The following is a 56344-nucleotide window of genomic DNA, read 5'->3' as shown; positions in this document are numbered from 1 at the left end:
GCCCCCGGACCGGCGCCGGCCGAACGACCGGCCGCCCGCCGCCTCGGGGACGAATCCCCCTCAGTGACCCGGACACGCCGCGCTGGCGGTGCGCCGCAGGTCGAGGTAGCTGCGACGGGTCAGCAGCGGGAGACGGCACGGCATGTCCGCGACTTTACGAAGCCGTGATCGAGGCCGTCAAGCAGCGTCCGGGGCCCGGAACGCCCGGGGCGGCGGGAGCCCGGCGAGCAGCGGGACGGGAAGCGGAACCCTGCCCTCCGGGGCACGGTTCCGGACCCGGTCAGCCCTGCTGGAACATGTCCGCGGGCAGCGGCTTGAGCAACTGGTAGAGGTCGTCCGAAATCGGTCGGTCCCAGGAGGCGATGGTGACCTGCACTCCGTCACTCCGGCCGAACTGGGCACAGAAGACCCGGCCTTCGCTGACCTTGACCTTCTTCACGATCAGCAGGTCGTCCCCGAGCATCACCGGGAAGTCCTCCGCCGAGACGAACTCGACCGGTTCCTCGTCCTCCAGGGCCGCGAGCAGCTGGCGCACCTCGAAGGGCACGCTGTCGCCGGTCTCCCGGGCCGGCGAACCCTCGGGGAGGTTGCCGATGAACATCGCCGGGCCTCTGCCGCCGAACAGGTCGTAGCGCAGGAAAATCCCCTGGCAGGAACCGTCCGGGCCGGTCATCATGGCTGCGCCGAAGTCGCCCGGCCAGTCACCCGGGTCCATGGCGAGCACGTCGAAGTCCGGGCCGGTGGGCTGACCGGAGCGACGGCGGAGAAAAGACATGGGAACATCGTACGTGCCCGGCAGAGCGCCTTCGCGGGGTGGGTGGGGCACCGGACGGAGATCCACGCTCAGAGACCAATGTTGACTCTGAGCAACCGTCCGGGCTACGTTCGGTTCAGCACGACAGCCGTTCTGGGTTTCACCCTTCGGGGGGACGGCATGTCGCAACGCGGCCCTACACGCGTTTCCCTCACTGTGCACACCGTCGTGCCGATCCGCCGAGCACCCAGCTTCGACGTCGCACACCGCACAGCACACAAGCCAACAGTTCCATGCATCACAAGCAAGGTCCGCGGGGCCCCGGCCCGTCGCTCCCGCGGATCTGCTCGGGACGCCGCCGCGTGGGGGCGTGCGGGTCCCGAGCACGGCACCGTCCTCCGAGTCGCTCTCGGAGTCGGCGCCATCCTCCCGGCGACTGCCGGCCCTTCGTGGGCCGGGACCGGCCGACGCACCCCGGTGCGCAGGGGATGACTGGGAGGAGACTCGGCAGCGCTGCCGGGTTGCACAGCAGGCGCCGTGTCTGGCCGCGTGGGGGCGGTGGGCACGGCGTCTGCCTGTGCTCATACTCTGAGCTGCGTTTGTCCACCAGTCAACAGAAATTATGACAGGGCACGCTCAAATGTGATCGGAACGATGACCGCCGGAGACCTTCGGGCTCCGAGCGGCGTACCGGACGGCGTCCCGGCCCGCCGGGGGCGTCCCCTCCGCGGCACGGAGGGGACGCGGAGGGGTCCGGTCAGGTGAGGTCGAACTCGCCGTCCCGCGCGCCGAGCACGAAGGCCCGCCACTCCCCCGGTGTGAACACCAGGACCGGGCCGTCCTCCTGACGGCCGTCCCGCATGCCGATGTAGCCGTCCACGAAGGCGATCTGGACGTCGCCCACGCCCTGGCTGCTGCACAGCCAGGTCGCCCCGGTGAAGTCCACCTTCGGCTTCCCGTTCGCGCCGACCTCCGACGCTCCCGCCGGCCCGGCCTCGACCGACTCCACCCCGGTCCCGCTGTTGGCTGCCACTGCTGGTCTCTCCTCCCGACGGCCTGAACGGCCTCAGCCTAGTCACCCGCACGGCCCCGGTCAGCGGGATCGACCGGACTCCCCCGGCCGGACCGGCGGGCCGTCAGCGGCGCCGGCCCGGCCCCGCGGGGGCGTGTCCCGCGCGGGCGGGCGGCGGGCGAACTGCCAGAGTGTGGGGAGCCCGCCCGCACACCCCACCGGGGCCCTTCGAAGTCGGCCGGAGTCGGCCGGATCCGACCGAGCCCGATCGAATCCGCCCGACGCTCGACCGATCCCCACCGATCCCCGCCGGACCCCTCCGATCCCCACAGATCCCCACAGATCCCCACCGAGCGCCCCGAGGAGCAGCCGATGAGCCGCCGGGACGGCACCCGCGCCGATGTCATCCCCATCTCCGACGCCCCCTCGGCCCATCCCCCGGCGCCCCGCACCCCGCCCGCCCCACGCCCCCGGCCCACCCCGGGCCGCCCGCCCGCGCACGGCCGGGTCGGCGTCGTCCTCGTCTCGCACAGCCAGGAACTCGCCACCGCCGTGCGCGCCCTCGCCCTCGCGCTCGCCGGCGACGACTCGCCCGCCCCGGTGGCCGCCACCGGCGGGGGCCTGGTGGACGGCCCCGGCATCAGCGCCGTGCTGGTCGCCGCCGCCACCCGGCGGGTCGACCAGGGCCACGGCGTGGTGGTGCTGGCCGACCTCGGCGGCGCGGTGACCACCGTCCGGACGCTGCTCGCCGACGCCGACGAGCACGGCCTGCCGTTCCCGGTCCGGTTCGCCAACGCCCCGTTCGTCGAGGGCGCGGTGGCCGCCGTCGCCACCGCCACCGCCGGCGGCGACCTCGCGGCGGTGCTGGACGCCGCCGAGGAGGCGTACCGCCAGCCCAAGGGCTGATCCCGGCCCGGGGCCCACCGGGGCCTCCGTGGCCGCTTCCGGCCGTTCTCGGAGTTCCGGCCCACCGCGGGTGACCGCGCGGCTACCATCGGCGCAGGGCCGGCCGAGGGGCCGGGTGGTCGTGAGGGGGGAACCTCAGCCATGCGCGTGGTCGTCACCGGCGGAGCCGGATTCATCGGGGCCAACCTGGTCCGGGCCCTGTCGGCCCGGCCAGAGGTGGACCAGGTCCGGGTCGTGGACGACCTCTCCACCGGGCGGAAGGCCAACCTGGCCGGCACCGACGCCGTGTTCCACGAGGGCAGCATCCTCGACCGGGCGCTGCTGGACGAGGTCTTCGCCGGGGCCGACGCCGTGGTCCACCTCGCCGCGCTGCCCTCGGTGCCCCGCTCGGTGGCCGACCCGCTGGCCAGCCACCACGCCAACGCCACCGGCACCCTGGAGGTGCTGGAGGCGGCCCGCCGCGCCGGCGGCCTGTACGTGGCCGCCGCGTCCTCCTCCTCGGTCTACGGCGCCAACCGCGAACTGCCCAAGCGCGAGACCATGCGCACCGCGCCGATGAGCCCGTACGCGGTCAGCAAGCTCGCCACCGAGTCCTACCTGGCGGCCTACCACCACTGCTACGGGCTGGGCGTGCTCCCGCTGCGGTTCTTCAACGTCTTCGGCCCGCTGCAGCCCGCCGGGCACGCCTACGCGGCCGTCGTCCCGGCCTTCCTGGACGCCGCGCTCGCCGGGCGGCCGCTGACCGTGCACGGGGACGGCGGGCAGAGCCGGGACTTCACCTTCGTCGGCACCGTGACCCAGGTGATCACCGAGGCGGTGCTGCGCCGGGTGGTCCACCCGGACCCGGTGAACCTGGCCTTCGGCACCCGCACCTCGCTGATGGAGCTGATCGGCGAGCTGGAGTCGGTGCTCGGCCACCCGGTCGAGGTGGCGCACGTCGACCCGCGGCCCGGCGACGTCCGGGACTCGCAGGCCGACAACACGCGGCTGCGCGAGCTGTTCCCGGACGTCCGGCCGGTGCCGCTGCGCGAGGGCCTGGAGCGCACCGCGGACTGGTTCCGCGGCCTCTAGGGCGTGGTCCGAGGGAGCAGCGCGCCGTTCCACTCGAAGGCGGCCTCGGCCGGGCCGGACAGCGCGCGGTGGATCCAGGCGAGCTCCTTCTCTGCCATCGGCGGCAGCTGGTCCAGGGCGTACCAGCCGACCGCCAGCGTCTCGTCCTCGTCCACGCGGACCTCGCCGCCCACCGGGCGGCAGCGGAAGACGACCTCCAGGTACTGCGTCATGTCGCCGTTGGGGTAGGTGATCTCCGGCGAGACGGTGACCGTGACCAGACGGTCGGGGGCGGCGACGACGCCGGTCTCCTCCAGGCACTCGCGGACCGCGCCGTCGGCGGGCTGCTCGCCCGGGTCGAGGATGCCGCCGGGCGGCGTCCAGCAGCCGTCGTCGGCGCGCTGAACGAGCAGCACCCGGCCGTCGTCGTCCAGGACGACCGCGACGACGGCGCTGAGCCAGAGCATGCGGGGGCCGACCACGGCGCGCAGATCGGCGAGGAACTCGGGAATGGCCATGCCCCGCACCCTATCCGGGCCCGGGCCGGCGCCGCCCGCCCTCAGGACGCAGCGGGCGGGCCGGGGAGCCGACCACGACCTCGCCGGGCGGCACGTCCCTGGTCACCACGGCGGCCGCGCCCACGAAGGCGGCCTCGCCGACCTTGCGGCCCTGGAGGACCACGGCGTTGGAGCCGACGGTGGCGCCGTCCGCGAGCAGTACGGCGCCCGAGACGTTGCCGCCCGGATAGACCGTCACCCGCTCACCGAGCACGGCGTCGTGCCCGACCGTGGCGTTGTAGTGGACCTGGCTGTGCGCGCCGAGCCGCACGCTGCTGGACACGTAGGCGCCGCCCATCACCAGGCAGCCCGGGCCGAGCACGGTGTCCGGGGCGATCAGCGCCCGGGGGTGGACCAGGGTGGCCGGCCGCGCGCCCAGGCCGTCCAGCAGGGCGGCGAGCCGCTGCCGGACGGCCGGGTCCGCGATCCCGACCAGGTAGCGGTCGCCGGGTCCGAGGTCGGCGGGCCTGCGGACGGGCAGGCCGCGGACGGTGGCGCCGTGGCGGTGGTCGTCGAGGAAGCCCGCGACCGGGACGCCGGCCGCGAGCGCGGTGTCCAGCGCCTCGCGGCCGACGCCCCCGGCGCCGGCGATCCAGAGCCCGCTCGGGGCGGTTGCGGAGGGCACGGGGGCCATCCTGCCGGGTCCGGTGGTCAGGACGCCTCCTCGACGGCGGCGCGGACCGCCGGCGTACGGGCCGCCGGCGTACGGACCGGCGGGGCCGGCCGCGGTCCGGTGCTCTGCCGGGGCAGGCCGATCACGGCGGGCTGCTGCTCGTTCGCGGCCGCGGCCGAGGGCAGCGCCACCGGCACCGGAGCACTGGTCTCGGCCGGCTCGGTGGGTGCCGGGAAGCCCGGGTTGACGCCGCCGGCCGCGGTGATCCCGGCCGGGCGCAGCAGCACCTTGACGGTCAGCAGCAGGATCCGAAGGTCGAGCGCGAGCGAGCGGTTGCGGACGTACCAGAGGTCGAGTTCGATCCGCTCGGGCCAGGTGATGGAGTTGCGCCCGCGCACCTGGGCCCAGCCGGTGAGGCCGGGCCGGACGTCGAGCCGGCCGCGCTGCCGGCGGGAGTAGTGGGCGACCTGCTCGGGCAGGGTGGGCCGGGGCCCGATCACGCCCATCTCGCCGCGTGCGACGTTCCACAGCTGCGGCAGCTCGTCCAGGCTGGTCCGGCGGAGCAGTTCTCCGAGCCGGGTGATCCGGGGAGCGTCCGGCTCCTCGGGGAAACGCCTGTCCCGCATGGTGCGGAACTTGAGGATCTCGAACTCCTTGCCGTGCAACCCCGTCCGGGTCTGCCGGAAGAGCACCGGTCCGCCCATCGTGCAGCGGATCAGCAGGGCGATCACCAGGCCGAGCGGAATCGCGGCGATCCCGGCCAGGACGGTGATCACGAGGTCCCCCCCTCGCTTCATGACGGTCCTTCCCCCTGATGCGGTGGTGTGGGTCGTGGATGGGCTCAGCCGGCCGTCCAGGGCAGTCCCTTGGCGCGGGCGACGGCCGCGTAGGTGGCCAGCGAGACGGCGGCGACCGCCCGCTGGTCGAACTGCTCGGTGGCGCGGCGGCGGGCCGCGGCGCCGAGGCGCTCGCGCAGGCCGGGCTCGGTGAGGAGCCGGTCCAGCGCGCCGGTGAGGGCCCGGGCGTCGCCGGGCGGGGCGAGGAGCAGGTGCTCGTCGTGGGTGCCGATCTCGCGGCAGCCGCGGATGTCGCTGAGCACCATCGGCAGGCCGCCGGCGGCGGCCTCCATGGCGGAGCGGGAGAACCCCTCCCGGTAGGAGGGGAGGACGAAGACGTCGAGGGCGGCGTAGACGGCGGGCATGTCGCCGCGCGGGCCGAGGAAGGCGACACCGGACTCGGCGCCGTGGGCGTCCGGCTTGTCCGGGTCGTCCGGGCCGATCCAGACGAACCGGGCCTTGCCGGCCAGCGCGCGGGCCGCCTCGGCGTACTCCGCGATGCCCTTCTCGGCGACCCGTCGGCCGACCCCGCCGACGAGCAGTTCGTCCGGCCCGACACCGAGTTCGGCGCGCAGGGCGGCGCGGGTGCGCTCGCGCTCGCCCGGGTCGGTGGCGAAGCGGGTGAGGTCCACGCCGTTGCCGACCACCCGGGAGCGGCGGGCCGGGACGGCGCGGGCCAGGGTGCGGCGGTCCTCGCCGTTCTGGTACAGCTCGGCGTGCGAGAAGCGGGCCGCGAAGGCCTCGGCGCCCAGTACGAAGGCCCGCTTGGCGAGCGGGTCGTGGGCCTGCGCCCAGAGGCCGTGGCAGGTGTTGACCACGACCGGGACCCGGGCGAGGCGGCCGAGGACGCGGCCGAGCACGCCGGTCTTCGGGTTGTGGGTGTGCAGCACGTCCGGGCGGATCCGGTCGAGGACGGCGAGCAGTTCGCGGGCGGCGACGGCGTCGGCGCGCGGCTCCCAGGCCCGGGTGAGCGCGTGCAGCGGCTCGTGGCGCACCCCGATCGCCTCCAGCTCGGGGACGTACGGGCCGGGCGCGCTGATCCCGTACGTCTCGAAGCCGGCCTCCAGGTCGACCTTCAGCTCGGTGGCGAGCAGCAGTTGCAGGCTCATGTCGACGGTGGTGAGGTGGGCGACGCGCAGCGGGCGGCCGCCGGGGCCGCGCAGGCGCCGCGGGATCCGGTCCTCAGGCACGGGCGCCCACCGCCTTGGCGGTGGCGACGATCCGGGCGTAGGCGAGCTCGGGGATCAGCCGGCCGTGCAGCTTGGCGCGGAAGAAGTCGATCGGGTCGGTGCGGCGGACCGGTACCCGGCGCAGCCGGACCGGGTCGACGCCGGGGGTGTTGCGGCCGACCTCGCCGGTGGCGGCGGTCCGGAAGCGGGCCCGCAGGGCCGGCTCCATGTGTGGGACCGGCACGCCCCAGGTGTAGGCGTAGTGGCTGGGGCGGACGCCCAGGTGCTCCTCGACGTCGTCGTTGCAGGCGTCCAGCTCGGCGACGGAGAGCAGTTGGGGGCGGGCGTGGGTGCGGGTGTGGTTGGCGACCGTGCACAGGCCGGAGGCGGTCATCTCGCGCAGCTGCTCCCAGCTGAGCGCGGGGGCGCCGGCCACCTTGGCGGTCGAGCCCTCCCAGCGCATCTCGCCGCCGACGTGACCGCTGGTCAGGTAGACGGTGAACGGCAGCCCGCGTTCGCGCAGCAGCGGCCAGGCGTTGTCGTAGACGTCCGCGAAGCCGTCGTCGAAGGTGAGGACGACGCTCGGGGTGCGGCGGCCGGCCTCGATCCGGTCGGTGGCCTCGTCCAGCGAGACCACCCGCCCGGGGGGCAGGGCGGCGAGCAGGTCGGCCTGGGCGGCGAAGTCGGCGGTGGCGACGTCCAGCTCGTCCGGGCTCCCGCCGCCCACCCGGTGGTAGATCAGCACGGTGGCGCCCTCGCCGGGGGTGCTGCCGACCCGGCGTGCCAGCTGGCGCTTCACCCGGGTCCGGATTCCCCCGCTGACCGGGGCCGTTCCGGGCGCGGCGGTGCCGCTCATGGTTCCCCCCTCTGCGGCGCCCTCCCCGGCGCCGGCAAGTGGCCTCGCATCCGGTGCGGTCGGCACCCCGGACGGTCATCACAGTAGGGGGAACTGTGGGGCTGGTGCCCCGGAATTGTGAAAGAAGCGAGAAGGGGTTGGCAGATGGGCTGAAAACCTGTCGATCTGACCGGTTGGACTCGATCGGGTGATCGGTGTCGGTCCCGTGCTCAGGCCGCCGACGCCCGGGCCGCTACGTGCTCAGGCCGCCGCGCGGCGGCGGCGGAACAGCGCGAAGGCGATCCGGGCGAGCAGCAGCACGCCGGCCGCGAGGCAACCCGCCACCGCCATAGCCCAGGCCGGGCCGTCACTGTCCGGAACCACGACCGCCACCACGATCCCCAGCGCGAGGCAGGCCAGGCCCACCAGCGCGAGCGGCACCTGGTGGGTGACCAGCGGGCCACCGTGACAGTACCGGGCCATCCGGGTCGCGCCGTGCGGGTGGAAGTGATCACGTTCCGCATCTGCCATGAGCCCAAGGTACCCCGGCAGCGACCTGCGGGCAGCACGCGCGGCGCGATCGGGCGGACACCCTCCGTGACGGCCGCGGCCGGGAGTGGCGAGTGGGCGGGGAGGTGTTCCGGAGCCGTCCCCCGGTTCGTTCCCGCCGTGTCGCGGGCTCGTTCCGGGCTCGTCCCGGAATGGTTCCCGGTCTGCGAAAAAACCTTGCCGGTCCGGTACAACCATCAACGGGGCGTAGCTGTCTCCATTACATTGAGCGATCCAGGAGCCGTCCGCGGTGTGGGTTGGGAGTCCCCGCCGTGGACCGGACATACCCAGGGGGCGGAGCCGCCGCGCCCTGGAGTCGGAGGCCGGGCTCCGTCCTCCGGCGGTACCGCCACGCCGCATCGGCGACCGAGGGGGAACCGTGCCGCAGTCCCATTCCACGACGTCGACCTCCAGCCCCACGGCCCGGAACGGGGCCTGGGTGAGTGCCCTGTCGGACCTGCGGCCGCCGCCGACCACCGGCGGGCCACCCGGGGCCGCCGCCGTGACGACCGACGGGCAGCCGATCGTCACCCCGCCGGCGGTCCTGCCACCGTCCGTCCTGTCGCCGGCGGTGCTCCCGTCCGCCGTCCTCCCGCAGACCGTGCTCCCGCCGGGCGGCCGGGCGCTGCGGTCCACCGCCACCCGCGCCTGCTCCCGGCCGGCCCGCCCGCCGGCCGAACCCGCCCGTGCCGACCGCCCGGCCGATCACCCCGCCGGCCACCCGGCCGACGCGCGCGGTGAGTGGCTGCGGTTCGCCCCCGTCCAGCCGCTCTTCCGCGCCCGGGCGGCGCAGCGGCTCGCCGTGCTCGCCTACCACGGGGTCACCGACCCGCGCTCGTTCGGCGCCCAGCTGGACCGGCTGCGAAGACTCGCGACCCCCGTCTCGCTGGCCGCCGTGCAGCAGGCCGTCGCCGAACGGCGCCCGCTGCCCGCCCGCAGCGTCCTGGTGACCTTCGACGACGCCGACCGCAGCGTCCTCACCCATGCGCTGCCCGCGCTGATCGAACGCGGCATCCCGGCCGCCGCCTTCGTCATCTCCGAGCTGATCGGTACCGAGAAGCCGTTCTGGTGGCACGAGGCCGACTTCCTCGCCCGGCACGGCGGCCGGGCCCGCTCGCTCGACTGCGGCCACCCCTCCCAGTTGCTCCGCCGGCTCAAGGCGATGCCCGACCCGGACCGCCGGCGCAGCCTCCACGAACTGCGCGTCAGCGCCGACCGGCGCCCGCCCGGCCAGGAACAGCTCACGCCCGCCGACCTGGTGGCACTGCGCGCGGGCGGCGTCGCCATCGGCAACCACACCCAGGGGCACCCGTGCCTCGGGCGCTGCGACGACGCCACCGTCCGCGCGGAGATCACCGGCGCCCACGAGGCCCTCACCCACTGGCTCGGCGAACCCCCGGTCGCCTTCGCCTACCCGGACGGCGGCCACGACGTCCGGGCCGAGACGGTCCTGCAGGAACTCGGCTACCGGCTCGGCTTCCTCTCCGACCACCGTCTCGGCCCCCGGCTCCCCTCCCACCCTCTCCAGATCAGCCGGCTCCAGGTGGACTCCACGACCAGCACCCGGCGCTTCGACACCATCCTCTCCGGCCTCGAACCTGCCTACCGCCGCTGGCGCGGCCACGCCGCCTGACCCTCCCCCTCGCGCGCAGGAAGTCGCCCCACCGACTTCCTGCGCACCCCAGGCCACCCCGGACTCCCCCTTCCCCGGCACGAAAAGCCGCCCACGCCGACTTCCTGCTCCACCACCACCGCCGGCCCGCAGGCGGCTCAGCCGGCTCCCGACTCCACCCACCACCCGCCATGCCGCCCAAGCCAGAAATGGGGCTGCTTCGGTCTGGACCCGGCGCCCGCGAAGATCGAGGGGTTGCGGTCGAAGGCGAAGCAGCTGACAGCGTGCGGGTGGCTCGCCGAGCCGGCGCCGGGCCGTTTCACGCTCGCGAAGGCCGTGGCCGGGCCAGGCGGCGGGTCATGAGCATCGTCGCCTGGCCGGTGGACCGTCGCCTCCGCGCTGCCGGTGAAGCGTTCGAAGTCCCGCGCGAGGCGCCGGCAGACTGCTCCCAGCAGGCCAGGGGTGTCGACCACGGCGTGTCGCTTGCGGCCGTTGATCAGCTTGCCGCCGTCGAAGCCGCGGCTGTCGGCGCCGACGACGGCGTCCGCCTTGACGGACCGGGAGTCGATCACGCCCGCGCAGCCGGCCCGGCCTCGGTAGCAGCGGCCTTTCATACGCGGCGGCCTCCGCACTCACCCGATCGAGACTCCCGTTCGACCGGCACCCCTCACGGTCGGACGGCCAAGCCGCTGAGTACCGCCAAACGCTGTCTGCCCCGCTCGTGTGAGGACGGTCGGCATGTCTGCTCGTGGACTGAGCTTCGGCGCAATCGCGGAAGCCTACGAACGGTTCCGGCCGGGATATCCCAAGGAACTCTTCGACTTGGTGATGGCGTACGCGGGCCGGCCGATCCGGACGGCCCTGGAGATCGGTGCGGGGACCGGTAAAGCAACCCGCCTGTTCGCTGACCTTGGGGTCACGGTCACGGCGACGGAACCCGACGCCGCCATGCTCGCCGAGCTGAACAAGACCGCGCCCCCGAACGTGACGACCGTGCGGGCCGCGTTCGAGGACCTGCGGCCAGGTGAGACCTGTGGATTGGTCTATGCGGCGGCGGCCCTGCACTGGACACGCCCGGAGGATCGGTGGTCAAGAGTGGCCGCGCTACTGGAACCGGAGGGTGTGTTCGCCTCGTTCGGCGGCCAGGTTCAGCTGGCTGACCCGGCTGTCGAGGAGTCCGTGCGTGCGGCACGGGCACCGTTCCTGGAGAACGACGAGGTTCCGTCTCCCGACGGGACCGCTCCGGGCGAGGAGATGCAGTGGCCGGGTACGGAGCTGCAGCAGTCTCCGTTGTTCCTCGACGTTCAGCAGGCCGTCGTCAAACGGCGCTTGACGATGAGCGCTCCCGACTACGCCGGCTACCTGTCGACCGTCTCGGCGTATCTCCAACTGCCGCGATCGGAGCGACAGCAGGCGTACGGGGCCGACTTTTCGCGCATCGGGCGGGGCCGGCGGCCGGTCCGGGGCCCTGCTGGAGTGGGCGGCGCCCACAAACCCCGGGCGGGGGCGGAGACATCGCGCAGCCGAGGAGCGAGCGCCGGGCGGTGGTGACGTCCTCGGAGGCGGTCGGGGTCAGGGGGCGGAGGCGGTGAAGGGGAGGGCCTGGGTGTAGGTGAGGGCGGCGGGCGGGAGGGTGGCGGGGGCACCGGCGTGGAGGACGGTGAGGGTGGCGCCGCCCTCGCGGGCGGGGTCGAGGACGCGGCGCAGGGCCTGGGCGACGACCGGCTCGGCGGAGCCGTGCAGGGTCAGCGACGGCAGGGCGGTCGGGGCGACGGCGGCGCGGATGCGCTCGGCGACCAGTTCGTAGTGGGTGCAGCCGAGGACGACGGCCGCCGTGCCGGCCGGGGTGCGGGCGGCCGCGGCGGCGATGGCCGCCTCGATGGCCGCGTCGTCGCCGTGCTCAATGGCGTCGGCGAGCCCGGGGCAGGCGACCTCCGTGACGTCGGCCGTCCCGCCGAAGTCGCGGATCAGCCCGCGCTGGTACGGGCTGCCGGTGGTGGCCGGGGTGGCCCAGATGGCGACCGGGCCGCCGATGGCGGCGGCCGGCTTGATCGCCGGGACGGTGCCGATGACCGGCAGTCCGGGCTCCAGCTCGGCGCGCAGCGCGGCGAGCGCGTGGACGGAGGCGGTGTTGCAGGCGACGATCAGCGCGTCCGGCCGGTACTCGGCGGCGGCCCGGGCGCAGCCGAGGGCGAGTTCGGTGATCTCCTCGGGCGTCTGCGGGCCCCAGGGCATCGAGGCGGGGTTGGAGGAGAGCACCAGGTCGACGTCCGGACGCAGCCTCCGGAGTACGGCGGCGGCGGCCAGCAGGCCGATTCCCGAGTCCATCAGTGCGATCTTCACAGGTCAAGACTTTAGCCGATGGCCCCCTGGAGGCCTCCCGTGCGGCAGACTGCCCGGGTGACCGTCCTGCTGTGGATCGCCGCGTTCTCCCTGCTGGTCTGGCTCTGGCTGGCGGGCTGCCACGGGCTGTTCTGGCGCACCGACGTGCGGCTGCCGGAGCGCCGGCCGCCGGAGCGCTGGCCGCAGGTGGCGGTGGTGGTGCCGGCCCGGGACGAGGCCGGGGTGCTGCCCGTGTCGCTGCCCGGCCTGCTGGCGCAGAAGTACCCGGGGCGGGCCCGGGTGGTGCTGGTGGACGACCACAGTTCGGACGGGACGGGCGCGCTGGCGCGCTCGCTCGCCACCCCGGAGGGCCTGGAGCTGACGGTGACCACCCCTCCCCCGCTGCCGCCGGGGTGGACCGGCAAGCTGTGGGCGCTGCGGCACGGGGTGGAGCTGGCCGGGCCGGACGCGGAGTACCTGCTGCTGACCGACGCGGACATCGCGCACGGCCCGGACTCGCTGGCCGAGCTGGTGGCCGCGGCGCAGAGCGCGCGGCTGGACCTGGTGTCCCAGATGGCCCGGCTGCGGGTGGAGACGGGCTGGGAGCGGCTGATCGTGCCGGCCTTCGTGTACTTCTTCGCCCAGCTGTACCCGTTCCGGTGGAGCAACCGGCCCGGGGCGCGGACGGCCGCGGCGGCCGGCGGCTGCTCGCTGGTGCGCCGGGAGGCGCTGGAGCGGGCGGGCGGGGTGGCGGCGATCCGGGGCGCGGTGATCGACGACGTGTCGCTGGCCCGGGCGGTGAAGGCGGCCGGCGGCCGGACCTGGCTGGGGCTGGCCGAGCAGGTGGACAGCGTGCGGCCGTACCCGCGCCTCGCGCAGCTGTGGCGGATGGTGTCGCGCAGTGCCTACGCCCAGCTGCGGCACTCGCCGGTGCTGCTGCTGGGGACGGTGCTGGGGCTGGCGCTCGTCTACCTGGTGCCGCCGGTGGCGACGGTGGCGGGGATCGCGGCGGGTGCCTGGCCGGTGGCGGCGGCGGGCGGGGCGGCCTGGGCGCTGATGGCGGGGACCTTCGTGCCGATGCTGCGCTACTACCGGCAGCCGCCGCCGGCCGCCCTGCTGCTGCCGTTCACGGCCTCGCTCTACCTGCTGATGACAGTCGACTCGGCGGTGCAGCACTGGCGCGGCCGGGGGGCCGCCTGGAAAGGCCGGACGTACTGAGCCCGGCTGGTCCACACTGGTCGGATGGACCGTCAGACGATCTCCCGGCTCGCGCACGCCCGCCACCCGATCGCCGCGCCGCTCTCCGACGGGTCGGTGGCGGCGCTGCTGGACCGGGCGCTCGCCGCGGACGAGGGGCGGGCGCTGGACCTGGGGTGCGGGCGGGCCGCCTGGCTGCTGCGGGCGCTGAGCGCGCGGCCGCGCTGGCGGGCGACCGGGGTGGACCTGGACGCCGCGGCGCTGACCCTGGCCCGGGAGTCGGCCGAGGCGCTGGGGGTGCAGCGGCGGATCGACCTGCACCACCTGGACGCCCGGGAGTTCACCGACCGCCGGCCCTTCGAGCTGGTCCTGAACATCGGCGCGACGCACGTCTTCGGCGGTCTGCTGCCGGCGCTGGCGGCCGCCCGGGAGCACCTGGCGCCGGGCGGCCGGGTGCTGGTGGGCGAGGGGTTCTGGGAGCGCGAGCCCTCGGCGGCGGCGCTGGCCGCGCTCGGCGCCGCGCCCGGGGAGTACGCGGACCTCGCGACCACGGTGGACCGGGTGGCGGCGGACGGCTGGACGCCGGTGACCGGCCATGTGAGCAGCCCGCGGGAGTGGGACGACTACGAGTTCTCCTGGACGGGCACGCTGGCCGAGTGGGCGCTGGACCACCCGGAGCACCCGGACGCCGGGGCCGCCAGGGCGGCGGCCGACCTGCACCGCGCCGAGTGGCTGCACGGCTACCGGGGGACGCTCGGCTTCGTCACGCTGCTGCTGCGCTGCGACTGATCCGGACGAGGAAGCCGTCGATCAGCGGGGCGATCTCGGGCAGCTTCTCCTCCAGGGCGAAGTGCCCGGTGTCGAGGACGTGGAGTTCGGCGTCGGGCACGTCGCGCAGGTAGGCGCGGGCGCCGGGCTCGGTGAAGAACGGGTCGTTGCGGCCCCAGACGACGAGCGTGGGCGGACGCCGGGTGCGCAGCCACTCCTGCCAGACGGGGTAGAGCTCGACGTTGTTGTGGTAGTCGAGGGCGAGTTCGACCTGGATGTCCTTGCGGCCGGGCAGGTCGAGGTGGTGCTGGTCGAGGGTCCAGCCGTCGGGGGCGACCAGCGTGGGATCACCGGTGCCGCCCTCGTACTGGGAGCGGGTGATCTCCAGGGTGAGGATCTCGCGGACGCGGTCGGCGGCGCCCTCGACGCCGGGGCGGTTGGCGATGAACGCGCGGGCCCGGTCGGAGAGTCCCTCCTCGTAGGCGTTGCCGTTCTGGACGACCAGGCCGGTGATCCACTCGGGGTGGCGGGTGGCGAGCCGCAGGCCGACGGGGGCGCCGAAGTCGAAGACGTAGAGGGCGAAGCGGTCGAGGCCGAGGGCCCGGCAGAAACCCTCGACGACGTCGGCCAGGGTGTCGAAGCGGTAGGGGAAGGCGCCGGGGGCGGGGCTGTCGCTGTGGCCGAAGCCCGGGTAGTCGGGGGCGATCAGCCGGTGGCGGGTGCCGAGTGCGTCGAAGAGCCGGCGGAACTGGTGGGAGGCGGACGGGAAACCGTGCAGCAGCAGGAGCACGGGGGCGTCGGCCGGCCCGGTCTCCCGGTAGAAGACACGCAGGCCGTCGACGTCGACGCGGCGGTGGTGGACGTGCGGGATCGTCAGCTCGCTCATGCTAACCATTAAACACGTGAGCAAGGGTTAGAGATAGAGCTGTGGCGGCGTCACCGTCCCAGCAGCCGCAGCGCGGCCGGCTTGGTGAACTCGTAACGGGTCATCTGCTCCAGGTCCTTCAGCCAGCCCACCGCCCGGGCGGGCCGGTCCAGCACCCGGGCGTAGAGCTCCTCGAAGGCGCCGGTGACGCTCTCCAGCGAGAACCGGCCGACCACCCACTCCCGCCCCCAGGCGCCCAGTTCGGCCCGGCGCGCCGGGTCGTCGAGCAGCCCGCGCAGCCGGCCGGCCAGCGCCTCGGGGGCGCGCGAGCCGTCGCCGAAGCCGTACATGCAGCGCGAGGCGTGCGGCTCGACCAGCGGACCCGGCTCGTGCACGGCCGTGTAGCCGGCCGCGCCGTGCACCACCACCGGCTTGCCGAAGGCGAGCCCGCGCAGCGCCGAGCCGCCCATGCCGAGGACGATGTCGGCGGCCTGGTACGCCGGGCGCGGGTCGGCCAGCTGCCCCGGGACCAGCACCGCCGGGCGGCCGAGCTCCGCGTTGGCGGCGGCCGCCCGGGCGCGCAGCGGCTCCAGGCTGGGGCCGGCTCCGACGATCACCAGCCGCACCCGCGGGTCGTCCATCCGGCGGACGGCGTCCACGGTGAGCTCCGCGCCGGCGTCCTTCTCCAGCGCCGGCACCAGCCGGGTGACGATGACCAGCAGCAACTCGTCGTCCGCGATGCCGTGTTCGCGCCGGAACGCCGCCCCGTCGACCAGCCCGGGGGCGTCCGTGGCGGTGTTCACCGGCGGCTCGATGAGGCTGACGTCCCGGTGCCCGAAGGCCCGGCCGTCGCCCATCAGCGCGCCCAGGCCCAGCACCAGCGGCTGGTGCCGGGGCAGGCCGCGCAGCATCCGGATGCCGTAGAAGGTGGTGACCACCGGCAGCCGGCCGAACCGCCCGGGCCCGAAGTAGGCGTTGCGGGCCGCCCGGACCTCCCAGGCGTGCAGCAGCTGGCTGCCGTGCTCGGCGGCCAGCCGGCCCAGCCGGCGCCGGACCTCGGCGCGCGGGGTGTCGGGCCCGCCCGCCACCACCACGTCCAGACCGTGCCCGGCGGCGACGTCGACCAGCGGCGCCGGGCCGGCCACGCCCTGGGCGAACAGGACCGGGTCGTGGCCCCGGTCGCGCAGGGTGCGGGCGATGTCGACGGCGTTCAGCTGGGCGCCGCCCAGGGCCAGGTTGTTGAGATGGACGAGCACCCGGACCGGTCGCACGCCTCACTCCTCCCAGTGGTGCGGGACGAACACCGGCGCGGCCAGCACGACGGCGCGCGGCGGGGAGTCCAGCATCGGCCCGAACACGTCGAACTGGCCCACCGAGTGCCAGCTCATCAGGGTGCCGCCGTCGGTCTTCCCGATGCTGTAGACGCCGGCCCAGAGCGTGAAGCGGCCGCGCGGCAGCGGCAGCCGGGGGATCACGCAGGCCACCCGGCGGTCCCCGCCGGTGAGCCGGATCTCGTGGCTGATCTGGAAGATCGGGCTGGAGGTGCCCTCGCTGACGCCCAGGTGCAGGGTCGCGTCGCCCCGGTAGTCGCCGCCCAGGGTGAGCTCGACGGTCATCGGCTCGTCGGTGGTGAGGCTCTCCCGGTCCTCGCCGCGCACCTCGTGCTTGAGCAGCTGGATCGGCTCGCCGGTGCGGCCGCCGGCCTCGGACTGCGCCTCGATGGAGTCGCGGTAGCCGGCCATCGCCTCCTTGATCCCGGCGTCCACCCGGACCGAGCCCTGCTCCAGCCAGATGCCGCGCCGGCAGATGGACTCCACGGCGGGCAGGTCGTGCGAGACGAAGACGATGGTGGTGCCCTGCTCGGCGACCTCGCGCATGCGGTCCAGGCAGCGCTGCTGGAACACCGCGTCGCCGACCGCCAGCACCTCGTCCACCAGCAGCACGTGCGGCTCCAGGTAGGCGGCGACGGCGAAGCCCAGGCGCATCTGCATGCCGGAGGAGTAGAACTTCACCTGCCGGTCGATGGCCCCGCCGAGCCGGGCGAACTCGACGATGTCGTCGAAGCGGGTGGCCACCTCGCGCCGCCGCAGGCCGAGCAGCGCGCCGAACAGGTAGATGTTCTCCCGGCCGGTCAGGTCGGGGTGGATGCCGGCCCGGATCTCGATCAGCGCGCCGATCCGGCCGCGCACGTCGATCACCCCGCCGTACGGGTACATCACCCGGGTCAGCATCTTGAGCAGGGTGGACTTGCCCGAGCCGTTGGAGCCGATCAGGCCGACCGACTCGCCCGGCTCGACGTGCATCGAGATGTCGCGCAGCGCCCAGCGCCAGTCCTCGCCCTTCTCGCCGCGCAGCCGGCGGGCCAGGGAGTCGACCTTGTCGCGCAGCAGCATCCGCTGCTGGTCGGCCTTGAAGCGCTTCCACACCTGCTCGGTGCGGATGGTCCCGAGCGGGAGGGTCCGGCTAGGCGACATCGGCGATCCCCGTCTCCAGCTTCTTGAACAGCAGGTAGCCGCCGACCAGGAACACCACCGAGGCGACCGCGGCGATCGTGGTGAGCGCGGCGTCGGGCGCCCGGCCGTACAGCAGCGCGTTGCGGTAGCCCTCGATCACGGCGCCGAGCGGGTTGACGCCGACGTACACCTCCTGGAGGCGCTCCGGGATCTGGGCCAGCGGGTAGGCGACGGGGGTGGCGAAGACGCCCATCTGGGTGATGATCGGCAGCAGGTGGCGCACGTCGCGCAGGTACACCACGGCCACCGACAGGACCAGGGCGATGCCGTAGGTGAAGGCGAACTGGATGCCCAGCAGCGGCACCACCCACAGGAAGGTCGCCGCGGGGGCGGTCCAGAAGACCAGGAAGAGCAGGCCCAGCACGGCGGTGCCGATCAGCATGTCGACGGTGGCGACCAGCATGGTGGCGAGCGGGAAGACCTCGCGCGGGCAGTACACCTTGTTGAGCAGGCTGAGGTTGTTGGCCAGGCTCAGCGCGCCCTGGTTCATGGTGTTGCTGAAGAACTGCCAGACGATCAGGCCGACGTAGGCGAACAGCGGGTACGCGGCGCCCTCGGTCTCGACGTGCACGGCGCGGCGGAACACCAGGGTGAAGATGGCGCACAGCGCGAGCGGGGTGAGCACCGCCCAGGCGAAGCCGAGCACGGCCTGCTTGTAGCGGGCGCGCAGATCGCGCTCGGCGAGCGCGCGGACGAGCTCACGGGCGCCCCACAGCTCGCGGGCCACCTGGGCCGGGCGGAGCCGGCGTTTGAAGATCAGCTCGGGCGGCGGCCCGTCGGCGGCCGACGGGCGCCGCTCCGGGGCCTGCGTTGTCTGGCTGTCGCGCTCGTCGACGAGCGGCGCGCGTTGTCCCCCCACGGACACCTGCCCTCTCCGGTACCGGCGGTATCGAGAAGTGGGCCCGTCACAGCGGCTGTTGACGCCGTCGGCGGCGCGGCCCGGGCCCACTCTGGCACAGAGTGTGGCTGCCGGGGGTCGGTTCGGTGAAGGTCACCGGATCACGGCCCGGGAGGAGACCGAAAAGGGGCGGGTCGACCGATAGCGGCCGACCCGCCGGGGCGGACGGGGGGGGTGGTGACGGAGGGTCAGTGCAGGGTGTGGGCCGGGTGGCGCTGCTGGTCCTGGGCGACGAGGTGGTCCATCACCTCGGGCATCGCCTCGACGCCGCCGGCGTTGGTCGGCGAGGTGCGGAACTCGTCCTGGACGATCACGGTGGGCAGTTCGTTGATGCCGTGGCGCACGAAGAGCGCGGCGGCCTCGTCGACCGCGCGGGCGACCTCCTCCGAGCGGTACGCCTCGCGGAAGCGCTGCTCGTCGACGCCCTGGCCGCGGGCGAAGGCGGCGGCCGTCTCCTCGGTGGTGACGTCCTGCTCGTTGGTGTGCACCGCCCGGAAGGCCTCGGTCTGCAGGCGCTCGACCAGGCCGAGGCGCTCCAGCGTGTAGTACAGCCGGGCGTGGCCGCGCTGCGCGGTCTCCTCGCGGCTGCCCTGCCAGATCGCCGGGACGCGGCGCAGGTCGACGTCGTCCCGGTGCCGCTCGGTCCAGGCCTGGAGCGGCTGCTCGAGCGCCTGGGAGTGCCCGCAGTCGTACCAGAAGAACTCGAGCGCCTCGGTGCGGGCGTTCTCGCGCACCGGCTGGATGGTGTCGAGGCGGGAGAACGGGAAGCCCTCGCGGGGCGGCTGGTGGCTGGCGGCGGCGGCCTGGAGGGGGGACGCGGCGATCCCGGCGGCGACGGCCAGCAGCAGGGTGGTTCGAAGGATCGACTTCACACCGGGGAGTGTGACGCGTGACGGCGGGTCGGCAGCCAGTCGTCCCGGTGCGTCGGGCCGGGATTCGCTCGAAAAGCGCACCCGGCCCGGCGCACCGGGACGCGTCAGCCGCGTCCGGCCGGTCCGCCGCGGGCACAGACCTCGCTGAACAGCTTCTGCCAGGCGTCGGCCACCACGTCGAGCTCGCAGTGGGCCAGCGCGTGGGCGCGGGCGGCGGCGCCGAGTCCGGCACGGTCCCCGGCCAGCACCGTGGCCAGCGCCTCGGCGAGGGCGGACGGGTCGCCGGGGGCGACCAGCACGCCGGTGGTGCCGTCCCGGACCACCGAGCTGACCCAGCCGACGTCGGTGGCGACGGCCGGCAGGCCGGCCAGCGCGGCCTCGATCAGCACCCCGGGCACACCCTCGCTGTCACTGGTGAGCAGGACGGCGTCGGCGGCCCGGTAGAGCGGGACCGGGTCGGCGAGGGTGCCCAGGAAGTGGGCCCGGGCGGCGGCCGGATGTCGCTCCAGGGCGGTGCGCTGCGGGCCGTCGCCGGCGACGGCGAGCCGCACGTCGGGGAGCCGGTCGAGGGCGTCGAGGGCGAGGTCGAGGCGCTTCTCGGGGGCGATCGCGCCGAGCCAGGCGACCAGCAGGCCGTCCGGCGGCAGGCCCAGGCCCTGCCGGGCGGCGCGCCGCTCGGCCTCGTCGCGGGCCGGCGGGTAGCGGTCGGCGGAGCGGGCGTTGGGGATGGTGCGGACGCTGGCGGCGGGCAGCCGGAAGCGTTCGACGAGCAGGTCGCGGGCCCCGTCGGCGAGGGCGGTGACGGCGGCGGCGCGGTGCAGCAGGGCGCCGGTGCGCAGCCGGCGGACCGCTCCCGCCGTCCAGTGCCGGGGGTCGCCGATGGAGACGTAGACGAACGGGGTGCGGGTGCCGGCGAGGGCGAGGGCGCAGGCGGGCAGGGTGGACGACCCGTGGGCGACGACGAGGTCGGCGGTGCGGGCGGCGGTGCGCAGGGCGCCGAGGGTACGGGGGTGGAGGCGGCCGGGGCCGAGCACGGTGGTGCCGCGGGTGTCGGGGGCGTCCGGGTGGGCGTCCGGGTGCGGGGCGAGGGCGCGCAGCGCGGAGGCCTGGCCCCGGCGGCGCAGTTCGCGGTGGAGGTCGCGGGCGAGACTCTGCGCGCCGCGACGGCGTGGATCGGTGATCAGGTGGAGGATGCGGGGGCGGGTTCCGGTCGTCCTGACCGGTGTCGCTTCAGGCATGGGAACGACCTTGGCACAGCCTCCGGCCTGGGACGACCCCTTCGCGCAACCCGGCGGTGGTCCGCGCGACGGCGCTGGTACTCCGGAAAGGCGCCGGACGGGAGCCGTCGTGCGCCCCTCGAAGGGTCCGCGCGCCCCGTTCAGCGCTGTCGTCCGCCCCCGCACGGTTCGGCACCGTCCCGTCGGGGGCCTCCCCGTGTGGCCGAATCGCTGGCGGGTGCCGGTCGCGACCTGCGATGCTGAGCGGCAGTCAGGGTGCCGTCCCGGCACGGGAGACCGGGCGCGCCCAGGAGGGCGGGGGTTGGCCTGTGCATGTGCTCTATGTGATCGACAGCGTGAGCCGGGTCGGTGGGGCCGAGCAGGGCCTGGTGGCGATGGCCCCCCAGCTGGTGCGGGCCGGGGTGAAGCTCGACGTCGCCTACCTCAAGGACTCCCCCGGCGGTTTCCAGCCGGAGCTCACCGCCGCCGGGGCCGACGTGTTCGGGGTCGGCCGGAGCACCCGGGGACGCACGGTCACCGCCCTGCACCGGCTGGTCCGCGAGCGCCGTCCCGACCTGGTGCACACGACGCTGTACGAGTCGGACGTGCTCGGCCGGGCGGCCGCGCTGGCCGCCCGCACCCCGGTGGTGACCAGCCTGGTCAACGCGTCGTACGGCCCGGAGCACCGCAACGCGCGCGGGCTGAGCCCGTGGAAGGTGCGGGCCGCGCAGACCGTGGACGCGGCGACCGCCCAGGGCACCCGGCGCTTCCACGCGCTGACCCGCTACGTGGCCGGGGCGATGGCGCGCCGGCTGCGGGTGCCGGCCCAGCGGATCGACGTGGTGCCGCGCGGGCGGGACCCGGAGCGCCTGGGCACGGTGACGCCGGACCGGCGGGCCGCGGTGCGCACCGCGCTGGAGCTGCCGCCGGACGTGCCGGTGGTGCTGGCGGCGGCCCGTCAGCAGTACCAGAAGGGCCTGGACGTGCTGCTGGAGGCCTGGCCCGAGGTGGTGCGCGCGGAGCCGGAGTCGGTGCTGCTGCTGGCCGGCAGCGAGGGCACGGAGAGCGAGCGGCTGCGGGCGCTGGCCTCGGCGACGACCGGGGTGCGCTTCCTCGGGCCGCGCGACGACGTGTTCGACCTGATGGCGGCCTCCGACGCGTTCGCCGTGCCCTCGCGCTGGGAGGGACTGGGCAGCGCGGCGATGGAGGCGATGGGGGTCGGGGTGCCGCTGGTCGCCGCCGACGTGCCGGCGCTGCGCGAGACGGTGGGCTCGGAGGACTACGCGCGGCTGGTGCCGCCGGAGCGGCCGGCCGCGCTGGCGGCGGCGCTGACCGACACCCTGCAGGACCGGGCCTCGGCGCGGGTGCGGTCGAAGGCCGCGCGGGCGCGGTTCCTGACCTCGTTCACGCTGCACCAGGTGTCGGCGCAGATGGTGGAGTTCTACGAGCGCTCGCTGCGGCTGCGGACGGTCTGACCACCCGCTCCCGCCCGCCGGCCGGGCCGCTGCGGGGCCGTTCTGTCCGGATCCCGGCGGTCCGGGCCCGGTCCTCGGGGATCTCCCGGACGAGTATCGGCAAAGCGGTTGCGCCGCACGTCGGGGCTCGGGAAGCATCGCAAGGGGGACCGGCGGGGGCGGCGGTCGGCCTGCGCCGTTCCTGGTGCACCGCCGGAGCCGGGCCACGCCGTGGGGAGCGCGTCGTCGAGACGTTGGCCGCGAGTCGTCAGGGGGGCGGGTTGCGACACCAGCCGAGGGATTCCACCGTGCCCGCGAGGGCCGTCCGGTCACGCCCAGGGGCGTGACACCCCAGCGGTACCCGGACCCGCCGTGCTCCCGCCGGGGGCGTGGCGGGCGCTGACAGCACCACCGCACCACGAACGCGAGGGGATCCAACCGGTGGAACCGGCAAACCACTTCACCGTCCTGCGGCGCTACTGGCGGCTGCTCGTCGGCTGCACGCTGGCCGCGCTGGTCGTCGGCTGGCTGCTGACCCCGGCCGGCGACACGGTGGACAACGCCAAATGGAAGTGCAAGGTCGCGATCACCCCGGTCGCCGGCGCGGGCGACACCGTCCGCGCCGACCAGGTGCTCTCCTACGCGCAGGGCGCGGACGTCGCGGCGGCCGCCGCCAAGGCCCTCGGCATCGCCGACGCCTCCGAGGTGATCGCCCGCCGGACCGTCACCGCCGACAGCCCGCAGATGCTGACCATCGCCACCACCGGCCCGACCAAGCAGTCCTGCTCCGACCTGGCCACCGCCTACTCGGCGGCGATCATCAAGGGCTACAGCGACGAGTCGGCCCGCAGCGCCGCCGAGACGATCAAGAAGCTGCAGGCCCAGGCGGACGCCCAGCAGCAGCAACTGAACGAGATCCAGGCCCAGTTCAACCGGTCCTCGGCCGCCGACCAGCCCAAGCTGCAGCCCAAGCTGACCGCCGCCAACACCTCGCTGACCACCACCCTCACCACCATCAGCAAGCTCGCCAACAGCGCCCAGACCGACGCCATCCAGCAGTGGGGCAGCATCGACGCCCGCCAGGGCACCGGCAACCTGCTCTCCTCGCCCAGCCGCAGCGTGCGGCTCGGCCTCGCCGTGGTGCTCGGCCTGGCGCTCGGCGTGGTCGCGGCGCTGATGCTCAGCCGGATGGACACCAAGCTGCGCAGCCGCAACGCGGTCGAGGAGGCGTTCAACCTGCCGGTGATCGGCGAGGTGCCGCACCTGTCGCGCCGTCAGCGGCGGGTGCGCGAACCGCTGGTGCGCGCCCGGCCGTCCGACCCGGCCGCCGAGGCGTACCGCTCGCTGCGCTCGACGCTGCTGCTCACCGGCCCGGACGCGCTGGCCCGCCCGGGCGGCGGCGAGGACCGGGACCCGGCCCAGACCGTCTCGCGCCGGCTCGCCGATCCCGCACCGGTGGTCCTGGTCGCCTCCGGCGGCAGCCGCGACGGGCGGACCATCACCATCGCCAACCTGGCCGCCGCGCTCGCCGAGACCGGCCGGGAGGTGCTCGTGCTGGACTGCGACTTCCGCCACCCGCAGCTGCACGCCCACCTGGGCGTCGGCGACGGGCCCGGGATGGCCGAACTGCTCAGCGGCGAACGGCTCGGCGAGCTGGACGACCTGGTCCGGCCGACCAACGTCGCCGGGGTCTCGCTGATCACCGGCGGCAACACCACCGCCTACCCGGCCGCGCTGGTGCTGCGGGCCGGCGAGGTGCTGCGCCGGGCCCGGCGGCACGCGGACGTCATCCTGGTCGACACCTCGCCGCTGCTGCACGCCAACGACGCCTACGACCTGGTGCAGCACGCGGACGCGGTACTGGTCACCGTGCGCAGCGGAAACGTCACTCCGGAACAGGCCGACCGGGTGGCCGAGCTGCTCTCCCGCACCGGGGTCCCGGTGGCCGGGGTGGCGCTGCTCGGCACCTACGGGCCCTCCGGCCGCCGCCGGCGCACCCCGGCGGGCGGCACCGGGGCGACGGGGACGGCCGGACGGGGCGCACCGCCGCCCGCCGCTCCACCGCGCCCGGCCGGACCGGCGGTGGAGCGCGGCGCGGCACGCACCGGCGAGCTCGGCGGCGGACGGACCACGCCCAGCTGGGCGCGGCGCACGGCCGGGGAGGACGACGGCGGCCAGGGCGAGCCGGCCCTGCTGCGCGAGGCGGAGGAGCGGTGAGCGGGTCGAACGGGTCCCCGGCCGGACCGGCGGACGGCCTCGCGCACGCCCCCACCCGGGTGCTCTGGCTGGCCAAGGGCCTCGGCCGCGGCGGCGCCGAACAGCTGCTCCTCAACTGCGCGCGCCACGCGGACCGTTCGCGCTACCGCATCGAGGTCGCCTACGTGCTGCCGTGGAAGGACGCGCTGGCCCCGGCGCTCGCCGAGGCCGGGGTGGCCGTGCACTGCCTGGGCGGCGTCCCCGGCACCCCGGGCCGGGCCGACCCGCGCTGGCCGCTGCGGCTGCGCGCGCTGCTCGCCGCCCGCCGCTTCGGCCTGGTGCACACCCACATGCCGGTCCCGGCCGCCGCCGCCCGGCTGCTCGCCCCCACCCTCGCGGGGGCCGGTCCGCGGCTGGTGCACACCGAGCACAATGTCTGGGAGCGCTACCGCCCGGCCACCCGCTGGGCCAACGCGCTGACCTACCGGCGCAACGACGCGGTGATCGCCGTCTCGCGCGCCGTCGCCCGGAGCATCCCGCCCGGCCGGCGCCGCCCCGGCGAGTGGGTCACCGTGGTGCACCACGGCCCGGACCTGGCCGGCGCCCCCGAGGGGCCGGCCGCCCGGGCCGCCGCCCGCGCGGAACTCGGCCTGCCGGCCGACGCGTTCGTGGTCGGCACGGTCGGCAACCTCACGCCCAAGAAGGACCAGGCGACGCTGCTCGCCGCGCACGCCGCGCTGCTGCGCCGCCGCCCGGACGCCCGGCTGCTGCTGGTCGGCGCCGGTCCGCTGGACGCCCAACTGCGCGCCAGGGCCGCCGAGCTGGGCGTCACCGACACCGTCGTGTTCGCCGGCTCGCGCGCCGACGTGCCCGCACTGCTGCCCGCCCTGGACGTGTTCACCCTGAGCTCGCGCCAGGAGGGCCTGCCGGTCGCGCTGATGGAGGCGATGACCAGCGGACTGCCGGCCGTGGTCACCCGGGTCGGCGGCATGCCCGAGGTGCTGGACGACGGCGAGCAGGGCTTCCTCGTCCCGCCCGGCGACCCGTCCGCGCTGGCCGGTGCCCTCGACCGGCTGGCCGCGGAGCCGGACCTGCGCGCCCGGCTGGCGGCCGCCGCCCGGGAGCGCGCCAAGCGCTTCGACGTGGCCGGCGCCCAACGCGCCGTCGAGGCGGTGTACGCGCGGGTCCTGCGGCACTGACCGGCCCGGCCGTCCGGCGGCCGAACACCGATCCACCGACGTGTCCCCACAGCCCCCGACCACCGATGGGAGAGCGAGTCCGGACGTGAGCGCCCTGCCCGCCCCCGCCGAGCTGACCTTCCGCCCGCTCGCCGAATCCGACCAGCCCGCCGTGCTCGACCTGCTCACCACCTCGCTGGCGGGCGGTCCCACCGGCACCCGCACCACCGAGTTCTTCGCCTGGAAGCACCACCGCAACCCCTTCGGCGCCAGCCCCGGCATGGTCGCCGAGAGCCCCGACGGACGGCTGGCCGGCGTCCGGCTGTTCCTGCGCTGGCAGTGGCGGCAGGACGGCGCCCCGGTGGCCGCCGTCCGCCCGGTCGACACCGCCACCCACCCCGACTTCCGGGGCCGGGGCGTGTTCCGCCGGCTCACCGTGGAACTGCTCGACCAGGTCGCCGACGAGACCGCGCTGGTGTTCAACACCCCCAACGCCGACAGCCTGCGCGGCTACCGGGGCATGGGCTGGCAGGAGCTGGGCCGGGTGCCGATCACGGTGCGCGCCGTGCGGCCCGCCGCCTTCGCCCGGGGCGTGCGCGCCGCCCTCGCCCGCCGCCCGGCCGGGCCCGCGCGCCCTGCCGCCGAGGACTGCCGGCTGCCCACCGCCGCCGCCTGGCTGGCCGCCCGGGAAGAGGCCGGGGAGCGCGGCCCGCTGGCCGAGCTGCTGCGCGAGCGCGCCGCCGCCGACAGCGCCGACCACCGGCTGGCCGTCCACCGCACCCCGGAGTTCCTGCGCTGGCGCTACGGCGAGGCCCCCGGCCTGGACTACCGGGTGCTCACCGTCGACCGGGGCGGCGAACTGACCGGCCTGGCCGTCGGCCGGCCCCGGCGGCGCGGCCCGCTCGCCGAGTTCACCCTCGCCGAGGTGATCGTCCGCCCCGGCGACCGGGACAGCGCCGCCCGCCTGCTGCGCGCCGCCGCCCGCGAGAGCGGCTGCGACCACGTCGCCACCCACCTCTCCCCCGGCACCGAGGCCGCCCACGCCGCCCTGCGGACCGGCTACCTGCGGGCCCCGCGCACCGGGATGACCTTCGTCGCCCGCACCCCGGCCGGCCCCACCCCGCTCACCCTGGCCGACTGGCGGTTCAGCCTCGGTGACCTGGAGGTGTTCTGATGCCGGGGGCGCCCAGGGGCCCGGGCGCGACCGGGACGGCGACGGCGGTGCTCGGCCGCGTCCCCTGGCCGTCCGCCGTCGCCGCCACCCTGGTCACCGGCTACGTCACGCTGTTCGTGCTCGCCTCGGTGCACACCTCGTACGACACCTGGGGCGCGCTGCTGATCCTCCCGGCGCTGATGGCCGTCAGCACGCCGGTGCTCGCCCGGATCGCCGCCGCCAACCCCGAACGGGACGTCTTCCGGCTGCTGCTGCTGGCGATGACCGCCAAGCTGCTCTGCGCCTTCCCCCGCTACCTGATGGCCTTCGTGCTCTACGGCGGCGCGGCCGACGCCAAGATGTACCACCAGAAGGGCAGCGACCTCGCCGCCTACCTCGACCAGGCCGACCTCTTCGGCGGGATCCACTACGACCTGGGCATGAAGGTGGCCGGCACCGGCTTCATCATCATCGTCACCGGCGTCGTCTACGCGATCACCGGCCCCTCGCTGATCGGCGGCTTCCTGGTCTTCTCCTGGCTGGGCTTCTGGGGCCTGCTGCTGTTCTGGCGGGCGCTGCAGATCGCCTTCCCGGAGGCGGACACCCGCAAGTACGCCAAGCTGGTCTTCTTCCTGCCCTCCCTGCTGTTCTGGCCGTCCAGCATCGGCAAGGACGCCTGGATGATGTTCTGCCTGGGCCTGACCACCTACGGCACCGCGCGGCTGCTGGACCGCCGCTTCGGCGCCTTCGCCTGCATCGCGCTCGGCTCGCTGGGCACCGCGATGGTCCGCCCGCACGTCACCGCGCTGGCCGGGGCCGGGCTGATGGTCGCCTACGTGCTGCGCCGCCGTCCGCAGCAGGTCAGCGCGCTGGGGCCGCTGCGCACGATCCTGACCGCGGTGGTGCTGGGCGCGATGGCGGTGCTGATGCTCCAGCAGGTCTCCACCTTCTTCGGCACCGACGGGACCGGCGGCGACGCCGTCAGCCAGGTGCTCACGGAGACCTCCAGACGCACCAGCCAGGGCAACTCGATGATCAACGCCACCGCACCCGAGGACGCCGCGCCGAAGTTCAGCCTCAACCCGGCGGGCCTGCCGGTCGCGGTGATCAGCGTGCTGTTCCGCCCGTTCCCGTTCGAGGCGTCCAACATCCAGAACCTCATCCAGTCGGTGGAGTGCTTCGCCCTGCTGGTGATGTTCATCCGGGCCTGGCCGAGGCTGAGCCGGCTGCCCCGGCTGTTCGTGCAGCGCTCCTACGTGGCGTTCGCCGCCGTCTACACCCTGCTGTTCTGCTGGGCCTTCTCGACCATCAACAACATGGGCATCCTGTCCCGCGAGCGGGTCCAGGTGCTGCCGCTCGCCCTGGTGCTGCTGGTCGTGCCGGCCGCCGCCGCGAGCCGCGGGGCCGCCGCCGGCCGCCGTCCGCCACCGGTGTGGCGGGTCGCGCCCGGGCAGTGGGGCGCCCGGCACCGGGCGGAGCCGCCCGCCCTGGCACCACCGCCCGCCCTGTCACCACCGTCAACCGTGTCACCACCGTCAGCCGTGTCACCGTCACCGTCCCAGGGGGGATCGACCGCACCATGACCACCGACACCACCGACACTCTCGCCCTGCCCGCCGCCCTCGGGGGCACGCCCGCCTTCCCCGAGGGGCTGCCGCTCACCCGGGTCCAGGTGCCCGATCGCGCCGCGCTGCTGGAACGGCTCGGCGCCGTGCTCGACAGCGGACAGCTCACCAACGGCCGCACCGTCGCCGAACTGGAGGAGGCGGCGGCCGGATTGCTGGAGGTGCCGCACGTGGTGGCGGTCTCCAACTGCACCACCGGCCTGATGCTGGTCCTCCAGGCCGCCGGCGTGGACGGGCGCCGCCCGGTGGTGATGCCCGGCTTCACCTTCTCCGCCACCGCGCACGCCGCGCACTGGGCCGGCGGCACCCCGGTGTTCGCCGAGGCCCGCGAGCGGGACATCACCCTCGACCCCGAGGACGCCGCCGCCCGGCTGGCCGCCGCCGACCGGCCCGCCGCGCTGATGGCCACCCACGTCTACGGCACGCCCTGCCAGGTCGAGCGCCTCCAGGAGGTCGCCGACGCCGCCGGGGTGCCGCTGGTGTACGACTCGGCGCACGGCTTCGGCAGCCGCCGCAAGGGCGTGCCGGTCGGCAACTTCGGCTACGCCGAGGTGTTCTCGATGAGCCCGACCAAGGTCGCGGTGGCCGGCGAGGGCGGCCTGGTCGCCACCCACGACGCCGACCTCGCGCGCCGGCTGCGCACCGCCCGCGACTACGGCAACCCGGGCGACTACGACACCCTGTTCCCCGGCCTGAACGCGCGGATGAGCGAACTGCACGCCGCCGTCGGCCTCAACTGGCTGGCCGGCCTGACCGAGCGGGTGGCCCACCGCAACGCGCTGGTCCAGGAGTTCGCCGCCGTCACCGCCGGACTGCCCGGGCTGCGCCTGGCCCTGCCGGAGGAGGGCGACACCTCCACCTTCAAGGACCTCACGCTGATCCTGGACGACGCCGCCTTCGGCCTCACCGCCCGCGGGCTCGCCGAGGCGCTGCGGGCCGAGGGCATCGACTCGCGCCGCTACTTCCACCCGCCGGTGCAGCGCCAGCGCGCCTACGCCCACCTCGGCCGGGCGGACTCGCTGCCGCTCACCGACCGGCTCGCCGACTCGGTGCTCACCGTGCCGCTCTGGTCGCAGATGGACGCGGCCACCGTGCGCCGGATCGCCGAGGCGGTGGCCCGGATCCAGCCGTACGCGGAGCGCCTGCGCGCCGCCTGACCGGGCGGCCTCGGCCCTCGGTCGCGTTACGCGGATCGGGTGAACGCGGTTGGACCGCGGGCCCGCGCGGTCGGCAGGATGTCCGGCCGGGGCCCGTGGTCCCGTCCCACCTCACCCGTACGGATTTGGAGTTCCCGGTGCTCAAGGGATTCCGCAGCTTCCTGCTGCGTGGAAACGTCGTCGACCTGGCGGTCGGCATCGTGATCGGCGCGGCCTTCACGGCCGTGGTCACCGGGTTCGTGTCGGCGTTCCTCACCCCGCTGGTCGGGGTCGCCACGGGTGCGGTCGGCGACTTCACCCAGAAGACCTTCGAGGTGGCCGGCACCCGCTTCCCGTACGGGGTGTTCGTCAACGCGCTGATCAGCTTCGTGCTGGTGGCCGCGGTGATCTACTTCGTCGTGGTGGTGCCGGTGGGCAGGCTCCAGGCCAGGCTGGAGGGCGCCAAGCCGGCGCCGGTCGCCAAGGCGGACTGCCCGGAGTGCCTGAGCACGATCCCGGTCCTGGCGGTGCGCTGCTCGTTCTGCACCTCCGAGGTGGCCGGCCGGCCCGGCTTCCCGGCCCAGGCGGGCCCCGCCGAGCAGCCCGCCCCGGTGCACTGAACCGACCCCGACCGGCCCGCTCACGGCCTGACGGGGTCTTTATTCCCGAAACATTCACGAGCCCCCGTCGCGCCCCCGGCGGGGGCTCGAATGCGCCGGTTCGCGCCCCGCTCGCAGAAGTTTCTTCGACGGTCCCCGAACCGTCCACCGTCCCGTCACCACACGGGTCTTCGGCGCCTCAGTACGGACCCCGTTCGACCCCTCGGACCCGCCGGACAGTGGCCGGAAGTCGCCGCCGGAATGTCCGCTCTTCCTACTTTCGAGACCTTTGTTCGGGCGAAGCTTGTGTAAACACTCGAACTGCTCGGCCTCCCAGTCTCCTCAGCAGGCTCGTTGTGGGCTTACCGTATGCCCCATGACCTCGCCCCGCTCCTACGACGGAGTCGGCTACCCCTCTCCGTCCTTCTCCTCCGGCACGCCCATCTACGACAGCCTCGTCGCAGAGCGCGGTGTCCCTCAGATCGCGCCCATCAACGTGCCGGCCGCCCTGCCGCCGGCCCTGTCGACCGGTTACGGTTCCGGCCTGTCCGGCCCCTCCTACGAGAACAACCGGTACGGCACCGGGTACGACAGTCCCGGCGGCAACCTCCCCGCCCTGCCGCCGGCCCGCCTCGCCCTGGGCCCCGGCCCGAGCAGCGCGCCGTCCTCCGGCCCGGCCACCGCGTACATCCCGGCGCAGCCCGCGCCCGCGTACGCCGCCGCGCCGCAGCCACCGGTCCCCGGCTACGGCGGCCCGCAGCCGTACCTGCCCGGCCAGCGCCCGCAGACCCCGGCCCCCGGCTTCAGCCAGGCGGCCACCGGCGGGTACCAGCCGTCCGGCGGCCAGAGCTTCGGCGGCCAGAACACCTTCGTCGGCGGCCACGGCGGCCCGCAGACCTTCGGTGCGCAGCCGGTGGGCGGCCCGTCCGGTCCGCAGGGCGTGCCGCAGCCCCAGGGCCCGCAGTCCTTCGGCGGCCAGCAGGGCTTCGCCGGCCAGGGCGGCCAGCCCGGCGGCTTCGGCGGCTCCGGCGACCAGTCCTTCGGCGGCGCCCAGCTGCGCCCGGCGGTCACCCCGGTCGCCCCGGTCCGGCCGATGCAGCCGCAGCGGCCCGGCCCGTACGGCGAGCCCGGTCAGTTCCAGCAGGGCTACCAGCCGCAGGCCCAGGGCTACTGACACCTCCGGGCCGGCCCCACCCGGCCCGCACCCGCACCACCTAGCACCACCCGGCGCACCCACATCCGCCGGGCGTACGGAGAAACGGGTCATCCACGGACCGCCCGGAACGCCGCCCCACCCGGCGTTCCGGGCGGTCCGTGCGCGTTCGGGGTGCCGACGGCCCCGGACCGCGGCTGCCGCCGGTCCGGACACGGCTGGCAGGATGGGGGAATGCAGCTCACCGGACTCCACGTCTACCCCGTCAAGTCCATGTACCGCCTGAGCCCCGAGAGCGCCCGCGTCGAACCGTGGGGCCTGGCCGGCGACCGGCGCTGGATGCTCGCCGACGCCACCGGGCGGTTCGTCAGCCAGCGCGAGAACGCCGCCCTGGGCCAGATCCGCACCGAGCTCACCGCCGACGGCGCCCTCGTCCTCACCGCCCCCGACGGCTCCCGCGCCGAGATCCCCTCCCCCGCCGGCGCGGTCGGCGACCCGCTCGCCGACGTCGAGGTCTGGGGCACCCGCTTCCGTGCCGCCGAGGCCGGCAAGGAGGCCCAGCTGTGGATCGCCGAGCACCTCGGCGACTACCGGCTGGTGCACCTGGACGACCCGCGCGCCCGGCCCGTCGACCCGGCGTTCTCCTCCCCCGGCGACACCGTCTCGATGGCCGACGGATTCCCGCTGCTGCTCACCACCACCGCCTCGCTGGCCGAGCTCAACGCGCTGATCGCCGCCGAGCACCCGGACGGCCACGAGGAACTGCCGATGGAGCGGTTCCGCCCCAACGTGGTGGTCTCCGGCGGCGAGCCCTGGGCGGAGGACGGCTGGCGGCGGATCCGGATCGGCGGGCTGGCCTTCCGGGTGGTCAAGCCGTGCGGGCGCTGCGTCGTCACCACCACCGACCAGGAGAGCGGCGAGCGGCGCGGCCCGGAGCCGCTGCGCACCCTGGCCCGGCACCACCGGCTGCTGAAGAAGGCGGCGTTCGGGCAGAACCTGATTCCGGAGCGTCCGGCCGGCGTCGAGGGCGACGTGCTCGGCACGCTGCGGCTGGGCGACGAGGTCGAGGTGCTGGAGGGCGGCGCGCACTGGCCGGCCGACGAGCGGGGCTGACGTCCCCGTCCCCGCTTCTCCGCACCCGTTTCCGCACCCGCGTGCCGGAACCGGACGTGTGCGCGCTCGTTGAAGCAGGTGCCGGGGCACACGGCGGTGCCGCGGGCGGACCGGAGCACCCGCGCGGGCGCGCTACGGTGGGCGGACGACCCGCGCACCCCGGTGCGCCGCGTCCGGGCGCGCCGCGTCCGCGTGCGTCCGGTCCGCAGATCGCCGGCTCGATGAAGGTGGGGACGACAGACCGTCATGGCTGAGCACAGGGTCCGGGTCACCCAGGACAGCGCATCCCGCTGGCGGCGCCGCGCCGGCGAGTACGACACGCTCACGGAGGCCCTGGCGGCCGCGGAACCGGGCGACACGGTGACCGTGCGGCCGGGCACCTTCCGGGAGAACGTGGTCGTGGACAAGGCCGTGACGGTCGTCGCCGCCCAGGGCCCCGGCACCGTCCGGATCGACCCGCCGGGCGGGGTGCCGCTCACCGTCACCGCCGCGGCGGCCGTCCGCGACCTGGTGATCGAGGGCAGCGACCGCTCCTCCCCGGCCGTCCTGGTCACCGGCGAGGAGGCCACCCCCGCCTTCACCGGCTGCCGGGTGGAGACCCGCTCGGCCGCCGGGGTCGAGGTGACCGGCGGCGCCCGGCCGACCCTCAGGGGCTGCGTGGTGGCCAACCCCGACGGCCTCGGGCTGCGGCTGCGCGGCGCCGGCACCGCCGCCGCCTTCGAGGACTGCGAGGTCGCCGCCGCCGGCCAGGCGGGGCTCGCGGTGCTGGGCGGCGCGACCGCCGCGCTGGAGCGCTGCCGGGTGCACCACGCCTCCGGCGCGGGCGTGCTGCTCTCCGACCCGGGCAGCGCGGCCGAGCTGACCGGCTGCGAGATCTACGAGATCCGCGGCAGCGGGGTGCAGGCCGAGGCCCAGGCGGGCGGGCGGCTGGTCGACTGCGAGATCCACCGGGTCACCGGCAACGGGCTCACCCTGGACGGCGAGGCCGAGCTGGTGCTCACCGGCTGCCGGGTGCACGACGTCCCGGAGAACGCCGCCGATCTGCGCGGCCGTGCCCGGCTCAGCCTCGTCCACTCCACCGTGCGGGACTTCGGGCGCGGGGCGCTCTCGGTCTGGGACCAGGGCACCGAGGCGAGCGCCGAGTCCTGCCAGATCCACGGCTCGAACGGCGAGTACCCGGCGCTCTGGGTCAGCGACGGCGCCCGGCTCACGCTCACCGACTGCGCGCTGCACGACCTGCCGGACGCGCTGTTCGTGCTGGACCGGGACTCCGCGGCGGTCGCCGAGGGCTGCTCGTTCAGCCGGATCCGCAGCTCGGCGGTGTCGGTCAGCGGCGGCGCGACGGTGACGCTCACCGGCTGCCGGGTCCAGGAGGCGGGCACCGGCCTCTGGTTCCGCGACCACGGCAGCGGGGGCGTGCTGACCGGCTGCGAGATCTCCGACGTGGCGACCGGCGTGATCGTCACCAAGGGCGCCGACCCGGTGCTGCGGGACTGCACCGTCCGGGCCGGTTCGGACGCCGGCGTCTACGTCTCCGCCCAGGGCCGCGGCACCTTCGAGGACTGCCGGGTCTCGCACGGCAAGGGCTTCGGCTTCCACATCATCGACGGCTGCCGCACGGTGCTCACCCGGTGCCGGGCCGAGCAGAACGAGCGGGCCGGCTTCGAGTTCTCCGAGCCCGGACCGGTGGTCGACGGGTGCACCTCGGACGACGTGCCGCCCGCGTCCGCCGCGGCCGCCGAGATCCCCGCCCCGCGCACCCAACTCGCGGCCGCCACCACCTCCTTGGCGTCCTCCGCGCCCGCCGCGGCGGTGATCGGGCCGATCCCGGACTGCCGGCCCGCCGACGAGGCGCTGGCCGAGCTCGACGGGCTGGTGGGCCTGGCCACCGTCAAGCAGGAGGTGCGGACGCTGATCGACCTCATCTCGGTCGGCCGGCGGCGGCGGCAGGCCGGGCTCAAGGCCCCCTCGCTCCGCCGCCACCTGGTCTTCACCGGCGCCCCCGGCACCGGCAAGACCACCGTGGCCCGGCTGTACGGCGAGATCCTGGCCTCGCTGGGGGTGCTGCAGCGCGGCCACCTGGTCGAGGTGGCCCGGGTGGACCTGGTCGGCGAGCACATCGGCTCCACCGCGATCCGCACCGCCGCCGCCTTCGACCGGGCGCGCGGCGGCGTCCTGTTCATCGACGAGGCCTACGCGCTGGCGCCGGAGGACGGCGCCCGCGACTTCGGGCGGGAGGCGATCGACACGCTGGTGAAGCTGATGGAGGACCACCGGGACGAGGTGGTGGTCATCGTGGCCGGCTACACCGCGGAGATGGAACGCTTCCTCTCCGCCAACCCCGGTGTCTCGTCGCGGTTCTCGCGCACCATCACCTTCCCCGACTACTCGGCCGAGGAGCTGCTGGAGATCGCCCGCGCCCAGTGCGCCGAGCACGAGTACGCGCTCGCCGACGCCACCGAGCGCGCCCTGCTCGACCACTTCGCCGGCATCGAGCGCGGCCCCAACTTCGGCAACGGCCGCACCGCCCGCCAGGTCTTCGAGACCATGGTCGAGCGGCACGCCATGCGGATCGCCCAGCTCCCCGACGCGTCCACCGAGGACCTCCAACTGCTCGTCCCCGCCGACCTCCCGTCCCCCCGCCTGCCGTAGCGCCGACCCGGCGTCGGCCCGTCGGCCCGTCGGCCCGTCAGCCCGCCGGTCAGCCCGTCCAGGCGCCGCCGGACAGGAAGGACTCCAGGCCGGCCAGGTAGGGCGCGATGTCGATCCGCTCGCCCGCCAGCCAGTCGTCCGAGTAGTACTTGTCGAGGTAGCGGTCACCCGGGTCGCAGATCAGGGTGACCACGCTGCCGCGCTCCCCCGCGGCCCGCATCTGCGCGACGATCCGCAGCGCGCTCCACAGCCCGGTCCCGGTGGACGCGCCCGCCTTCCGGCCGAGCACCCGGTCCAGCATCCGCACCGCCGCGATCGAGGCGGCGTCCGGGACCTTCATCATCCGGTCGACCGCCCCGGGCACGAAGCTCGGCTCCATCCGGGGCCGCCCGATCCCCTCGATCCGCGAGCCCTGCTCGCACACCGCGTCCGGGTCGTCGTGCACCCAGCCGTCGAAGAAACAGGAGTTCTCCGGGTCGGCGACGCAGATCCGGGTGTCGTACTGCATGTAGTGGACGTACCGGGCGATGGTCGCCGAGGTGCCGCCGGTGCCGGCGGTGGCCACGATCCAGGCCGGCTCGGGGTGCGGCTCCAGGCGCAGCTGGGCGAAGACCGATTCGGCGATGTTGTTGTTGCCCCGCCAGTCGGTGGCCCGCTCGGCGTAGGTGAACTGGTCCATGTAGTGGCCGCCGGTCTCCTCGGCGAGCCGGGCCGAGGCCTCGTACACCTCGTCCGGCCGGTCCACCAGGTGGCACTCGCCGCCGTGGAACTCGATCAGGTCGATCTTGGCCTGGCTGGTGGACTTGGCCATCACCGCGATGAACGGCACCCCGACGAGCTGCGCGAAGTACGCCTCGGAGACGGCCGTGGAGCCGCTGGACGCCTCGATGACCGGCTTGCCGGGGCGGATCCAGCCGTTGCAGAGCCCGTACAGGAACAGCGAGCGGGCCAGCCGGTGCTTGAGCGAGCCGGTCGGGTGGGTGGACTCGTCCTTGAGGTAGAGGTCGATGCCCCACTCCGCCGGGAGCGGGAAGCGCAGCAGGTGGGTGTCGGCCGAGCGGTTGGCGTCCGCCTGGACCTTGCGGACCGCCTCCTTGAGCCAGCGCCGGTACTCCGGGTCGGAACGGTCGACGTCGGCCGTCGGGTCGATCCCCATGTGCCACTCTCCTCGTGCGAGTCCTTGGAAGCCCCCCTCCGCTTGCTCACAACGAGTGTACGAGTGTCACGATAAGTAACATTAAGCGAAGCTCCAGGCTCCGCTTATCGACCGCCTATCCGGCGGTCACCGCCTGCGGGTCCGCCAGGTACGGCAGCCAGCCCAGCTCGGCCGCCCCGGCCAGCGCGCTGTGCCGCAGCTCGGCGCCGACGATCGGCACCCGGCCGCTGCGCCCCCACAGGCTGCGGTCGGCGACGACCGCGCGCAGCCGCTCCGGCGCGGCCTCCAGCAGGTCCAGGTGCAGCCCGCTGAGCACCACCCGGTCCGGGTTGAGGATGTTGGCGACCCCGGCCAGGCCGAGGCCGAGCCGGTCGATGACGTGCTCCACGGCCGCCCGGGCCCGCTCGTCGGTGGCGGCGGCCCGGCAGAGCTCGCCGGCCTGGTCGAGCAGCGGCCGGTCCGGGTCCGGTGTCAGCCCGGCGGCGGCGAACAGCGCGTCCGGGTCGGTCTCGGAGTTGAGGCAGCCCCGGTTGCCGCAGCCGCAGGGCCGGCCCTGCGGGTCGACGGTCAGGTGGCCGACCTCCAGGGCGAGTCCGGCGCTGCCGGTGTGCAGCCTCCCGTCGATGACCAGCGCCCCGCCGACGCCGCGGTGGCCGGAGGTGACCAGCAGCAGGTGCCGCGCACCGCGGCCGGCGCCGTGCCGGTACTCGGCGAGGGCGGCCAGGTTGGCGTCGTTGGCGATCGCGGTGGGCAGCGGGTCGAACGCGCGCGGACCGTGGTCGGCGCGGCCCACCTCGACGTCGTACAGGTCGGCGACGGGCGTGCCGCTGGGCCAGGCGAAGTGCAGCGCGGCGAGCGCGGTGCCGTCCGGCTCGGTGACGGGGTTGGGCAGCGCGAGCGCCGCGCCGAGGCAGCGCCGCTCGGTGCCGCGGGCGAGTTCGGCGCCCGCCTGGGCGACGGCGCGCAGCATCCGCACCGGGTCGGTGGCGGCGGGCAGCGGCAGGTGGACCGGCGGGTCGAGCAGTCCGCCGAGACCGGCCAGGGTGACGCTCAGGCCGTCGGCGTGGATCTGCCCGGCGACCACCACCGGGCCGGCGGGGTCGATGGCGAGCCGGTGCGAGGGGCGGCCCCGGCCGCCGCCGGCCGGGCGGGAGTCGACCGTGATGAGCCCGAGGGCCTCCAGCTCGGCGGTGACGGCGCCGGCGGTGGCCCGGGTGACGTCGAGCGCGCGGGTGAGCGCCGAGCGGGTCGGGGTCTGGCCGGTGTGGATGAGCTGGAGCGCGGGGCCGAGCAGCGTGCGCCCTCGGTCGGGGGCCGAGCGGCGGTGGGCGTCGCGCTGCGCGTCGTGGTCGGCCCCGGTCCCGGGCTTCGGGCTTGAAGGTGAGAGCTGCACGGACCTATTGTTACTTTGTGCCGCTCCGAAACAAAATCCGTCCCTCCGGCCCCTCGACCCGGCCGTCCCCCCAGTCTCTCAGCACCACGGCGAAATCCCCCAGCCCTTTCGCGCACTCCTTCGCCTCCTGGGGTGCGGCCCGGCTCGCCCTCACCGCCTTCTTCGCCGTCGACGGACTGCTCTTCGCCGCCTGGGTCGTCCGCATCCCGGACGTCCGCAGCCAGGTCGCCGCCTCGCACAGCGCCCTCGGACTCGCCCTGCTCTGTGTCTCGGCGGGCGCCGTCGCCACCATGCCGGTGGTCGGCCGGCTCTGCCTGCGGTTCGGGTCCCGGCCGGTCACCGTCGCCTCGCTCGCCCTGCTCGCGCTCTCCGTGCCGCTGCCCGCGCACACCCACTCGGTGGCGGCGCTCGGCGGCGTCCTGCTGCTCTTCGGCGCCGGCTACGGCGGGGCCAACGTCGCCATGAACAGCGCCGCCGTCGAGATCGTCGGCGAACTCGGCCGCCCGGTCATGCCCAGCTTCCACGCGGGGTACAGCCTCGGCGGCCTGCTCGGGGCGGCGATCGGCGGCCTGCTCGCCGGTCCGCTGACGGCCACGCAGTGGCTCACGGCGGCGGGGGCCGCCGGGCTCGCGGTCACCGCGGTGGCCGGCGTCGCACTGCTCCGCAGCCCGGCGGCGCGGCCGGTCGCCACCAGCCCCGCGCGCGGCGCCGCCGCCCCCGCCGGTGCCTCCACCGGCTCCTCCGCCGGCCGCCTGCTCGTCGTGCTGCTCGGCCTCACCGCGCTCTGCACCGCGTACGGCGAGGGCGCCGTCGCCGACTGGACCACCCTGCACCTCACCGACGACGTGCACGCCGGCGCGAAGGTCGCCGCCGCCGGCTACGCCGCCTACGCGCTCGCCATGACCACCGGGCGGATCGGCGGCACCTGGCTCTCGGTGCGCCTCGGCCAGTACCGGGTGATGTTCCTCGGCGGCCTCACCGCGGCGGCCGGGATGCTGCTGGCGGCGCTCGCGCCGCTGGTGCCGCTGGCCGTGGCCGGCTTCGTCCTGGTCGGCCTCGGACTGGCCAACATCTTCCCGCTCGCCATCGCCCGGGCCGGCGCCGCCGGCGGCCCGCAGGGCGTCGCGCTCGCCTCGACGCTCGGCTACGCCGGCATGCTGATCGGCCCGCCGGTGATCGGCTTCCTCGCCGACGCGACCAGCCTGCCGCTCGCCCTGACCACCGTCGCCGCCGCCGCGAGCGCCGCCGCCGTCCTCCCGCTGACCGCCCGCCGCCGCTGAACCGCCGGCCCGGCCCCGTGCGAGGATCGCGCCATGACGAACACCACGGACCCGGTCCGGTTCCTGCGCGCCGCCGACCGGCCGGCCATGCCGTGGCGCAACGGCGGCGGAGTGACCAGGGAGGTCGCCGGGCACCCTGCCGGCTCCGGGCTGGACGACTTCGGCTGGCGGGTCAGCCTCGCCGACGTCGCCGCCGCCGGGCCGTTCTCCGCCTTCCCGGGCGTCGACCGGGTGATCACCCTGGTCGAGGGCCCGGGCATGGCGCTGACCGTCGACGGCACCGAGCACGTCGTCGACGCACCGCTGCGCCCCTTCGCCTTCCCCGGCGACGCGGCCACCGACTGCCGGCTGCTCGGCGGCCCGCTGGTCGACTTCAACGTGATGACCCGGCGCGGCCGGGCCGGCGCCGACCTCGTCCTCGCCGGCACGCCCCGCCCGGTCACCGTCCCGGCCGGCGCCACCGTGCTGCTGGTCTGCCTCACCGGCACCGCGACCCTGGACGGCACCGCGCTCGCCCGCTACGACGCCGCGCTGCTCACCGCCCCGGCCACCCACGCCCTGGACCCCGACGGCACCACCGCCGTCGTCACCCTCCGCTCCCGGACCGCACCCCGGGAGTGACGGCTTGCGGGCGTGCGGGAGGCCGGCCTCCCGCACGACGCGTCACCCGGTCCGCCCAGCCGCGGAACACCGGGGTGGCGTAGGCCCGGCCGCGCTCAGGCGTCCGACTCGCCCGGCAGCCGCAGGTCCCACCCGGCCAGCGCCCGCAGCTGCGCGGCGGTGACGTCGTCCGGCAGCGGCCGCGGCGGTTCGTTGCGGAACGGCGGCTGCCAGCCCTCCTCCGGCGTCCAGCGGCGGACCGCCTTCGCCGGGGCGCCCGCGACCACCGTGTGGTCCGGCACCTCGCCGCGCACCACCGAGCCCGCCGCGACGACCACGTTGCGGCCCAGCCGGGCGCCGGGCAGGATCACCGCGCCGGTGCCGATCCAGCTGCCGGAGCCGATCTCCACCGGCTCGTTGCGCGGCCACTGCTTGCCGATCGGCAGGTCGGTGGCCCGGTACTCGTGCGCCTGGTCGGATATGTAGACACCGGGGCCGGTCCACACGTCGTCACCGAGCACGATCGACTGGTGGCCGACGATGTGGCTGTCCCGGCCGATCACGCAGCCGCCGCCGATCCGCACGATCGGTTCGGGGCCGAGGTCCAGCCCGGGCAGGAAGCCCGCGCTGATGGTCACCCGCTCGCCGATGATCGAGAACGGGCCGATGGTGATCCACTGCTCGTTGAAGACCGCGCCGAGCGGGAACGTCAGCTTCGTCCCGGCGCCCAGCTCGCGGAACCGGTACGGCCCGGGGTTCTCGCTGGACACCGCGCCGGCCCGCTGCACCCACTGCCAGCCCCGGTGGACGAGCCGGCCCGCGGCGCGTCGGCCACCGGCCCGGGCGGCGCTGAACAGGGAACGCGTGATCGGCATGCGCTCACGTTACCGGTCCGTAGGGTCCGCCCGGTGAGGAGGCGGTCAAGGTCACACGGCCCGGCCGGCTCGAAACTTTGTTCGTAAAACCGAGTCCGGAATCCGCCACTGCTGCCAGACTCACGGTCATGGAGATCACCACGCACCTCGACGTCCTGCGCCGCGAGGGCACCCTGCTCGCGGACGCCGCCGCCCGTACCGACCTCGCCGCCCCCGTACCGACCTGCCCGCAGTGGCGGCTGCGCGACCTCGTGCTGCACACCGGCCAGGTGCACCGCTGGGTGACGGGCACCGTCCGCGACCGGCTGAGCGCCCCGATGGACGCCGAGCGCCAGCAGGCCGCCTGGGGGCCGGAGCCGGACGACGCCGACCTGGTCGCCTGGTTCCGGGCCGGCCACGCCGCGCTGCTCGACACTCTCACCGCCGCCCCCGCCGACCTGGACTGCTGGACCTTCCTCCCGGCGCCGAGCCCGCTCGCGTTCTGGGCCCGCCGCCAGGCGCACGAGACGGCCGTGCACCGGATCGACGCCGACGCGGCCGCCGGCGCCGAGGGGCCGCACGTGGACCCGGAGTTCGCCCAGGACGGCATCGACGAGCTGCTCGCCGGCTTCCTGACCCTCGGCCGCTCCAAGGTCCGCAGCGAGCGCCCGCGGACGATGCAGATCAGCGCGAGCGACGGCCCCGGCCGATGGCTGCTGACCATCAGCGCGGATCCGCTCACCGTCGAGAGCGCCGAGCGGCCGGCCGACCTGACGCTCACCGGCCCGGCCCGCGACCTCTACCTGCTGCTCTGGAACCGCCTACCGGGCGGCACCGGACGGGTGGCCGCCGCCGGGGACGACTCGCTGCTCGACCTGTGGCGCGAGGCCGCGGTCATCGGCTGACGGGCGGGCGGGGGCGCGTCAGCGCACCCAGCGCGCCGGGCGCTTCTCCAGGAACGAGCGCATGCCCTCCTGCGCCTCCTCCGAGCCGAACAGCCGCGCCGACAGCTCCACCAGCGCGTCGGCGTCCCGCTCGAAGGAGCGCACCACCTCGGCGTTGGCCAGCCGCTTGGACTGCGCGAGGCCCTGCGGCGACCCCAGCCGCAGGGCGTCCAGCAGGCCCTTGAGCGCGACCTCGGCCGCCTCCGGCGCGTCGACGGCCTGGGTGACCAGGCCGATCCGGGCGGCCTCGGCGGCGTCGAAGACCTCGCCGGTCAGGTAGTAGCGGGAGGCCGCGCGCGGGTCCAGCTTGGGGCGCAGCGGCAGCGAGATGACGGCCGGCGCGAGCCCGAGCCGGACCTCGGTGAACGCGAAGGTGGCGGCCGGCCCGGCGAGCGCCAGGTCGGCCGCGCCGACCAGCCCGAGCCCGCCGGCCCGCACGTGCCCGCCGATCACGGCGATCACCGGCTTGGCGCAGTCCACGATCGCCCGCTGGAGGTCGACCAGCCCGCGCGGCCCGACCGTCGGATCGGCGCCGGTCGCCTCCGAGAGGTCCGCCCCGGCGCAGAACACCTTGCCCGCGTGCGTCAGCACCACCGCCCGCACCTCCGGATCGGCCGCCGCCCCCGCGAGCCCGGCCGTCAACTCGGCCATCAGCCGGGTGGAGAGCGCGTTGCGGTTGTACGGCGAGTCGAGCGTCAGGGTGGTGACGGCGTCCTCGGTGGTCACACGGACGAGGGGCGCTTCGCTGGTCATCGGTGCGGTCCTGCTTTCCGGCTGAGGGTGGGTCGGAACGGACGCCCGCCACCCGCGGGCCGCGGACGCCCGCACGACTCTGACATGCCCGCCCACCCCGCGGGAAGTGCCCGGCTCGACGCCGTGGTCCCCCGCGCCGCGCCGGATCAGAGCCGCGAGGTGTCGAGGTCCAGGCCGAACGGCTCCGGGAGGCGGACCGGCGCCCCGAAGGGATGCGGCCCGTCCTCGACCGCGTAGCCGAGCCGGGTGGGGTCGCTGAACAGCGTGCAGGTGCGGGCCTGCCGGTCGACCAGCAGGTACAGCGGCGCGCCGTACTGGCCGTGGCGGCGGCGCTTGACCGTCCGGTCGGTCTCCGCGTTCGACGGCGAGCCGACCTCCACCACCAGCAGGGTCTGGTCGGGGAGCAGCGCGCCCTCGGTCTTCGCCGCCAGGTCCGCCGGTACGACCGCGAGATCGGGGACGTACCAGTTCTCCGATCCGGGCAGGTCGAGGTTGCCGGAGCCGGACACCAGCCCCAGCGCCTCCAAACGGGGCGTCAACTGCCGGCGGACGGCCTCGGCGGCGCTCTCGTGCGCCCACGACGGCGACATCGGAGTGATGACTCCTTCGATGATCTCGGCGCGATCGCCCGCGACATGCTGGATCGCGTACTTCAGCGCCCGCTCGGGATCGGCAACCGCGCTGTAGTCGCCGGGGATGTGGGGGGCCGTGCTCATGACGCTCTCCTCCGGGCCGGACGCTCTCGTCACCGCAGGTACGGGATCAGCATACCGACCGTAAACGCCTGGTGTGGTGATCGGTCGTCGGCCACGATGGGCGCATGACCATGGAATCGCAGCGCAGGGCCGCCCCGCTCACGTACATCGCGGAGCCGCCGGGGGTCGCGCCGGGGACGGGGTACACGCAGGTCGTGTCGGGGAGCGGGCGGCTGGTGGCCGTGTCGGGGCAGGTCGCGTTCGACGAGGAGCGGCGGCTGATCGGGGAGGGGGACCCGAAGGCGCAGGCGCGGCAGGTGTTCGAGAACCTGCGGCGCTGTCTGGCGGCGGCGGGGGCCGACTTCTCGCGCGTCGTCAAACTGACGTACTTCGTCACCGACATGGCGTACATGCCCGCCATCCGCGAGGCCCGCGACGAGGCGCTCGGGGACGTGCCGCTGCCGGCCTCGTCGGCGATGCAGGTCGCGGCGCTGTTCCTGCCGGAGGTACTGATGGAGATCGAGGCCTTCGCGGTGGTACCGGAGTAGCCGCTCAGAGCGCCACCGCCGCCTCGCCCCGCCGCCGGGCCCACCGGACGGCGGGGCCCATCGCGAGGCCCGCGCCGGCGAGCAGCGCGCCGAGGACGGCCCAGCCGGCCAGCCCGTGGCCGATGACGGCGGTCGACACGACGGCCGGGCCGATCATCATGCTGGCGGAGCTGCCCGCGTTGAAGACGCCCTGGTAGGCGCCGTGTGCCCGCTCGCCGGCCAGGTCGTAGCTGAGCGCCCAGGTCCCGGCCTGGCCCAGCACCTCGCCGACCGCCTGGAGCGCGACACCGGCGAGCACCACCACGGCGGCGAGTTCGGCGCGGGCGCCGTGGGCGAGGGCGATCACCAGGCAGGACGCGGCCAGGATCAGCCCCGCCCGGCCGCAGGCCCGCGCGGCGGCGGCCGGGTGCTCGGTGCCCCGGGTGGCGCGGACCTGGAACGCGATGACCAGCACGGTGTTGACGACCAGGGTGGCGGCCACGGTGATCCGGGGCGCGTCGGTCTGCTGGACGATCCACAGCGGCACGCCGACCTCCAGCATCGCGAACTGCAGGGCGAGCACCGAGCTCAGCGCCGTCACCAGCAGGAACGGCCCGTCACGCAGCGCCGGGTTGGGCTCGCGGGCCGGCCGCCGCGCCGTCCCCCGCTCACCACGCACCGCACCCGCCTTGCCCGCCTTGCCCGCCGCCTCACCCACACCGCCCGCGCGGCCCGGCACCGGCAGCCGGTGGAACATCACGGCGGCCGCCAGGTACGAGACCGCGTCGGCCACGATCGCCACCAGGTAGCCGGCGCGCGAGTCCACCTGGAGCGCGATCGCGCCGACGCCCGTGCCCAGGCCGAGCCCCACATTGGTCACCACCCGCAGGTAGGCCCGGCCGGCCACCCGCTCCCGGGCGGGCAGCACCTCGGCGTACAGCGCGTTGCGCACGGCGGCCCCGCCCCGGTCGGCGACGGCGACCAGGCAGGCGAGCACCACGAAGGCCGGGTAGCCGCCGACCAGGGTGTAGCAGGCGGTGCCGAGGCCGGTGAGCGCGGTCAGCGCCACCAGGATCGGCCGGCTCCCCCAGCGGTCGGCGGCCCGCCCGGCGGGCACGCTCGCGAGGGTGCCGCAGAGTCCGGCGGCGGTGAGCGCGAAGCCGAGCTGCGCCGCGCTCAGGCCGAGGAAGCGGGTGAAGAACAGCACGCCCACGGAGAGCGAGAGCCCGCTGCCGAGGGTGTTGAGCAGGGTGATCCGGGCGAGCCGGCGCACCGTCGGGTCCGGGTGCAGCAGGCGGGAGGCCCTGGACGCGGGCAGCGCGGGGCTCGGTGCGGCGTTCGGCGCCGGTGGGGTGGTCATGCCCACGATCCCACCCCGGCACGGCCCCCGGGCCGTACTGATTTAGGCTCGGCCTAAAACGTCAGGGGGACGGCGTGCACCGGTTCAAGCTCGATCTGGCGGACCTCGCCACCACCTGGTTCGCCTGCTCGCCGATCCAGGAGGCCGCGCTCAGTCTGCGGATGTGGACCCACCCGGGCGTCTACCACCTGCAGTCCCCCGCCTTCGAACGGCTCCGGCCCTCCTTCGCGCGGCTGTCGAACCGCGAACTGCTGCTCTCCCTGGTCTCCGCCAACCGCTGGGTCCCGGACTTCCTGACACCCCGTCCGGTCACCCCCTCCCCGGACTTCCGCAGTGAGCTGGCCACCGTCCGGGCGCTGCCGCCCGAGCAGTTGCGGCCGGAGCTGGAGCTGACCTTCCTGCTGGACCCCCGGCCGATGCCCGCCGGACTGGCGGACGGCCTGGCCGATCCGGCCCGGCTGCTGGCCCGCATCGCGGACGCGCTGGAGGAGTACTGGGAACACTGCCTGGCGCCCGCCTGGTGGCCGCAGGCGCGCGCCGTCCTGGAGGCGGACCTGGTCTACCGGGCGCGGGTGCTGGCCCAGCAGGGCGCGGCGGCGCTCTTCGCCGACCTCGACCACCGGCTGCACTGGGCGGACGGCATCCTCTCGATCAACCGGAACTGGTCGGACTGGGACGGCGAGATCACCGTCGACGGGCGCGGGCTGGTCCTGGTGCCGACCTTCTTCGCCCGCGGCGCGATCACGATGATCAGCAACGACCGCGCCCCGCAGGTCAGTTACCCGGCCCGCGGCCAGGCGGGGATGGCCGGCCCGCGCCCGCCGACGACCCCGCGCGCGCTGGAGCAACTGCTCGGCGCGCCCAAGGCCCGGCTGCTGGCACTGCTGGCCGAACCGGCCTCCACCACCGACCTCGCCTACCGGCTGGGCGTCACCCCGGGCGCGGTCAGCCAGCACCTGGCGGTGCTGCACGCGACCGGCCTGGTCACCCGCGCGCGGCACGGCCGCTCGGTGCTGTACGCCCGCGGTCCGCTCGGCGACGAGCTCTGCGGCGGGCCGCGTCCCAGCTGACCGGCCCGGTCCGCCGGATCCGGCCAACTCCTGAGTGGTACAGACCTGTTGACGCATTGGTCTGTACCTCCTACAGTGCCCATGCCCCCGTCTCCCCACGGCGGCGGGCATGTCACACCCCCGGTACCACCCCCGTACGGTTCGGCGTCACCCTGTCCAACCCCCACAGTCGCAGGGAGAACCATGTCCGTTCGATCCCGCACGCGCCGAGGCCGCCACCGGCTGCTCGCGCTGCTCTCCGTCCTGCTCCTCCCGCTGGCCGCGATCACCGCCCTGGCCACCCCCGCCAGCGCCGCCGGGAAGCTCACCGCCGCCTTCACCAGCGAGAACAGCGGTTCCTGGTGGAAGGGCACCTACATCGTCAGGAACGACAACACCACCGCCGTCAACGGCTGGACCCTGGAGTTCGACCTCCCGGCCGGCGTGACCATCCAGAACAGCTACAACGGCACCGCGACGGTCAACGGCCGCCACGTCACCGCCGTCGCCGCGTTCTACAACGCCAACGTCCCCGCCGGCCGGACCACCGAGCCGTACAGCTTCTGGTTCGTCGCCAACGGCCCGATCGGCACACCGACCGGCTGCCGGATCAACGGCGACAAGTGCGACGGCAGTTCGGACGTCCTGCCGTCCGCCCCGGGCACCCCGACGGTGACCGACTCGACGGCGCACAGCCTCGCGCTGAAGTGGCCCGCCGCGACCGGCGGCGACTTCCCGGTCGCCTCCTACGAGGTGCTGAACGGCACCGCCGTGGTCGGCACCAGCGCCACCACCGACACCGTGGTCACCGGCCTCACCCCGGCGACCAGCTACACCCTGACCGTCCGGGCCAAGGACACCCGCGGCAACCTCGGTCCGGCGAGCGCGCCGGTCACCGCCTCCACCTTCGACCCGTCCACCGATCCGACGCCGCCCACCGCGCCCACCAACCTCCGCACCACCGCGGTGGGTTCGAGCGACGTGACGCTCGCCTGGAACGCCGCCACCGACAACCTGAAGGTCGCCGCGTACGACGTCTACCAGGACGGCACGCTGGTCCGCACGGTGACCGGCTCCACCCTGACCGCCACCGTCGGCAGCCTCTCCCCGTCCACCTCCTACACCTTCACCGTCAAGGCCCGCGACGGCGCCGACAACGCCTCCCCCGCCTCGGCCGCGCTCAAGGTCACCACCTCCGACCTGGTCGGCGCCGGCAAGTACGCCCGGGTCGGCTACTTCACCCAGTGGGGCATCTACGGGCGCCAGTACTTCGTGAAGAACCTCGACACCTCGGGCAGCGCCGCCAAGCTCGACGTCATCAACTACGCGTTCGAGAACATCGACCCGGTCAACCTCACCTGCCTGGCGGGCGTCACCAAGGGCACCACGTCCAACCCGCAGGACCCCGACCAGGGCACCGGCGCGGGTGACGCGGACGCCGACTACGCCCGCCCGATGAGCGCCGCCCAGTCGGTCGACGGCGTGGCCGACGACGGCTGGGGCAAGCTGCGCGGCAACTTCAACCAGCTGAAGAAGCTCAAGGCCAAGTACCCGCACCTCAAGATCGTCGCCTCGCTCGGCGGCTGGACCTTCTCCAAGTACTTCTCCGACGCGGCGGCCACCGACGCGTCCCGGCAGAAGTTCGTCAAGTCCTGCATCGACGTGTGGATCAAGGGCAACCTGCCGGTCTACAACGGCGCGGGCGGCGACGGCGTCGCGGCCGGCATCTTCGACGGCATCGACATCGACTGGGAGTGGCCCGGCTCGCCCGACGGCCACGCCGGCAACCACTACAGCGCCAACGACAAGGACAACCTGACGGCGCTGCTGGCCGAGTTCCGCAAGCAGCTCGACGCGCTCGGCGGCTCGCACAAGCTGCTGACCGCTTTCACCCCGGCCGACCCGGTCAAGATCAACCAGGGCTGGGACCTCTCGAAGATCTTCAACTACCTGGACATCGCCAACATCCAGGGCTACGACTTCCACGGCGCCGGCAGCGACAACTCGTGGGAGCCCAACCGCACCGGCCACCAGGGCAACCTCTACGTGGACACCCAGGACCCGTACACCACGCACTTCAGCGTCGAAGGGGCCGTCAAGCCCTACCTCGACGCCGGGGTCAACCCGCGCAAGCTCACCATCGGCCTGGCCTTCTACGGCCGAGGCTGGCAGGGCGTCGCGGACGGCGGCGTCAAGGGCGAGTGGCAGAGCGCGACCGGCGCCGCCCCCGGCCAGTTCGCCGAGGAGGCCGGCACCCGCGGCTACAACAACCTGATCACCACCTTCCCCAACCTCTCCGTCCAGCACGACGAACAGTCGGTGTCCACCTACGGCTACACCGGCGCCGGCGGGCAGTGGTGGACCTTCGACGACACCTGGTCGATCGGCAAGAAGACGGCCTGGCTGAAATCCAAGGGCCTGCTCGGCGCGATGATCTGGGACATGACCGGTGACACCCCGGGCGGCACCCTGATCAACGCCGTCGACGGCGGCCTCAAGTAGCACCACGGATCGGAGCACACCGGGTCCGGCGGGGCACCAGCCCCGCCGGACCCGGTGTCGTGCCGGGCGCCGCCGGATCAGCGCGAGGCGAGGGCGGCCAGGCGGCGGGCCGAGCGGTACTGGCGCAGCACCTGGGCGAAGGTGAGGTGTCCCTGGGTGGTCCGGGCGAACGCCCGCCAGGCCGGGTCGACCAGGCAGACCGCCGCGTGGAACAGGTACGGCCGGCGCTCGAAGGCGTTCAGCATCTGCTTGCCGGCCCGCATCTCCACCCCCAGGCCCGCCTTGATCGCGAACGCGTAGTTCAGCGCCTCGCGCCGGACCTCCGCCGCCGTCCCCGCCTCGGCCACCTTGACCGCCCACTCCCCGGCCAGCCGGCCCGAGCGCAGCGCGTACGAGATGCCCTCGCGGGTCCACGGCTCCAGCAGCCCGGCCGCGTCGCCGGCCACCAGGACCCGGCCGCGCGACAGCGGCGAGTCCTCGGCCCGGCAGCGCGTCAGGTGCCCGGACTCCACGCTCGGCGGGAAGCCCGACAGGCCCAGCCGCCGGATGTAGTCCGCCAGGTACTGCTTGGTCCGCTCGCCGTCGCCGCGCGCCGAGATCACCCCGACGGTCAGGCTGCCGGACTCGGTCTTCGGGAACACCCAGCCGTAACTGCCGGGCAGCGGGCCCCAGTCGAGGTGGATCCGGCCGGCCCAGTCGGCGGCGACGTCCGCCGGGACGGGGATCTCCGCCTCCAGACCGAGGTCGATCTGGTCGAAGGAGACACCGACGTGCCGGCCGATCCGGCTCGCGCTGCCGTCCGCGCCGACCACGGCACGCGCCTCGAAGCTGCGCCCGTCGGAGGCGGTGACCAGCGCCGTCCGGTGCTCGCCGCCGCGCTGCTCGACCCCGGTGACGGTCACTCCGGTGACCAGCACCGCCCCGGCCTGCTTGGCCGCCTGGACCAGGCGCAGGTCGAACTCGTCCCGGTTGACCAGGCCGAACAGCATCCGCTTGGAGCGCCGGGTCCGGGTGAACCGGCCGCCGTAGGCGAAGGTGACGGCGTGCACCCGGTCCTGGAGCGGCAGCCGGAAGTCCGGCGGCAGGCTGTCCCGGGAGGGGCCGATGATGCCGCCGCCGCAGGTCTTGTACCGGGGGTGCTCGGCCTTGTCGAGCAGCAGCACGCGCCGGCCCTGCACGGCCGCGGCGTGCGCGGCGGAGGAGCCGGCCGGCCCGGCACCGACCACGACGACGTCCCAGACGCCGTCCAGCGGGTCCGGCCGGTCGGGCCCGTCGGCCTCGGCGTCGATCGGGCTACGAGAATCGGGGCTTCCGGAGTCAGTCACGGGCAGCAATCCTATGCGGCCACCCCCGCCACCGTCGGCCGCACCGCCCCGAACGCGCGACCGAATCCCCGGTCGGAGGTACCCGGCGCACCGCTCCCCGCGGGCGCCGCCCCGGTCGGCCTATGATCGGCATTACCCCCCGTCAACGCCGGTTCGACCGCACCACCCCTTCGGGCGAACCGGCCCGCACCCGGAGCACCCGATGCCGCAGCAGCCCCTGGCCGACGCCGTCCGGTCCCTCATGGACCGCGCCCGCACCGACCTCGCCGACCTGGTCGCCTTCCCCTCGGTCGCCGACCCGCGCCAGTTCCCGGTCGAGGAGTGCGAGAAGGCCGCCCGCTGGGTCGCCGACGCCTTCGCCGCCGAGGGCCTGACGAACATCCGGCTGCTGGACACCCCCGACGGCACCCGGTCCGTCTACGGCGAGCTCCCCGGCCCGGCCGGCGCGCCGACCGTGCTGCTCTACTCGCACTACGACGTCCAGCCCCCGCTCGACGAGGACGCCTGGCTCAGCCCCGCCTTCGAGCTCACCGAGCGCGACGGCCGCTGGTACGGGCGCGGCGCCGCCGACTGCAAGGGCAACATCCTCATGCACCTGACGGCCCTTCGGGCGCTGCGCCAGGTGGACGGCGGCTACCCGGTCGGCCTGAAGGTCATCGTCGAGGGCTCCGAGGAGCAGGGCACCGGCGGCCTGGAGCGCTACGCCGAGGCCCACCCCGAACTGCTCACCGCCGACGCCATCGTGATCGGCGACACCGGCAACTTCGCCCCCGGCCTGCCGACCGTCACCGCCTCGCTGCGCGGCATGACCGTCGTCGACGTCTCGGTCCGCACGCTGGCGGGCAACCTGCACTCCGGTGCCTTCGGCGGCGCCGCCCCGGACGCCCTGCAGGCGCTGGTCAAGGTGCTCGCCTCGCTGCACGACGAGAACGGCGACGTCGCGGTGGCCGGCCTGGCCACCGACCAGGCGTGGAGCGGCGTGCAGTACCCCGACGAGCAGTTCCGGGCCGACGCCCGGGTGCTGGACGGGGTCGCGCTCACCGGCACCGGCACCGTCGCCGACCGGCTCTGGGCCCGGCCCTCGGTCACCGTGCTCGGCATCGACGCCCCGCCGGTGATCGGCGCGACCTCCTCCGTGCAGGCCTCCGCCAAGGCCTCGGTCAGCCTGCGGGTGCCGCCGGGCATGGACACCGCGGCCGCCCAGGAGGCGCTGGTCACCCACCTGGAGAGCCAGGTGCCGTTCGGCGCCCGGGTCACCGTGGAGCGGCAGGGCAACGGCGCGGCGTTCAGCGCCGACACCTCCGGCCCCGCCTACGAGGCGATGGGCGAGGCGATGGCCGAGGCCTTCGGCATCCCGATGGTGGCCTCCGGCGAGGGCGGCTCGATCCCGCTCTGCAACACGCTGCGCACGCTCTACCCGCAGGCCGAGATCATCCTGATCGGCGTCGAGGAGCCGACCACCCAGATCCACGCGGTCAACGAGAGCGTCGACCCGCTGGAGCTGGAGCGGATGGCCCTCACCGAGGCGCTGTTCCTGCGCCGCTACGCCGAGCTGCGCTCCGTCTGACGCTCCACCGCTCCGCCGCTCCGCTCCCGCGCGTCCGGCACCACCGGGGCCGCGCCGTCCACCCGTGACGGCGCGGCCCCTGCCGCTACCCGGGCGCGCCCGCCGTTCCCGCCGCACCGCGGCGGACCGCCGCCACGGCCGACCGGGCCAGCGCCCACCCGACCGCACCGGCCGCGAGGCCGGCCCCCGCCCCGAAGCACAGCTCCGCGAGCGGCCCGCGCCGCAGCGGCGCGAACCGGTGCACCACCCCCGCCGCGGTGGCCGCCCCCAGCACCACCGCGCCCGCCCGCCGGGCCCGGTCCGACAGCTCCACGGCCGGGCGGACCGGCTCCACCGCCCCGGCCGCCCGGACGGCGTACCCCGCCACCGCGGCCAGCGCGGGCGCCGAGGTGCCGTACTGCAGCACCTCGTACAGCGGCTGCCCGCCCGCCACCGGCCGCTCCAGGGCCGGCACCAGCCGGGACCCGAACCGGCCCGTGTGGGTGAAGCCGTCCCAGCCGACGTGGCTCGCCGCGCCGGCCGCCGCCGAGAGCGCGAACCACCCGAGGTCCGCGCCCGAGGGCCGCCCCCGGCCGGGCCGGCGGGCCGTCAGCGCCTCGGCCGCGCCCGCCCACCGGCCCGGGAGCAGCGCGACCAGCGGCCCGCGCACCAGCCCGTGCCAGCCGGCCACCAGGGCGGCCGCGAGCGCCACGTCCACCGTCGGCACCGCCCACCAGCGGTGGGTCACCCCGCCGTGCCGGTACACCCCGGGCAGCAGCGACTCGGCGAAGAACGGCACGTCGGGCGCCAGCGACCCGGCGACCAGCGCCGACGCGACCAGCGGCCCGCGCTCCCCCGCCGCGCGCAGCAGGGGCAGCACGGCGGCGGGGTGGCTCAGCGTGAACGGCATGTGCTCATCCTGACGCCACCGGCCCGGCGCCGTCCCCCGCGCCCGGTGCGCCCGCGGGGCGCGCGCCGCCCGCGCTCACGCCGCGTCGGCGGTCCGCGCCAGCCCGACGCCGGCCCGGTGCCCGGCCTCCAGGTAGCGCAGCTCCCCGCAGCGGCGGGCGTCCAGCGCGGCCGCCAGCCGCCGGTACCGGCCCGGGGGCAGCAGCGCGGCGGCCTCCTCCAGGCTGACGAACCGCCAGCCGCGCAGCTCCTCCTGCTGGAGCAGCAGCCCCTGCCGGGCGGTGGCGTCCAGCAGTCCGCCGTCGAAGACCAGGCGCAGCCCGCCGCGGCGCGGGCCGGTGCGCGGCTCCCAGTCGACGGCGAGCAGGCGCAGCACCGCCGGGTCGAGCCGCAGGCCGAGCTCCTCGGCGGTCTCCCGCAGCGCGGCGTCGGTGGGCGCCTCGCCGCGCTCGACGACGCCGCCGGGGAACTCCCAGTCCGGCTTGTAGACCGGGTCGACGAGCAGCACGCGGTCCTGCTCGTCGAAGAGCAGGACGGCGGCGGCCACGGTGTCCCCGGTCGGGTCGGGGCTCTGCACGATCGGGCAGCGGGCCGAGCCGTCGGCGACCAGCTGGGCGAGCCGGGCGGCGGTCTCGCGCGGGGTGAGGCCGGAGGTGTCGACGAGCCGGGCGTCGCGGCGCAGCCAGCGGCGCGCGGCGCGATAGCGCGGCAGGTGCTCCAGGCACCACCGGCGGATCCGCTCGCTGTGCTCCGGGTCGTCCGGGATCTCCTCGCGCTGGGCTATGCGCTCGCGCAGGATCGTTTCTTCAGGGTCCAGGACGAGGTGGTGCACGGCGATGCCGTGGGAGGCCAGCGACCCGAAGATCTCGTCCCGGTAGTCCTCCCGCAGCAGCGTCATCGGGACCACCAGCGGCCCGGGGACCTCACCGAGCAGCGCCGCCGCCGTCTCCGGGACGAGCCGGCGCCAGGCCGGCAGGTCCTGGAAGTCCGACACCGCCGCCATCCGGTCGGCCGGCAGCATCGCGCGCAGTCCGAAGCCCACCAGCTCGGGATCGAACAGGATGCTGCCCGGCAGCATCTCCACCAGTTCGCGGCAGGCGCTCGTCTTGCCCGCCCCGAACGTGCCATTGACCCAGACGATCACTCACGCCCCCTGATCCTCGACCTCCCCCGGCGCCGTGCGCACCCGGGTGGCGCCCCCGTCCGTCGAACCAGCGCCACCCGAGGTGGTACCCCCGCCGCGCCGGTCCCCATACCTCCACGTCCGGCCCGCTCCTGGCGGTTCCGCATTCCGCTTGACAGGGGCATGTGCCCAGTTCAGAGGGCCTGCGACGATTCCCGTACGACCCCTGCCACGCCGGAGCGCGCGACCCCGGGCCGCCGGAGTCCGGCCACATGGCGCGCGCCCCCGCCGCACCTCCCGCGCCCCACCGTGCGCAGGGCTCACGCCGCCGCGCCGGTACCGGGTACCGGCGCGGCGGCGTGAGCACGGCTCAGGGCCGGCCCATGTGGGTCGGGTAGTAGCCGCTGCTGAGCCGCGAGACCCGGATCGAGGTGCCGGGCCGGGCGGCCTCCACGTACTGGTTGTTGCCCAGGTAGATCGCCACGTGGTGGATGCCGCGCGCCGTGCGGTCGTCGGACCAGAAGAGCAGGTCACCGCGGCGCAGCTGCCCGGCCGTCACCGGCGTGGTGGCCGCGTACTGGTCGTTGGCGACCCGCGGCAGGGAGACGCCGGCGCGCCGGAAGGACTGCTGGACCAGGCCGGAGCAGTCGAAGCCGTCCGGCCCGTTGCCGGCCGTCCGGAACGGCTTGCCCAGCTGCGCGAGCGCGAAGTCCACCGCCGACTCGACGTCACCGCCGGACGCCGGAGCCGCGTCCGAGGACTCCGCCGAGGACCCGGCGGAGGACGCGGCCGCCGAGTCCGCCGACGAGGAGCCGGAGGCCGCCGCGCCCGCCTCCGACCCGCCGGTGCGCTCCAGGTAGACGTCGTAGTGCGAGGTCCAGCGCCACTGGCCCTGGCTGTTGCGGAACCAGTACCGCGACCCGTCCCACCCCTGGGTGATCCCCCCGGAGGAGCCGGCCGCCCTGGTGGTGGACGTCCCCGGGGCGGTGCCCGACGCCGGGGCCGAGCCGCCGCTGCGCGCCAGGTAGACGTCGTAGTGCGCCGTCCAGCGCCAGTGGCCCGAACTGTCCTTGAACCAGTACCGCGACCCGTCCCACCCGGCGTGGGCCGGCGCCGGCTCGGCGGCCGCGCTCCCCACGCCGGTGCCGAGGCCGATCACGCCGGCGCCGGCCGCGATCACGGCCACCATGCCTATCCCCCGGCGGACCCGCGCCGCACGGGAAGGACGGCCCCCCGCCGCCGGCCGGGGGGAGGAGGAGGTGGTGGGCTGCCCGGTCGCGTCGTCGGCGGCACCCGGTGCGCCGGTGTTGACGGTCGTCATGCTGCTGTCTTCCTTCGCTGATCGCGCCGAGCGCGCCGAGCGCGCCGAACGCTGGGAGCTGAACGCTGGACGCGGTGCTCGGGGCCCCGTCGGCCCCGGCCGCGCCGCATGTCACGTTAAGCACGCGTCCGGTCACAGCGCGCAGTGGAGTGCGCCAAAGGAAGGCTCACGCAAGGTGAGCGACCGTCACCCGACCCGGCGCCGGGTGACCGCCCGTCACCCGTCCGCCGCGTCCGTCAGCAGTTGCTTCTTCAGCACCTTTCCCAGGGCGTTCCTGGGCAGTTCGGGCACCAGCACCACCCGGCGGGGCCGCTTGTGCACCGAGAGCCGCTCCGCCACGAAGGCCGTCAGCTGGTCCCCCGTCACGGAATCCTCCGGAACGACGAACGCCACGATCGCCTGGCCGAGGTCCTCGTCCGGCGCGCCGACCACCGCCGCGTCGGCCACCGCCGGGTGGTCGCGCAGCGCCGCCTCCACCTCGCCGGCGCCGATCCGGTACCCGCCGCTCTTGATCAGGTCGACGGAGGCGCGCCCGACGATCCGGTGGAAGCCGTCCGGGCCGATCACCGCGACGTCCCCGGTGCGGAACCAGCCGTCGGCGGTCCAGGCCTCGGCGTCGGCGTCCGGCCGGTTGAGGTACCCGCGGAACAGGGTCGGCCCGGCCACCTGGAGCTCGCCGACGCTCTCGCCGTCGTGCGGCACGGGCCCGCCGTCCTCGCCGACCAGCCGGGTGCGCACCCCCGCGACCGGCAGGCCGACGCTGCCCGGGCGGCGCTCGCCGTCGGCCCGGGTGGAGACGGTGATCAGCGACTCCGTCATGCCGTAGCGCTCGATCGGGGCGTGGCCGGTCAGCGCGGCGAGCCGTTCGAACACCGGCACGGGCAGCGGGGCGCTGCCGGAGACCAGCAGCCGGGCCGAGGCGAGCCGGCCGGCCGCCTCCGGATCGCCCGCCAGCCGGGACCAGACGGTCGGAACGCCGAAGTAGAGGCTGCCGCCCGCCGCCGCGTACCCGGCGGGGGTGGGCCGTCCGGTGTGCACCAGCCGGCTGCCGGTCCGCAGCGCGCCGAGCACGCCGAGCACCAGCCCGTGCACGTGGAACAGCGGCAGGCCGTGCACCAGGGTGTCCTCGGCGGTCCACTGCCAGGCGTCGGCGAGCGCGTCGAGGTCGGCGGCGACGGCGGAGCGGCCGATCATCGCGCCCTTGGGCGCGCCGGTGGTGCCGGAGGTGTAGAGCACGAAGGCGGTCGCCGCCGGGTCCGGCTCGGCGTACGTGGTGGCGGAACGCTCGCGCAGGTCGACCGGGAGCCCGGCGATCCCGGCGTCCTGCGGCGGGGTGTCGGCGGCGGCGTGGGCGAGCAGGGCGGCGCCGGAGTCGCGCAGGATGTGCGCGCGCTCCTTGGGCCCGGAGTCGGGCGGCAGCGGCACCACCGGCACCCCGGCGAGCAGCCCGCCGACGACGGCGGCCACCGTCTCGGCGGTGGGCCGGGCGAGCACCGCGAGGGCGGGGGCGCCGGCCACCCGGTCGGCGACGGCGGTGGCCGCGCCGAGCAGCTGCTCGCGGGAGAGCCCGGGGCCGTCGGAGATCCGCAGCGCGTCGTCCGAGTCGCCGAAGCCGCCCTGAAGCGCCGTCAAGAGTGTCATGCGTCTGCCCTCGCCCCTGTCCACGATGTCCCGATGGTCGACGGCGCGCGCCGGTCCGCGACCCGCGCCGCCGACCGACTCTACGGGCCGCCGGCGGCCGGCCGTGCGTCCGGGCGAACGACAACGGGGGCGCGCCCGGGGAATTCCCGGGCGCGCCCCCGTGCCGACGACCGCGGACGGATCAGCCCTTGCGGGCCTTGACCTCCGCCGTGAGCTGCGGCAGGACCGCGAACAGGTCGCCGACCACGCCGTAGTCGACCAGCTCGAAGATCGGGGCCTCGGGGTCCTTGTTGACGGCCACGATGGTCTTCGAGGTCTGCATGCCGGCCCGGTGCTGGATGGCGCCGGAGATGCCCGCCGCGATGTACAGCTGCGGGGAGACCTGCTTGCCGGTCTGGCCGACCTGGCTGCTGTGCGGGTACCAGCCGGCGTCGACGGCGGCGCGCGAGGCACCGACGGCCGCACCGAGGGCGTCCGCCAGCTCCTCGACCACGCCGAAGCCCTCGGCGGCGCCGACGCCGCGGCCGCCGGAGACCACGATCGCGGCCTCGGTCAGCTCGGG

50 protein-coding genes and 1 pseudogene are annotated in these 56344 nt (G+C 75.2%); 23 read left to right on the top strand and 28 right to left on the bottom strand.

The genetic code is table 11. From position 1 onward, the window contains the following. Positions 1 to 280: 280 nt before the first annotated feature. Both ABT093_RS27325 and ABT093_RS27320 read right to left on the bottom strand, forming a co-directional pair. A complete protein-coding gene (locus ABT093_RS27325) occupies positions 281 to 775 on the bottom strand; it encodes a hypothetical protein (protein ID WP_350568972.1) in 495 nt (164 codons plus the stop codon). 736 nt (positions 776 to 1511) lie between these two features. Beyond that, entirely contained in the window at positions 1512 to 1763 is a 252-nt protein-coding gene (locus ABT093_RS27320) for a DUF397 domain-containing protein (protein ID WP_350569024.1), read from the bottom strand. A 375-nt stretch (positions 1764 to 2138) separates the two neighbouring features. Here ABT093_RS27320 and ABT093_RS27315 point away from each other — a divergent pair, with 375 nt between their 5' ends. Next, on the top strand, positions 2139 to 2672 hold the full coding sequence (locus tag ABT093_RS27315; protein ID WP_350568971.1) for a PTS-dependent dihydroxyacetone kinase phosphotransferase subunit DhaM: 534 nt from the start codon (positions 2139 to 2141) through the stop codon (positions 2670 to 2672). A 141-nt stretch (positions 2673 to 2813) separates the two neighbouring features. Beyond that, positions 2814 to 3743, top strand: a complete 930-nt coding sequence (locus ABT093_RS27310) for an NAD-dependent epimerase/dehydratase family protein (RefSeq protein ID WP_350568969.1) — start codon at positions 2814 to 2816, stop codon at positions 3741 to 3743. On the opposite strand, the gene ABT093_RS27305 is transcribed toward ABT093_RS27310, so the two are convergent. From ABT093_RS27305 to ABT093_RS27280, 6 genes are all read right to left on the bottom strand, one after another. After that, the gene (locus ABT093_RS27305; protein WP_350568967.1) at positions 3740 to 4240 is read right to left on the bottom strand and encodes an NUDIX hydrolase; all 501 of its coding nucleotides are present in this window, start codon (positions 4238 to 4240) and stop codon (positions 3740 to 3742) included. The two genes, ABT093_RS27310 and ABT093_RS27305, sit on opposite strands and share 4 nt — an antisense overlap. Positions 4241 to 4250: 10 nt before the next feature. Beyond that, positions 4251 to 4904, bottom strand: a complete 654-nt coding sequence (locus ABT093_RS27300; protein WP_350568966.1) for a NeuD/PglB/VioB family sugar acetyltransferase — start codon at positions 4902 to 4904, stop codon at positions 4251 to 4253. 26 nt (positions 4905 to 4930) lie between these two features. Next, the gene (locus ABT093_RS27295) at positions 4931 to 5689 is read right to left on the bottom strand and encodes a sugar transferase (RefSeq protein ID WP_350568965.1); all 759 of its coding nucleotides are present in this window, start codon (positions 5687 to 5689) and stop codon (positions 4931 to 4933) included. 44 nt (positions 5690 to 5733) lie between these two features. Next, the gene (locus tag ABT093_RS27290; RefSeq protein ID WP_350568964.1) at positions 5734 to 6918 is read right to left on the bottom strand and encodes a glycosyltransferase; all 1185 of its coding nucleotides are present in this window, start codon (positions 6916 to 6918) and stop codon (positions 5734 to 5736) included. Continuing rightward, complete coding sequence (locus ABT093_RS27285; protein WP_350568963.1) at positions 6911 to 7753, bottom strand: polysaccharide deacetylase family protein; 843 nt, start codon at positions 7751 to 7753, stop codon at positions 6911 to 6913. The genes ABT093_RS27290 and ABT093_RS27285 overlap by 8 nt, the downstream gene beginning before the upstream one ends. Before the next feature lie 240 nt (positions 7754 to 7993). Next, on the bottom strand, positions 7994 to 8263 hold the full coding sequence (locus ABT093_RS27280; RefSeq protein ID WP_350568961.1) for a hypothetical protein: 270 nt from the start codon (positions 8261 to 8263) through the stop codon (positions 7994 to 7996). Positions 8264 to 8720: 457 nt separating this feature from the next. On the opposite strand from ABT093_RS27280, the gene ABT093_RS27275 reads away from it, so the two are divergent. Beyond that, on the top strand, positions 8721 to 9914 hold the full coding sequence (locus ABT093_RS27275) for a polysaccharide deacetylase family protein (RefSeq protein WP_350568960.1): 1194 nt from the start codon (positions 8721 to 8723) through the stop codon (positions 9912 to 9914). Positions 9915 to 10212: 298 nt separating this feature from the next. Here ABT093_RS27275 and ABT093_RS41055 read toward each other — a convergent pair. Then, positions 10213 to 10471: pseudogene (locus tag ABT093_RS41055) on the bottom strand (hypothetical protein); the annotation flags it as partial. Positions 10472 to 10631: 160 nt separating this feature from the next. Here ABT093_RS41055 and ABT093_RS27265 point away from each other — a divergent pair. Continuing rightward, on the top strand, positions 10632 to 11444 hold the full coding sequence (locus ABT093_RS27265; protein ID WP_350568959.1) for a class I SAM-dependent methyltransferase: 813 nt from the start codon (positions 10632 to 10634) through the stop codon (positions 11442 to 11444). 21 nt (positions 11445 to 11465) lie between these two features. Here the strand turns inward: ABT093_RS27265 and ABT093_RS27260 are convergent, their stop codons facing one another. Then, positions 11466 to 12236 carry a glutamate racemase gene (locus tag ABT093_RS27260; protein ID WP_350568957.1) on the bottom strand — a complete coding sequence of 257 codons (771 nt, stop codon included), beginning with the start codon at positions 12234 to 12236 and terminating at the stop codon, positions 11466 to 11468. An 18-nt stretch (positions 12237 to 12254) separates the two neighbouring features. Between ABT093_RS27260 and ABT093_RS27255 the strand changes: the two genes are divergently transcribed. Beyond that, complete coding sequence (locus ABT093_RS27255; protein ID WP_350568956.1) at positions 12255 to 13433, top strand: glycosyltransferase; 1179 nt, start codon at positions 12255 to 12257, stop codon at positions 13431 to 13433. Positions 13434 to 13457: 24 nt separating this feature from the next. Further along, complete coding sequence (locus ABT093_RS27250) at positions 13458 to 14201, top strand: SAM-dependent methyltransferase (RefSeq protein WP_350568954.1); 744 nt, start codon at positions 13458 to 13460, stop codon at positions 14199 to 14201. On the opposite strand, the gene ABT093_RS27245 is transcribed toward ABT093_RS27250, so the two are convergent. The 6 genes from ABT093_RS27245 to ABT093_RS27220 form a co-directional block, all read right to left on the bottom strand. Beyond that, positions 14176 to 15066 (bottom strand): alpha/beta fold hydrolase, encoded by an 891-nt coding sequence (locus tag ABT093_RS27245; protein ID WP_350568952.1) that lies wholly within the window; start codon positions 15064 to 15066, stop codon positions 14176 to 14178. The genes ABT093_RS27250 and ABT093_RS27245 overlap by 26 nt on opposite strands. Positions 15067 to 15116: 50 nt before the next feature. Continuing rightward, entirely contained in the window at positions 15117 to 16316 is a 1200-nt protein-coding gene (locus ABT093_RS27240; RefSeq protein ID WP_350568950.1) for a glycosyltransferase family 4 protein, read from the bottom strand. A gap of 3 nt (positions 16317 to 16319) precedes the next feature. Then, complete coding sequence (locus tag ABT093_RS27235; RefSeq protein WP_350568949.1) at positions 16320 to 17519, bottom strand: ABC transporter ATP-binding protein; 1200 nt, start codon at positions 17517 to 17519, stop codon at positions 16320 to 16322. After that, complete coding sequence (locus tag ABT093_RS27230; protein ID WP_350568947.1) at positions 17509 to 18423, bottom strand: ABC transporter permease; 915 nt, start codon at positions 18421 to 18423, stop codon at positions 17509 to 17511. The genes ABT093_RS27235 and ABT093_RS27230 overlap by 11 nt, the downstream gene beginning before the upstream one ends. A 221-nt stretch (positions 18424 to 18644) precedes the next feature. Continuing rightward, positions 18645 to 19328 carry a thiol:disulfide interchange protein DsbA/DsbL gene (locus ABT093_RS27225; RefSeq protein WP_350568945.1) on the bottom strand — a complete coding sequence of 228 codons (684 nt, stop codon included), beginning with the start codon at positions 19326 to 19328 and terminating at the stop codon, positions 18645 to 18647. Positions 19329 to 19432: 104 nt separating this feature from the next. After that, a complete protein-coding gene (locus ABT093_RS27220) occupies positions 19433 to 20566 on the bottom strand; it encodes a glycosyltransferase family 4 protein (protein WP_350568943.1) in 1134 nt (377 codons plus the stop codon). A 335-nt stretch (positions 20567 to 20901) separates the two neighbouring features. On the opposite strand from ABT093_RS27220, the gene ABT093_RS27215 reads away from it, so the two are divergent. From ABT093_RS27215 to ABT093_RS27170, 10 genes are all read left to right on the top strand, one after another. Then, positions 20902 to 22020 carry a glycosyltransferase family 4 protein gene (locus tag ABT093_RS27215; RefSeq protein ID WP_350568941.1) on the top strand — a complete coding sequence of 373 codons (1119 nt, stop codon included), beginning with the start codon at positions 20902 to 20904 and terminating at the stop codon, positions 22018 to 22020. A gap of 420 nt (positions 22021 to 22440) precedes the next feature. Beyond that, positions 22441 to 24216 (top strand): CpsD/CapB family tyrosine-protein kinase, encoded by a 1776-nt coding sequence (locus ABT093_RS27210; RefSeq protein WP_350568939.1) that lies wholly within the window; start codon positions 22441 to 22443, stop codon positions 24214 to 24216. Then, positions 24213 to 25394, top strand: a complete 1182-nt coding sequence (locus ABT093_RS27205; RefSeq protein ID WP_350568937.1) for a glycosyltransferase — start codon at positions 24213 to 24215, stop codon at positions 25392 to 25394. Before ABT093_RS27210 ends, ABT093_RS27205 begins: the two co-directional genes overlap by 4 nt. A gap of 85 nt (positions 25395 to 25479) precedes the next feature. After that, on the top strand, positions 25480 to 26547 hold the full coding sequence (locus ABT093_RS27200) for a GNAT family N-acetyltransferase (RefSeq protein ID WP_350568935.1): 1068 nt from the start codon (positions 25480 to 25482) through the stop codon (positions 26545 to 26547). Beyond that, positions 26547 to 28109, top strand: coding sequence for a hypothetical protein (locus ABT093_RS27195; protein WP_350568933.1), 1563 nt, complete (start codon positions 26547 to 26549; stop codon positions 28107 to 28109). The genes ABT093_RS27200 and ABT093_RS27195 overlap by 1 nt, the downstream gene beginning before the upstream one ends. Next, complete coding sequence (locus tag ABT093_RS27190; protein ID WP_350568931.1) at positions 28106 to 29308, top strand: DegT/DnrJ/EryC1/StrS family aminotransferase; 1203 nt, start codon at positions 28106 to 28108, stop codon at positions 29306 to 29308. The genes ABT093_RS27195 and ABT093_RS27190 overlap by 4 nt, the downstream gene beginning before the upstream one ends. Before the next feature lie 137 nt (positions 29309 to 29445). Further along, positions 29446 to 29907: a large conductance mechanosensitive channel protein MscL gene (gene mscL, locus ABT093_RS27185; RefSeq protein WP_350568929.1), complete on the top strand. Its 462-nt coding sequence runs from the start codon at positions 29446 to 29448 to the stop codon at positions 29905 to 29907. Positions 29908 to 30262: 355 nt separating this feature from the next. Then, complete coding sequence (locus tag ABT093_RS41050) at positions 30263 to 31060, top strand: DUF6643 family protein (RefSeq protein ID WP_502884326.1); 798 nt, start codon at positions 30263 to 30265, stop codon at positions 31058 to 31060. Between the two features lie 213 nt (positions 31061 to 31273). Continuing rightward, positions 31274 to 32152: an MOSC domain-containing protein gene (locus ABT093_RS27175; RefSeq protein WP_350568927.1), complete on the top strand. Its 879-nt coding sequence runs from the start codon at positions 31274 to 31276 to the stop codon at positions 32150 to 32152. A 246-nt stretch (positions 32153 to 32398) separates the two neighbouring features. Next, the gene (locus ABT093_RS27170) at positions 32399 to 34804 is read left to right on the top strand and encodes a right-handed parallel beta-helix repeat-containing protein (protein WP_350568925.1); all 2406 of its coding nucleotides are present in this window, start codon (positions 32399 to 32401) and stop codon (positions 34802 to 34804) included. A gap of 49 nt (positions 34805 to 34853) precedes the next feature. On the opposite strand, the gene ABT093_RS27165 is transcribed toward ABT093_RS27170, so the two are convergent. Then, positions 34854 to 35960 carry a PLP-dependent cysteine synthase family protein gene (locus ABT093_RS27165; RefSeq protein WP_350568923.1) on the bottom strand — a complete coding sequence of 369 codons (1107 nt, stop codon included), beginning with the start codon at positions 35958 to 35960 and terminating at the stop codon, positions 34854 to 34856. A 115-nt stretch (positions 35961 to 36075) separates the two neighbouring features. Then, complete coding sequence (locus ABT093_RS27160) at positions 36076 to 37254, bottom strand: ROK family protein (RefSeq protein WP_350569022.1); 1179 nt, start codon at positions 37252 to 37254, stop codon at positions 36076 to 36078. 116 nt (positions 37255 to 37370) lie between these two features. On the opposite strand from ABT093_RS27160, the gene ABT093_RS27155 reads away from it, so the two are divergent. Together ABT093_RS27155 and ABT093_RS27150 are read left to right on the top strand one after the other, a co-directional pair. Further along, positions 37371 to 38633 (top strand): MFS transporter, encoded by a 1263-nt coding sequence (locus ABT093_RS27155; protein WP_350568922.1) that lies wholly within the window; start codon positions 37371 to 37373, stop codon positions 38631 to 38633. A 33-nt stretch (positions 38634 to 38666) separates the two neighbouring features. Further along, the gene (locus ABT093_RS27150) at positions 38667 to 39254 is read left to right on the top strand and encodes a HutD/Ves family protein (protein WP_350568920.1); all 588 of its coding nucleotides are present in this window, start codon (positions 38667 to 38669) and stop codon (positions 39252 to 39254) included. A 95-nt stretch (positions 39255 to 39349) separates the two neighbouring features. Here ABT093_RS27150 and ABT093_RS27145 read toward each other — a convergent pair whose 3' ends face one another. After that, positions 39350 to 40108 (bottom strand): acyltransferase, encoded by a 759-nt coding sequence (locus tag ABT093_RS27145; RefSeq protein ID WP_350568919.1) that lies wholly within the window; start codon positions 40106 to 40108, stop codon positions 39350 to 39352. A gap of 128 nt (positions 40109 to 40236) precedes the next feature. Between ABT093_RS27145 and ABT093_RS27140 the strand changes: the two genes are divergently transcribed. Next, positions 40237 to 40992, top strand: coding sequence for a maleylpyruvate isomerase family mycothiol-dependent enzyme (locus ABT093_RS27140; protein WP_350568917.1), 756 nt, complete (start codon positions 40237 to 40239; stop codon positions 40990 to 40992). Between the two features lie 18 nt (positions 40993 to 41010). On the opposite strand, the gene ABT093_RS27135 is transcribed toward ABT093_RS27140, so the two are convergent. Together ABT093_RS27135 and ABT093_RS27130 are read right to left on the bottom strand one after the other, a co-directional pair. Then, on the bottom strand, positions 41011 to 41784 hold the full coding sequence (locus ABT093_RS27135; RefSeq protein ID WP_350568916.1) for an enoyl-CoA hydratase family protein: 774 nt from the start codon (positions 41782 to 41784) through the stop codon (positions 41011 to 41013). A 146-nt stretch (positions 41785 to 41930) separates the two neighbouring features. Next, positions 41931 to 42500: a Uma2 family endonuclease gene (locus ABT093_RS27130; protein ID WP_350568915.1), complete on the bottom strand. Its 570-nt coding sequence runs from the start codon at positions 42498 to 42500 to the stop codon at positions 41931 to 41933. 104 nt (positions 42501 to 42604) lie between these two features. Here ABT093_RS27130 and ABT093_RS27125 point away from each other — a divergent pair, with 104 nt between their 5' ends. After that, positions 42605 to 43027 (top strand): RidA family protein, encoded by a 423-nt coding sequence (locus tag ABT093_RS27125; RefSeq protein ID WP_502884325.1) that lies wholly within the window; start codon positions 42605 to 42607, stop codon positions 43025 to 43027. Positions 43028 to 43031: 4 nt separating this feature from the next. On the opposite strand, the gene ABT093_RS27120 is transcribed toward ABT093_RS27125, so the two are convergent. Then, positions 43032 to 44366, bottom strand: a complete 1335-nt coding sequence (locus tag ABT093_RS27120) for an MFS transporter (RefSeq protein WP_350568914.1) — start codon at positions 44364 to 44366, stop codon at positions 43032 to 43034. 74 nt (positions 44367 to 44440) lie between these two features. On the opposite strand from ABT093_RS27120, the gene ABT093_RS27115 reads away from it, so the two are divergent. Further along, a complete protein-coding gene (locus ABT093_RS27115) occupies positions 44441 to 45436 on the top strand; it encodes an ArsR/SmtB family transcription factor (protein ID WP_350568913.1) in 996 nt (331 codons plus the stop codon). Positions 45437 to 45619: 183 nt separating this feature from the next. Then, complete coding sequence (locus ABT093_RS27110) at positions 45620 to 47917, top strand: glycosyl hydrolase family 18 protein (RefSeq protein WP_350568912.1); 2298 nt, start codon at positions 45620 to 45622, stop codon at positions 47915 to 47917. Between the two features lie 77 nt (positions 47918 to 47994). Here ABT093_RS27110 and ABT093_RS27105 read toward each other — a convergent pair whose 3' ends face one another. Then, positions 47995 to 49206, bottom strand: a complete 1212-nt coding sequence (locus tag ABT093_RS27105; RefSeq protein ID WP_350569020.1) for a geranylgeranyl reductase family protein — start codon at positions 49204 to 49206, stop codon at positions 47995 to 47997. Positions 49207 to 49444: 238 nt separating this feature from the next. On the opposite strand from ABT093_RS27105, the gene ABT093_RS27100 reads away from it, so the two are divergent. Beyond that, positions 49445 to 50809 (top strand): dipeptidase, encoded by a 1365-nt coding sequence (locus tag ABT093_RS27100; protein ID WP_350568910.1) that lies wholly within the window; start codon positions 49445 to 49447, stop codon positions 50807 to 50809. 85 nt (positions 50810 to 50894) lie between these two features. Here the strand turns inward: ABT093_RS27100 and ABT093_RS27095 are convergent, their stop codons facing one another. From ABT093_RS27095 to ABT093_RS27075, 5 genes are all read right to left on the bottom strand, one after another. Continuing rightward, positions 50895 to 51698, bottom strand: coding sequence for a DUF4184 family protein (locus ABT093_RS27095; protein ID WP_350568909.1), 804 nt, complete (start codon positions 51696 to 51698; stop codon positions 50895 to 50897). A gap of 75 nt (positions 51699 to 51773) precedes the next feature. Beyond that, positions 51774 to 52841, bottom strand: a complete 1068-nt coding sequence (locus ABT093_RS27090; RefSeq protein ID WP_350568908.1) for an NUDIX hydrolase — start codon at positions 52839 to 52841, stop codon at positions 51774 to 51776. A gap of 349 nt (positions 52842 to 53190) precedes the next feature. Beyond that, positions 53191 to 54141 carry a C40 family peptidase gene (locus ABT093_RS27085; RefSeq protein WP_350568906.1) on the bottom strand — a complete coding sequence of 317 codons (951 nt, stop codon included), beginning with the start codon at positions 54139 to 54141 and terminating at the stop codon, positions 53191 to 53193. Between the two features lie 216 nt (positions 54142 to 54357). Beyond that, positions 54358 to 55782 carry an acyl-CoA synthetase gene (locus ABT093_RS27080; RefSeq protein WP_350568904.1) on the bottom strand — a complete coding sequence of 475 codons (1425 nt, stop codon included), beginning with the start codon at positions 55780 to 55782 and terminating at the stop codon, positions 54358 to 54360. Between the two features lie 181 nt (positions 55783 to 55963). Beyond that, the coding region (locus tag ABT093_RS27075) for an electron transfer flavoprotein subunit alpha/FixB family protein (RefSeq protein ID WP_350568903.1) at positions 55964 to 56344 on the bottom strand (381 nt) is incomplete at its 5' end.

This window comes from Kitasatospora sp. NPDC002551 (assembly GCF_040296005.1).
GTDB lineage: Bacteria > Actinomycetota > Actinomycetes > Streptomycetales > Streptomycetaceae > Kitasatospora.
This window is presented reverse-complemented; position numbering and strand designations above follow the sequence as displayed.

What these genes read in the sequence shown, in the direction of transcription:
- ABT093_RS27165 (WP_350568923.1), bottom strand. Translation starts at nt 35,960, where the DNA reads ATGGGGATCGACCCGACGGCCGACGTCGACCGTTCCGACCCGGAGTAC.
- ABT093_RS27145 (WP_350568919.1), bottom strand. Translation starts at nt 40,108, where the DNA reads ATGCCGATCACGCGTTCCCTGTTCAGCGCCGCCCGGGCCGGTGGCCGA.
- ABT093_RS27305 (WP_350568967.1), bottom strand. Translation starts at nt 4,240, where the DNA reads ATGGCCATTCCCGAGTTCCTCGCCGATCTGCGCGCCGTGGTCGGCCCC.
- ABT093_RS27265 (WP_350568959.1), top strand. Translation starts at nt 10,632, where the DNA reads ATGTCTGCTCGTGGACTGAGCTTCGGCGCAATCGCGGAAGCCTACGAA.
- ABT093_RS27135 (WP_350568916.1), bottom strand. Translation starts at nt 41,784, where the DNA reads ATGACCAGCGAAGCGCCCCTCGTCCGTGTGACCACCGAGGACGCCGTC.
- ABT093_RS27295 (WP_350568965.1), bottom strand. Translation starts at nt 5,689, where the DNA reads ATGAAGCGAGGGGGGGACCTCGTGATCACCGTCCTGGCCGGGATCGCC.
- ABT093_RS27310 (WP_350568969.1), top strand. Translation starts at nt 2,814, where the DNA reads ATGCGCGTGGTCGTCACCGGCGGAGCCGGATTCATCGGGGCCAACCTG.
- ABT093_RS27175 (WP_350568927.1), top strand. Translation starts at nt 31,274, where the DNA reads ATGCAGCTCACCGGACTCCACGTCTACCCCGTCAAGTCCATGTACCGC.
- ABT093_RS27125 (WP_502884325.1), top strand. Translation starts at nt 42,605, where the DNA reads ATGACCATGGAATCGCAGCGCAGGGCCGCCCCGCTCACGTACATCGCG.
- ABT093_RS41050 (WP_502884326.1), top strand. Translation starts at nt 30,263, where the DNA reads ATGACCTCGCCCCGCTCCTACGACGGAGTCGGCTACCCCTCTCCGTCC.
- ABT093_RS27140 (WP_350568917.1), top strand. Translation starts at nt 40,237, where the DNA reads ATGGAGATCACCACGCACCTCGACGTCCTGCGCCGCGAGGGCACCCTG.
- ABT093_RS27130 (WP_350568915.1), bottom strand. Translation starts at nt 42,500, where the DNA reads ATGAGCACGGCCCCCCACATCCCCGGCGACTACAGCGCGGTTGCCGAT.
- ABT093_RS27150 (WP_350568920.1), top strand. Translation starts at nt 38,667, where the DNA reads ATGACGAACACCACGGACCCGGTCCGGTTCCTGCGCGCCGCCGACCGG.
- ABT093_RS27280 (WP_350568961.1), bottom strand. Translation starts at nt 8,263, where the DNA reads ATGGCAGATGCGGAACGTGATCACTTCCACCCGCACGGCGCGACCCGG.
- ABT093_RS27095 (WP_350568909.1), bottom strand. Translation starts at nt 51,698, where the DNA reads ATGCCGTTCACGCTGAGCCACCCCGCCGCCGTGCTGCCCCTGCTGCGC.
- ABT093_RS27245 (WP_350568952.1), bottom strand. Translation starts at nt 15,066, where the DNA reads ATGAGCGAGCTGACGATCCCGCACGTCCACCACCGCCGCGTCGACGTC.
- ABT093_RS27255 (WP_350568956.1), top strand. Translation starts at nt 12,255, where the DNA reads ATGGCCCCCTGGAGGCCTCCCGTGCGGCAGACTGCCCGGGTGACCGTC.
- ABT093_RS27250 (WP_350568954.1), top strand. Translation starts at nt 13,458, where the DNA reads ATGGACCGTCAGACGATCTCCCGGCTCGCGCACGCCCGCCACCCGATC.
- ABT093_RS27195 (WP_350568933.1), top strand. Translation starts at nt 26,547, where the DNA reads ATGCCGGGGGCGCCCAGGGGCCCGGGCGCGACCGGGACGGCGACGGCG.
- ABT093_RS27325 (WP_350568972.1), bottom strand. Translation starts at nt 775, where the DNA reads ATGTCTTTTCTCCGCCGTCGCTCCGGTCAGCCCACCGGCCCGGACTTC.
- ABT093_RS27085 (WP_350568906.1), bottom strand. Translation starts at nt 54,141, where the DNA reads ATGACGACCGTCAACACCGGCGCACCGGGTGCCGCCGACGACGCGACC.
- ABT093_RS27110 (WP_350568912.1), top strand. Translation starts at nt 45,620, where the DNA reads ATGTCCGTTCGATCCCGCACGCGCCGAGGCCGCCACCGGCTGCTCGCG.
- ABT093_RS27315 (WP_350568971.1), top strand. Translation starts at nt 2,139, where the DNA reads ATGAGCCGCCGGGACGGCACCCGCGCCGATGTCATCCCCATCTCCGAC.
- ABT093_RS27285 (WP_350568963.1), bottom strand. Translation starts at nt 7,753, where the DNA reads ATGAGCGGCACCGCCGCGCCCGGAACGGCCCCGGTCAGCGGGGGAATC.
- ABT093_RS27120 (WP_350568914.1), bottom strand. Translation starts at nt 44,366, where the DNA reads ATGACCACCCCACCGGCGCCGAACGCCGCACCGAGCCCCGCGCTGCCC.
- ABT093_RS27220 (WP_350568943.1), bottom strand. Translation starts at nt 20,566, where the DNA reads ATGCCTGAAGCGACACCGGTCAGGACGACCGGAACCCGCCCCCGCATC.
- ABT093_RS27235 (WP_350568949.1), bottom strand. Translation starts at nt 17,519, where the DNA reads ATGTCGCCTAGCCGGACCCTCCCGCTCGGGACCATCCGCACCGAGCAG.
- ABT093_RS27190 (WP_350568931.1), top strand. Translation starts at nt 28,106, where the DNA reads ATGACCACCGACACCACCGACACTCTCGCCCTGCCCGCCGCCCTCGGG.
- ABT093_RS27100 (WP_350568910.1), top strand. Translation starts at nt 49,445, where the DNA reads ATGCCGCAGCAGCCCCTGGCCGACGCCGTCCGGTCCCTCATGGACCGC.
- ABT093_RS27170 (WP_350568925.1), top strand. Translation starts at nt 32,399, where the DNA reads ATGGCTGAGCACAGGGTCCGGGTCACCCAGGACAGCGCATCCCGCTGG.
- ABT093_RS27080 (WP_350568904.1), bottom strand. Translation starts at nt 55,782, where the DNA reads ATGACACTCTTGACGGCGCTTCAGGGCGGCTTCGGCGACTCGGACGAC.